Source organism: Caballeronia sp. LZ008, from assembly GCF_031451435.1.
Lineage (GTDB): Bacteria > Pseudomonadota > Gammaproteobacteria > Burkholderiales > Burkholderiaceae > Caballeronia > Caballeronia zhejiangensis.
Genome location: NZ_JARUXK010000004.1, coordinates 1350969 through 1408639 on the forward strand (window position 1 = coordinate 1350969; position 57671 = coordinate 1408639).

Genomic DNA, 57671 nt, shown 5'->3' on the forward strand with positions numbered 1-57671 from the left:
GGGTGCAGACGCAGGTTGCGGCGCCGAAGCGGGTCTTGCAGCAGTTGCTGATGTTGCCATCTCGATTCTTATTCAGAAAATCCAAAGGAAATCGGGTTCTTCATGTCCTGCACCGGCGTGCTTGACCAGGACGGGAATGTGAAGCTTCCGCCGTCGGCGTCAGCGATGGTCAGATTCCCCTTTATCTCTATCTCACCTGAAGGACTACCAAGCATGATTCTACCGCCCATCAATTTGATATAGGCTCCCGAACCATCACCGATCGTCACACCCTTGCGCCCGGTTATCGTTACCTCGCCATCTGAGGAACTCACAACCATGCATTGCATGGCCAACAACTCCATCGCGTCGCTCTGCGCCTGTATCTGCACCTTCCCCTTCGCGGCAAACAAACCGATTCCCAACGTTGCCGCGAAGAATGAAATCGCTTCACCGGCAGCGGCAGTTATGCGCTTCAACGCGCCAAAGTCGAGACCCTCGCCTGAAGTAACGAACATCTGCTTGCGCGACGCAAGCTGTAGTTGCTGTCCGCTGGCAACACCAATGCCGTCCGGCGCGGTCGCTACAAGCACTGACCTCCCCAATTTGGTCAGTTTCTCCTCGATGAGCGAACGTTGCTGGTCGACCTCTGCGAGCCATGCCTTAGCAGTGCTGGCGGAATCGTTAAGCGAGCGCAACAGATCCCGGGCCTGACTGAGCGTAGTATCGGCGTCCTGCATCGCGAGTTGCTGGCCATTCGAGTTCTGCTGCACTTCCGCTGACAGCAACACTCCCTTTCCACCCCGGACCGCCACATGCTCGTCCGAACGCAACTCCGCCCCCCGCCCACGCTCCTTGCGCTGCCCATCGACCATATGCCCCAGATTCAGTTCGCTGGTCTGATACGGCGTCGTCAGATGGATGTGCTCGAAATTCTCCTTATCCTCCATGCGAAGTTCGTTCTTCGCAGCCGTGCGGATGAGATTTCGGGTGTTGTTCAGGTTGTTGACCAGATCCGGATTCAGGCTGTCATGCAAGCTCCCCACGATCACGGGCCGATTCGGATCCTGTGCCGTGAAGATGAGCGCCACCTCCGTGCCGTGGATCAACGGCATGTGATGACCGTAGTCCGCCCCCGCATAAGGCTTGGCCATACGAATAGGACGGCTCGCGCCCCCCGGACTCCACTCGTCCAGATCGAACGGCATCTTGACGACATACCGTCCCTTTTCATCCAGATAGCCATAGTGATAGTTGCCGGGAGAATCCACCCTGGCCGGCCAGATGCCTTCGGCCTTGGGACGCTCGATCACGTCGATGCTCGTGCGCCACTTGCGATCCGCCGGGATCGCCCGGAAAGTGTTCCAGTACGACACCCCCCGGCCGCCGCCGCAACGCATCGACGTAACGAGCAGGCCGTTGGGCGCATCCTTGGGATTCACCTCCAGCCGGATCACCTCGCCCACTTCGAGCGAGAACGGATTGCCCCGAGCGCGATAGCTGATCTGCGTGGCGATGTGCGCTTCATGGCGCAGACGCGCGATCTGGCGACCTTCCTCCAGCGTTTCGTAATGCTCGCCCCACGTCCCATCGACACCATCGGTGGTCTTGTCCGCGCGCGCGGTGTTCTCCTCGACCAACAGATTGACGTCCGCCTGACGATGGTTGTAGTCGTTCAGTTGCACCGCCTCGGGCACGCGCTGCGTGATCGTCCTGAGCGAACGGATCGATTCGGCGCCCACGCTTTCCAGCCCCGAGTGGCTGCGATACGGAACCACCCGCTGCTTGCGGGCATACGCATCCAGATCATCCCCGAAGATGATCACCGTCCGATCGCTCTTCTGCTCGAAGCGAAACCAGATGCCCGCTTCGGCGCAGAGGCGCTGAATGAACGCGAACGTGGTCTCGTAGAACTGAGTCTCGTAGTCGAGCCGCTTATACGTGCCGCGCAGACTCTTGAAATCGAAATCGACACCGAGGCGATAATCGTAGTGGCGCAGCGTATCGGTGATGATCTCGACGACCGATTGCTTCTGAAACAATCGGCATGTGCGGCCTCTCGCCAACTCCGCGATCTTCGGCACCAGGGTGACGCAATACCGGGTTTCATCGGCCGATGTGCCGAGCGTCTCAAACCTGTCAATGACGCCATGCGTGACGCTGGCCTGCGGCGCCTTGCTGAAGTCCTTCCATCGTTCACCGAACATCTGCCGCAGATAAGCTTCTTGAGGATCGATGGGGGCGATGGTCAACACCGCAGACCGCCCAACGACCTGATCCATCGGAATATCGGCGACGGGGCTCGTAAATTCGATATTGAACTTGTAGAGCGCGCTAATTTGCGCCTCGCCATTGAAGCTCAATACTGAGATGGGCGCGGGGTGGGGCTTCAACTGGAGGCCGTAGGCCTGACTTGGCAATACCATTGACATGCGAAAGCACTCTCCCTGATAAGCGCCACCTTCGACGACAACTTAGGTAGACGTTTTAACGACCCGAGGATTGCATCGCGCAATCGCTTGGCATTCCGAATCGGGACAATTTAGCAGGGGATTGTGACCTAATATTCCGTCGCTCGGAGCGACGTCATTGTCATTTAGGAATGGTCCGAAGACGCTTGCGGCACTGATCGGAGGTGGGGCCGCTCGACATGGAAACTGCACCCAGCCTTTAGCATGTCCAGGTTAAAGCAGCGATCGCAGCGATCGCAGTGACGCGCACCCAAACTGCAATTCTGCACGTTGCTCGTGCTCGCAGAGGCGGTGCGGAGCGGGAGGTCATGACACAACTGGTTGCGCGCATCGGGCTCGACCGCCCGAGCTTCGGTCAAACGATGATCGTTAACGTCCGCTGATGGGCAATCGTCGCGCGTAGCGTATCGAATATTTGAGAAAACTAAGCCCGATTCTGCATCAACAGCAGCGTCTCCCCATCCTGCACGACGTTCCCCAGTTGATTCAGCACGCGCAGCTTCAGCGTCGCGATTCCTCGGTCGATGCGCCTCGTCACCCGCTTACCGACGACTTCGATTTCGACCTGAATGCGATCGCCGATATGAAGCGGCGCCCGAAACGACCAGTTCCATCCCAACGTCGCCAGCGCGCTCATGCGCACCGGTGAGCGCGTCTTCAGACCATCGGTGAGCGCGAGGCCGAGCAGTCCGTGCGCGATCCGGCCGGAAAATCCCGCCTGCTGCGCGGCCACATCGTCGAGATGGATGTCGTACATATCGCCCGATACACCCGCGTAATTGACGATATGCGCTTCCGTCAACGTCATGCCCGACGTGACGAAATGATCGCCTATCTCGAGGTCGTTCAGGTCATACATGCCAGGCGCGAGCAAACGCCCGCGCTGTACGGCGGCTTCTTCGTTCTGTAATTGGGTCATGTCTTCCATCTGTCCTTGTAATGTGCCTTCAAGAAAGTCGGCGTTCAAAGTCCGAGCGTCTGCATGACGAGCCGCATTCGCTGAACCGCGAGATCGGGATTGCGCAGCAGGCCGGCCTTATCGGCGAGACGGAACACGTCCGCGAGATAAACCGGCGGACGTACGCCGTGGTGACCGCCGAGCATGAAGAAATGCGGCTGAAATCCGTTCAGGTAGGCGAGAAAGACGACGCCCGTTTTGTAGTACTGCGTCGGCATGCGAAAGATGTGGCGCGAGAGCGCCACCGTCGGCGCGAAAACCCGCTCGTATTGCGCGAGATCGCCTGCAGCGAGCGCCGCGAGCGCCTGCGATGCAGCCGGCGCGATCGCATCGAAGATGCCGAGCAACGCGTGCGAGTAACCTTCTTCATCGCCCTTGATGAGCGACGGATAGTTGAAATCGTCGCCCGTATACATCCTGACGCCTTCGGGCAGGCGTCGCCGGAAGGCAATCTCGCGGGCATCGTCGAGCAGGGAAATCTTGATGCCGTCGATCTTGCCAGCGTTCTCCGCGATGACCGTCAGGCACGCGTCGGCTGCTTCGTCGAGATTGTCGCTGCCCCAGTATCCCTTCAACTCCGGATCGAACATGTCGCCGAGCCAGTGAAGGATCACGGGCTTGTCGCACATCGCGAGCACTTCGCCATACACACGCAGATAGTCATCGCGACTTCGCGCCACGCGGGTGAGCGCGCGGCTTGCCATCAGGATCACCCGGCTGCCCGTGCGCTGAATCGCTTCGAGCTGCGTCGCATAGGCGCGGATGACGTCATCGCACGACGTGGCCGACTGCGCGGGAAGATGATCCGTGCCGCATCCCGACGCGATCCGCGCACCGGCCATGTCGCGCGTTTCCTGCATCGTCCGCTCGATGAGCTCGAGCGCCGTGTCCCATGTGAGGCCCATGCCGCGCTGCGCGGTGTCCATCGCCTCCGCGATGCCGAGCCCCTGGCCGATCAGATATCGCCGATATTCGATCGTGCGCGCCCAGTCGAGTGCGGCGGGCTGATTCAGTTCGCCGCTGCGAAGCGGATCGGCCACGACGTGCGCGGCGGAATAGGCGATGCGGTTGAATGTCGATCCCGCCGGCGCGCCGCCGATCGGATCGCCTTTGAGCGTGTAGTTTTCGAACTCGCCGGAAGCGGTCGGAAGAACGATATGCATGGTAGTCAGGTCCGGATAGGCGCGTCGAAAAGGATAGGGAACGCTGCGGGCATGTCGATGCCGAAAAACGTCGCGAACGCCGCGAGCTGCCCGTCGATCATCGGCCGTCCGTTGGTCGCGCGACAGCCGCACTGCCGCGCATGTTTCAGCAGCGGCGTTTCGGCGGGCGTCATGATGATGTCGACGACCTGCATCGCTTCGGAAAAGGCGCCAAAGGAAGCCGGCATGCCATCGCCCGGCTTCATGCCGACCGGCGAACAGTTGATGAGCAGATCCATGCCCGCGACATTCGCCGGATCGACATCGACGCGAGCCTCGCAATCCGGATAGAAGCGGTTCAGTCGCGCCGACAACTGCTCGGACAGCTCGCGCTGCGGATCGCTCAACGCGATGCTCGCCGCGCCCGCCTCGGCCAGCGCGTGCGCGACCGCGGCGCCCGCACCGCCCGCGCCGAGCTGCTTCACGCGCTGGCCGCGAACCTCGAAGCCGAGACGCGTCAGTCCCTGCACGAGGCCTGCGCCGTCGAACATATCGCCGTACCAGGTGCCATCCGGCTGCTGCCGCATCACGTTGATCGCGCCGACGCGCCGCGCCGTGTCCGACATGTCGTCGACCATCGCCATCGCGCGCACCTTGTGCGGCACGGTGACGACCAGGCCATCGAGATTGCCGAGCGCCTGAAGTCCGGCTACGGCCGGCTCGAACACGTTCACGGGCACATCGAACGGCAGGCATGTCGCATTGATGCCGCTTGCGTCGAAGAGCGCGTTCATCAGTTGCGGTGTCTTCACCTGCGTCACCGGACTGCCGACGATGCCGAAGAGGCGCGTCGATCCATCGATTCGAAGAGCTTGCAACTCGCGCTTCACCGCTCGCCCCCCGCTAACGCAGCAAGCCGCGGATGACACGGCCAGCCTTGCGACGCCATCACGGCATCGAGGCCCATGGGTTCGGGACGGAAGAGTCGCTCGTCCATCAGCTTGAGATCGGGCGAGATGACAGGGCGAAACGCCATGTGCGCGAGCACGTCGCGCTCGAGATCGATGCCCGGCGCGATCTCGATCAGTTCGAGCGCGCCGTCGATGGCGCGGAACACCGCGCGCTCGGTGACGAAGAGTGTCGTCTGCTTGCGCTCCTGCGCGAAAGGTCCGCTGTACGACACCTGCTGCAGCTTCGACACGAACTTGCGATGCGCGCCTTCCTTCAGGATCTGCAGCTTGCCGCCTTCGCAGGACACTTGCAGGTTGCCCGCCGTGAACGTGCCGCCGAAGACCATCTTGCGCGCGTTCTGGCTGATGTTGATGAACCCGCCCACGCCGATCAGCTTGTTCGCGAAGCGGCTGATATTGACGCTGCCCTGCGCGTCGATCTCGACCGCCGAGAGAAACGCGATATCGATGCCGCCGCCATCGTAGAAATCGAATTGATACGGCATGTCGACGATCGCGCTGTAGTTGCGCGCGGCGCCGGCATCGAGTCCCGCCGCGGGCGCGCCGCCGATCAGCCCTTGCTCGTTCGTCAGCACGATGTGATGCAGCACGTCCTCTTCCGCCGCGACGAGCCCGATGCCCGTGCACACGCCCGAGCCGACGTTGCACACCGCGCCCATGCTCAGTTCCATCGCGAGACGCCGCGCGATGATCTTGCGTTCGTCGAGCGGAAGGCGCGGAAAACCGCCGAGCGGAATACGCATTTCGCCGGTAAACGACGGATCGTAAGCCGTCTGATACGTCACCGGCTGATCCTCCTGAACGACGACCGCGTCGACGAGCATGCCCGGAATCTTCACCGTCTTCGCGGGCAAGGTGCCGCGCTTCGCAAGCCGCTTCACCTGCACAATCACGACACCGCCGTTGCGCTTCGTCGCCTGCGCCATCGAGAGCATGTCCGCGAAAACGGCTTCATGCTCCATCGATATGTTGCCGTCTTCGTCCGCCGTCGTGCCGCGCAGAAAAGCGACATCGACTTCGAACGGCTTGTAGAACAGCCACTCGCGGCCGTCGAGCTCGATCAGGCTGACGAGTTCGTCATCGCTCGGCGCGCCCTGAAGCCCACCGCCATTGCGCGGATCGACGAAGGTATGCAGCCCGACATGACTGACGAGCCCCGGCCGCCCCGCCGCCATCTCGCGCGTGAGCTGCGAGAGCGCGCCCTGCGGCAGTGTCCACGCTTCGACTTCCTTGTTCAGCGCCATCTGCGCGAGCGCCGGCGAATCGACCAGCGTGCCGCATACGACACGCTTGAGCAGCCCCGTATGCGCGAGCCGCGATGCGCCGCGTTCGCCGCGATCGCCGAGGCCGACCGGATGAAACGACGTGATCCGGCGCGGCTCGCCCTGCGCGAGAAAGCGCCGCTCGAGCGCCTCGATCAGCGCTTCCGGCACGGCGTGCCCGCTTCCCGATCCGCCGATCATCAAGGTATCGCCATCCTTCAGCAGGGATGCAGCCTGGTCGGCGGTCAAAATTTGCATGTCATCTACTCCGGTATTGTCTGTGTTTGCGTCGATGCCCGCATCGGCGTCAGATTGCCGAATGCGATTCCTGGAACACGGGCTGATCGTCCCGATGACGCGAGAGGCGTTTGCCGAACAGCGCCGCGATCAGCGTGAGCAGGCAGAAGACGGCGAGGAACACCATCACGTAAGTCGGCTTGCCGCCCGCGTATGCGACGAGCGCGGTCGCGATGAACGGCGTCGGCCCGCCTATCAGCGCGCCGGAAAACTCGCGGCACATCGCGATGCCGGAGAAGCGGTACTGCGTCGGAAACAGATTCGACAGGAACGCGCCCTGTGCGCCGCAGGTGCAGCCCCAGCTGATTCCATAGACCGCGCTCATCGCCATCGTGGCGAGCACGATGTCCTTCGAATCGATGGCGCGGAAGAGCGGCCACACGAGCGCGAGCGCGATCATCGCGCCGGCGGCGAACACGTTGCCGCTGCCGTATTTGTCCGCGAGCATGCCGCCGACGGGCGCGCAGAAAAGCGAGAAGCCCAGCGCGATGATCAGTACGACGAGGCTGTCAGCCTTCGCCATGCCGACCGTGTTGGTCATGTAGCTCAGCGCAAAGGTATTGAGCACATAGCTGAGCGCCTGATGGCCGCCCATCGCGAAGAAGCCGCACAGCAACTCGCGACGGCTGTTGCGAAACAGGTCCGCGACGGGCACTTTCTCGGCCTTGGCCTTCGCGCTCGCCTTCTCCATCGCGGCGACGTATTCGGGCGTTTCATCGAGCTTCGAGCGGATGTAGATCGCGACGCCGAACAGCCCGAGCGACAGGATGAACGGCACGCGCCACGCCCACGTGAACAGGATGTCTTCCGGCACGTACGAGATCATCAGGAAGGTCGCGATCGCGATCATCACGCCGAAGTTGGTCGCCGCGTTCGGAATCGACGTAAAGAACGCGCGCCGGCTCGGCGGCGTGTATTCGGCGATCAGCGTGATTGCGCCGGCGAGTTCCGCGCCGGCGCCGAAGCCCTGCATCATGCGCAGCAGCACGAGCAGGATCGGCGCGATCACGCCTGCCTGCTGCCACGTCGGCAATATGCCGAGGCCGACGGTCGCCGCGCCCATGATCGTCACGCAGAACACGAGCGCGGGTTTGCGGCCGTATTTGTCGCCGATATGCGAAATGACGATGCCGCCAACCGGCCGGATGATGAAGCCGACCGCGAAGGTCGCGAACGCCGCGAGCGTGCCCGCAAGCGACGACAACTGCGGAAAGAACAGCTTGTTGATGATGAGGCCCGATGCCGCTGCATAGAGCCCATAGTCGTACCATTCGATGATGGTGCCGAGCGTCGACGCGAACACGGCGCGTCGGATGTTCCTGCGGTCTGCGTTCTGCGCATGTGCGACTTGCATGGCGCTGTCTCCTGCTTCTCTTTGGTCTGGTTATGTTCGACGTGACGTACTTGTCCGCGAATCAGTTCCGGCTTGCGCGATTGCCGAATGCGTTGGCGCCCTCCTCGTAGTTGCCCGAGGCGAAGCACAGCGACGTCAGCTCGTTCTCGTAGCGAATGCCCTGTTCGACGCTCATCGAAAGCGATGCGCGCACGGCCGCCTTGACCGACTGCGTCGCGATCGGGCTGAACTCGGCCATCTTGCGGCACAGCGCCATCGCGGTTTCGACGACGGCCGCATCCTCGACCACCATCTCGACAAGGCCGATGCGGAGCGCCTCGTTCGCATCGATGGTGTCGCCGGTCAGCAGAAGGCGCATGGCCTGCCCGTAGCCGATGAGGCGCGGCAGCATTTGCGACGCACCGCCGCCGCCGACCCAACCGCGCACCACTTCAGGCGCGCCGAACGTCGCGCTTTGTCCCGCGACGCGGACATCGGCGCCAAGCATCATTTCCAGGCCGCCGCCCAGCACCCAGCCTTTCAATGCCGCGACGACGGGCTTGGTGAATTCGCGCACGACCATCGCGTAATCGGTGCGGGCGCGAAACTCCCACGTCGTGCGATACGTCTTGAGCGAATGGAGATCGCTTCCCGCGCTGAATGCGCGCTCGCCTTCGCCGCGCAGCAGCACCGCGCGGATCGCTTCGTCACGCTCGATGTCCTGCCGGATGCCGGCGAGCGTCTGCGTCATCTCGGGCGTGATCGCGTTCATCTTCTCCGGTCGATTGATGACGATCTCCGCGACCGCGCCGTGTTTGCGCACCACCATGTGTTCCTGCATCGCGCCTCCTTTTTTTTCACTGCCGAAGCAGTGTTGTCCCATTCGAGTATTCCCTTATACTTACTTACTAGTAAGTACGTTGAGTGGACATTAACATCATTTCCGGGCACTACGCAACGAGATTTTCGGGAGGCGAAAAATGGAACGCGCGCAGTCGTTTGCGGAGAAGGCGGCGAAGAGATCGACAAATGGGGGTCGTGTAAAATCAACCGCAAATTCCGCAGCATCCCCGTCCGTTGCTTCGCCTCGTTCGAGGCCGAGCCGGCAGTCCGATCCCCACCGAGATGAACCGTTGAGTCAGAACGACAAGACCGACAAAACAAGCGCCGCGCCCAAAAAATCTCCGATGTACGACAGCATCAAGGATCTGGCGAAGAAGCTCCTGATCGCGCACGGCTATCACAAGACAACGTTTGGCGTGATCGCCAAGGAGCTCGGCATCACGACCACCAACATCCACTATCACTTCGGCAACAAGAACAGTCTCGTCGAGGAAGTGGTGAAGGAATACGTGGCCGGCGCCACCGCGGGACAGAAGAAAATCTGGCTCGACGAAACGCTGTCGCTGCGAGAGAAGCTGCAGGCGGAAGTCGCCTACAACCGCAATCTGTTCCGCAAATACAATCCCGGCGGCAAGACGCGCAGGCCGTGGAGTCTGATTGGCCGGCTGCGCCTGGAAAGCGACGTCCTGACCGACGAGGCGCGCGCGGCGCTCGCGGGCTTCACGACCGAGATCCACGCGGCCGTCGAAGTCGCCGTCGAGCATGCGAGCCGCACCGGCGAGCTGAAGCGCGACACGCCGAAGGAAGACCTGATCTTCCTGCTCACGCACCTCGTCGACAGCCTGTCGGTATTCGCACAGGACGCGGGCGGCTTCGAGCGTGTCGAACAGTTCATGAACTCTTTCTCCGTCGTGGTGCTCGCGAAATACACCAAGTGAATCTTTCCCGTCGATGTCATCGGCGGCTGGACAATTAGATCGATCTACCTTATTGTCTTTCAACGGAGACAATAGACATGAACGAGACCGGTTTCAAGCTCGCAGTCGTCGGCGCGGGCATGGCATCCGCGCCGCATCTGGCGAGTCTGCTGGCCTTGCAGGACCGCGCGACCGTTCGGTATGTCGTTGCGAGGTCGCGGGAACGCGCAAGCGCTTTCGCCCGACAATTGCCGCATGCGCGCGTCACGCTCGATCTCGACACCGCGCTCGCCGATGACAACGTCGACGGCGTGCTGCTGCTGACGCCGCCGAACACGCATCTCGAACTCGGCGCGATGATCGCGGCGGCGGGCAAACATCTGCTGGTCGAGAAGCCCATCGACGTCACCACGTCCCGCGCGCGCGAGCTGGTCGCGCTATGCGAGCAACGCGGCATCGTCGCGGCTGCGGTGCTGCAACATCGCACGCGCGACGCAGCGCGCAAGCTCCGTCAATTGCTCGACGCGGGCGCGCTCGGCGACATCCACAGCGCGAGCATCGCCGTTCCGTGGTGGCGTCCGCAGTCCTATTACGACGAACCCGGACGCGGCACGCGCGAGCGCGACGGCGGCGGAGTGCTGATGACGCAGGCCATCCATACGCTCGATCTTTTCTTGTGGCTGGTCGGCCTTCCCGACGAAGTGTTCGCCTACGCGATCACGAGCCGCGCGCACCGCATGGGATGCGAGGACACCGTCGCGGGCGTCATGCGATACCGAAGCGGCTGCGTCGCGTCGCTGCACGCCAGCACGGCCATCTTTCCCGGCTTTTCCGAACGCATCGAATTGAGCGGCAGCAACGGCAGCGCGACGCTCGGCGGCGGCAGGCTCGTCGTGCAGTACATGGACGGCACCACGCTCGACGAAGGCGAAACCGCTTCGCTCGGTTCAGGCGCGAACCCGATGGCCTTCTCTCATCACGCCCATCAGGCCGTGATCGCCAATTTCATCGACGCCGCCACGCACGGAATCGAGCCGGTCGCGTCATTGCGCAGCGCCTTGAATGCGCATCTGCTGATCGACGCGCTGATCGCCTCGTCGGATGAGCATCGACTCATGATCGTCAACCCGGACTCGTCATCATGACTTTCGCACTGAACGCCGCTGTTTCCGGAGACACGCGCCTCTTCGCCATCGTCGGCGATCCGATTGCGCAAGCGCGCTCGCCGCTCGTCTTCAACGAGATATTCCAGCGCATGGGCGTGAACGCGGTGCTCGTGCCGATGCAGATTCCCGCCGCGTCGCTCGCGACCGCCATCGCGGGGCTGAAGACGATCGGCAATCTCGATGGCATCGTCGTCACGGTGCCGCACAAGATATCGATGACCGGCCTCGTCGACCGGCTCCTGCCGATTGCGCGGAAAGTGGGCGCGATCAATTGCATGCGCCGCGTCGAATCGGGCGAATGGGTCGGCGAGATGTACGACGGCGAAGGCTTCACGCGCGGACTGCGAAAACAGGGCCACGAGCCGCGCGGCATGTCGGTGTTTCAGGCGGGCGCCGGCGGAGCCGGAAAAGCGCTCGCGCATGCGCTGTCCAGCGCGGGCGTGAAAGCGCTGCAATTGATCGATGTGGATCGCGCGAAGCAGGACGCGCTGATCGCGGAGCTTGCGCACGCTTATCCCGATGTGAACGTCTCGGCCGGAAGCGCCAGTCCCGCGGATGTCGATATGGTCGTCAACGCGACGCCGTGCGGCATGGCGGCCGGAGATCCGTTGCCGTTCGACATCGCGCGGCTCGACCGCCGCGTGCTGGTGGCGGACATCATCATGAAGCCTGAACGCACACAACTGCTCTGTCAGGCCGAAGAACGCGGCCACCGCATCCATCTCGGGCGTCATCTGCTGGAGAATCAGGCGGAGATCGTCGCCGAGTTCTTCGGCATCGCGCATGGCTGACCGGAAGACGGATCTCGCGGCCGATTCGGATACACTCCGGGCATACGACTCATCGACCGTTCCAATGACCCGAGGCAAACCAGGTTCTCCCGTCACGCTGCTGGATATCGCAAACGATCTCGGCCTGTCCCGCGCAACGGTCTCGCTCGTGCTGCGCAACAGCCCGCGCATCTCCGAAGCCACGCGCGAGCGCGTGCTGGAAGCGTTCAAGCGCAAAGGCTACGTCTACAACCGCCATGCGGCGGGCATGCGCAGCAATCAGACGAACACCGTCGGCGTCGTCGTCAACGACCTCGCCAATCCGTATTTCACGATGCTCGTCCGCTCCATCGAGGCGAGCCTGAGCACGCAAGGGTTCATCACGCTGCTGGGCAACACCGACGAATCGCTCGAACGCCAAGGCCGCTTTCTCGATACCGTGCGGCAGCACAATATCGACGGTCTCATCGTCTGTCCGACCGAATCGACGACGGCCGCGCAGATGCGTCAGGTGCTCGCGTGGGGCATTCCGTGCGTCTTCGCTTCGCGTTACGTGCCGGGCCTCAAGGCCGATTACGTCGGCGTGGACAATCGTCGCGGCATGGCGCTCGCGACCTCGCATCTGATTTCGCTCGGGCACACACGCATCGCGATGATCGGCGGCGTGATGCGCGCGTCGACCGGCAGCGACCGCGCCGAGGGCTATCGCGACGCGCTGCGCGACGCGAAGATCAAACTCGACGAACGGCTGCTCGTGCCGTCGCCGCTCACGCGTCACGACGGAAAGCGCATCATCACCGAACTGCTTGCGCTGAAGAATCCGCCGACGGCCGTCGTATGCGGCAACGACATTGTCGCGTTCGGCGTGATGCTCGGACTGCGCGCCCACGGCATCGAGCCTGGCGCAGACTTCGGCGTCGTAGGCTTCGACGACGTGCCGGAAGCCGAACTCTGGGAGCCGCCGCTGACCACGGTCCAGGTCTTGCAGGACGACATCGGCCGCGCCGCCGCCGATCTGCTGCTCAAGCGCATGACGGAGCCTTCGCGGACGCCCACGCGCATCGTCTCGGAGCCGGTTCTCGTCATCCGCGGAACCTGCGGCGCGCGCAAATAAGCGCTTCATACCCGGACGTGCTCCGTTCGGGTTTCCCTTATAAAAATCTCCTTGCACCGTATCCGCGCAGCTTTTACCCTGTAGTAGATCGATCTAACAGATTTTCGCAGTCGCATCGGCAGCGTCTCTTCGCGCCTTTTTCGTCGCAATGCAATATGGACATCAGACCCATAGGAGTCCGAGACATGCATGACTATCTGCTTTCTCGCCGCAAGATTTTGATGCTCACGGCTGCGTCGGCGGCCGCGGGTTGCCTGCCGCGCCTGGCGAGCGCCGACACCCCGACGATCCGCATCGGCGATGTCGTCGACCGCCACAATCCCGAGGTCATCACCGAGAATCTGATGGCCAAGCGTCTGAAGGAAACGACCGGCTTCGACGCGCGCGTATTTCCGGACGGCGTGCTCGGCTCCCACACGCGCATGAACGAGCAACTGCGCAACGGCACGCTCGAAGTCACGGTGACCAACGTGGCGGATCTGGAAGGCTACGACAAGCGTCTCGGACTCTTCGCGATGCCCTTCGCGTTTCCCGACCGGAAGTCGCTCTTCGCGGCTCAGGACGGTGCGCTCGGCAAGGCCTATGCGGGCATCCTCGACAATCTCGGCTTCGTGCTGCTGGGCTGGTTCGACTCGGGCTTGCGCAGCGTCTACAACCGCACGCGTCCGATCAACGAACCCGGCGATCTGAAGGGCCTGAAGATCCGTACGCAAGGCAATCAGATCATGATCGCGACGTTCAACCAGCTCGGCGCACAGGCGACGCCGCTCGACACGACGCAGATCTATTCCGCGTTGCAGCAGGGCGTCGTCGATGGTGCGGAGAACTCGGTGACGTTCTTCGTTCAGCAGCATCACAGCGAGGTGGCGAAGCACTACTCGTACACGAATCACTTCTTCTCGATCGATCCGATGCTCGCCAGCAAGAAGTGGTTCGACTCGCTCGACCCCAAGAAACAGGACGCCGTGAAGGAAGCCGCCGCGCAGGCTCAGCAGCACGAACGCGATCTGTGGCTGGCTTCCGATGCGAAGTATCTGGCCGAAGCGAAGAAGGCGGGCGTGGCGTTCAACGACGCGAATCTTCCCGCGTTCCAGGCAGCGGTCAAGCCGATCTATACGAAGTACCGCGCCAACTTCGCCGAACTGGGCACCTACCTGCCCGCCCTCGGATAACCGCCGGAGGTTCCCGACATGAAACCCGATCCGCGTTCGCGCGAGCCACGGGACAGCATCAACAAGGTTGCGGCGTTGCGCGTGCTCGCGAGCGTCGAAGACCTGCTGATAGCGGTCCTGGTTTTCGCGATCTTCTGCGTCGTTCTTGCGGGCATCCTGTCCCGCTTCGTCTTCCACGTCTCGCTCTCGTGGAACATCGAGGTCAGCGTCACGTTGATGATCTGGATGACCTTCATCGGCATCGCGGTCGGGGTGCGCGACAAGGTGCACGTCGCTTTCGAACTCTTCGAAGACAAGCTGAGCGGCCGATGGCTCGCGCTGGCGTCATTCGCGCAGATGCTGTTGATGGGCTTCCTGCTCGTGGCGCTCACTTGGGGCGGCTGGCAGTTCATGCAGCTCGGGCTCAACCAGATGACGCCGAGCGGCATCCCGCAATGGATATCGTTCGCCGCGATTCCCGCCGGCAGCGCGCTGGGTCTGCTGCATCTCGCGGCGCACGCATGGGACCTGGCCGCCCACGCTAACCTCGAAAGCGCGCAACACGGCCACGGCCATACCGAGACGAGGACGCAATGATTCTGACCGTCGGACTGCTCGCGCTATTCGTCGTCGCCGGCGCGCCGATCATCGCTTCGCTGGGCGCGGTCGGCACCATCGACGGCCTGATGCAAGGCCTGCCGCTGACCAACATCGCGCAGGCGATGTATCACGGCGTCGATTCGTTCACGCTGCTCGCCGTGCCGCTGTTCATCCTCGCCGGAGAAATTCTCTTTCATTCGGGCTCGGCCGGGCGCCTCGTCAACTTCATGAATCTGCTGGTGGGCCGCGTGCCCGGCGGGCTCGGCGTTTCCGCCGTCGCCTCGACGATGGTCTTCTCCGGCTTGAGCGGCTCCGTCAACGCGGATGCGGCCGCGATCAGTTCGGCGATGCTGCCGTCGATGGAAAAAGCCGGCTATCGCAAGGAATGGTCGTCCGCGATTATCGCGGCGGCGGCCGGCACGGGCATTCTGATTCCGCCGTCGATCACGATCATCGTGCTGGCGACGGTCGCGAACATGTCGGTCACGAAGCTCTTTCTCGCGGCGACGCTGCCTGCCCTGCTGGTCGGCATCACGAAGATGCTCATCATCATGTATCGCGCGCGCTCCGAGCCGCCGGTCGCGCCGGTCCACTTCAGCGTGCGCGAGCTCGGCCGCGCGTTCATGCTCGCGATCCCCGCGCTCGGTGCGCCGATCATCATCCTGGGCGGGATCTTCATGGGCTTCTTCACGGCGACCGAGTCCGCTGCGGCGGCGGTGGCCTACGTGACGATCATCACGCTCGTGCAGCGATCCATTCCGAACCGCGCATGGCTCGGCATTCTGATCAAGGCGGGCCGCACCAGCGCAATCGTGCTGTCGCTCGTCGGCGTCGCGCAGATTCTCGGATACATGCTGGCGTACAACTCGGTCGGCGAGCAGGTCGCCGAATTCGCTACGCAACTGACCGGCAACAAGTTCGTCTTCACGGTGTTCATCGTGGTCGTGTTCTGGCTGCTGGGCGCGTTGCTCGACGGCATTCCCGCGCTCATCCTCCTGATTCCGCTATTCCTGCCGATCGCGCAGGACGCCGGCTTCAGCGACATCCATTTCGCGATTCTCGCCATCGCCATCGTCGGCATCTCGCTCGTGACGCCGCCGATCGGCACGGCCTGCTTCATCGTCACCGGCGTCGCCAACATCCGAATGGTGAATCTTGTGCGGCCCATGCTGCCATTCATGGCCATCATGTTCGTGACCATCCTGCTGCTGGCTTTCGTGCCGGCGTTCTCCGAATGGCTACCTCATCTCCTGTACTGACGCCGCGCCGCGCCCCGCCGCTCGCGCTCGTCACCGGCGCGCGCCGCGGCATCGGCGCGAGCATCGCGATCGAGCTGGCGACGCGCGGGTTCGATCTCGCGCTGATCGACATCGATGACGACAACGCGAACAAAACGATGGCCGCCGTCGAAGCGCACGGCGCGCGCGCACGCTTTTACCGGCACGATCTCGCCGATAGCGCCGCCCATCGCGCGCTCGTCGAGCGCATCGTTTCGGACTGCGGGCCGATCACCTGTCTCGTCAACAACGCGGGCGTCTCGGCCGGGCAGCGCGGCGATCTGCTGGAGGTAGACGAGCAGTCCTATGACCGCGTCGTCGATATCAACATGCGCGGCACGTTCTTTCTCACGCAGGCCGTGGCGCGCCACATGGCCGCGATCGGCAGCGAAGATTCGCGCAGCATCGTCTCGGTGTCGTCGGTCAGCGCCGAACTCGCGTCGACGGAGCGCGGCGAATACTGCATGTCGAAGGCCGGGCTGGGCATGCTCACCAAGCTGTTCGCGCTGCGCCTCGCGCCGCTCGCAATCGGCGTATTCGAAGTGCGCCCCGGCATCATCCGCACGCCGATGACGGAAGGCGTCGCCGCGCGCTACGACGAACGCATCGCCGGCGGCATCGTCCCGATGAAGCGCTGGGGCGCGCCGCAGGACGTCGCGTCGGCCGTCGCGGCGCTCGTCTGCGGACAGATGGCGTTCGCGACGGGCAGCGTGCTCAACGTCGACGGCGCGCTCTCCGTTCCGCGCCTGTGACCACGACGACCGAGGAACCATCGATGGGACACATTCTCTCGCGTCGCGAAGATGCCGTGCTCGTGCTGGAACTCAGCAATCCGGGCAAGGCCAACGCGCTCGACTTCGCGATGCTGGCCGCGCTCGACGAGCAGATCGCGCAAATCAACCGGGACGACGGCATTCGCGCCGTCGTGCTGCGCGGCACGCCGGGCGGCGTGTTTTCGTCCGGCGCCGACATCCGCGAATGGTCGGCGCTGAGTCCGGAGACATTCGCGACGCAATGGGTCGGCGAAGGCAACGCGGTGTTCCGGCGCTTCGAACGGCTGCGCTGCCCGACCGTGGCCGTCATCGAAGGACTGTGCTTCGGCGGCGGCCTGGAACTCGCGCTGTGCTGCGATCTGCGGCTCGCTGGCACCGGCGCGCGCCTGCGCTTTCCGGAAGTTTCCATCGGCGCCATTCCCGGCTGGGAGGGCGGCGACCGCTTGCAGCGCATCGCGGGCCGCGGGCGCGCGCTCGAAGCGGTGCTGCTGTCGCAGGAGATCGATGCATCGACCGCGCTGCAGTGGGGCATCGTCAATGCGGTCTGCGCGCCGCAGGAAGTCGAAGCGCAGTTGCAGGAATGGACCGCGCGCCTGTGCCGCGTATCGCCGCGCGCCGCCGCGCTCGCCAAGGCGCTGATCGTCGATGACCACGACGATCCGCACGCAGCCTATACATCGGCCGCGCTCGCGGTCCGCTCCAGTCCCGACGCGGAGCTCGGCATCCGCGCCTTTCTCGCGAAGACGGCCGCCGTCTTCTGATGTCACGACACCATGAACATACTTTTCCAACGCACGCATCAACGATCTTTCGGCACCTGGCCGCTCAACGGACAGCAACTGCGCGACGCGCTGACGGACGCGATCGAAACCGGCTATCGCGCGATCGATACCGCGCAGCTCTACGACAACGAACTCGGCGTCGGCTCGTCGCTGCGGGCGATCGGCATCCCGCGCGACGAGTTGTGCATCACGACCAAGATCGCGCCCGCCAACGATTCCGACGAACGTTTCATGCCGTCGCTGCGCGAAAGCCTCGAGAAGCTGAAGATCGAGCAGGCCGACGTCCTGCTGCTGCACTGGCCGCCCGCGGACGGCAACGTCGCGCCTTCCGTGCGGCGCCTCGAAGAAGCGGCGCGCGCGGGCCTGACGCGTCATATCGGCGTCAGCAACTTCAACGCCGCGATGATGCGCGCCGCGAAAGCCGCGACCGCGCTGCCGCTCGTCACCAATCAGGTCGAGTTCCATCCGCTCTTGAATCAGCGTGTGCTGATGGATACCGCCATCGAGACCGGCATTCCGCTTTCGTCGTACTGCTCGGTCGCGCGCGGCGAAATCTTCAACTATCCGCTTTTCGACGAAATCGGTGCGCGCTACGGCAAGTCGGGTGCGCAGGTGGCGCTGCGCTGGATTCTCCAGAAAGGCGTCCCGATCAACACGATGTCGACGCAGCGCAGGAACATCGAGGCCAACTTCGACGTGATGGACTTCACGCTGTCGAGCATCGACATGCATCGCATCGACGCGCTGAACGACACCAATTACCGCATCGTCAATCGCGAACGGGTGCCGTATGCGCCCGAGTTCGACTGATAAGGAACCGCATGAGCCATCCCCTGCTCTTCGACGAGATCGAGCCCGGCCTCGGCTTCACGACGTCGGGCATCGTCGTCACCGAAAGCCATGTCGTGCAGTTCGCGGGCATCTCGGGCGATTTCTTCGATGTCCACATGGACGACGAATTCGCCCGCGATGTCGGCTTTCCCGGCCGCGTCGCGCACGGTCTGCTGTGCCTCGCCATGCTCGACGGCCTCAAGAACCGCGCGGCGACGCGCTTTGCCGCCGTCGCGACGCTCGAGTGGACGTATCGCTTTCACAAACCGGTGCTGATCGGCGACCGCGTCCAGGGGCGCATCCGCGTGCTGGACAAGCGTCCGACGCGCCGCTCCGATCGCGGCATCGTGCGTTTGCAGGTCGAAGTACACAACCAGGACGGCGTGCTGATCCAGGACGGAATCAACGTGCTGATGGTCCGCGCGGGCGCACGGACGGACAACGAGAACCGATGAAATGAAGCGTGCACACCTGACCGATGCGGATTTCATGGCGGCGGCGATCTTCGACGGCGCGGTCGTCGTATTGAGCGGCTCGGGCGGCGGACTCGTCGAACCCGATCACATCACGGAAGCCATCGAGCGCCGCTTTCTCGCGACGGGCCATCCGCGCGATCTCACGCTGATCCACGGCCTCGGCATCGGCGACGGCGTCAAGAGCGGCATCAGCCGCTTCGCGCACGAAGGCATGGTGAAGCGCGTGATCGGCGGCCACTGGACCTGGTCCAAGCCGATGCAGAAGCTCGCGCGCGAGGAACGCATCGAGGCCTACACCCTGCCCGCCGGCGTGATCCAGACGCTGATCCGCGAAGCCGGCGCGGGCCGCCACGGGCTCGTCACGCACATCGGCCTCGATACCTTCGCCGATCCGCGCCACGGCGGCGGGCGCGTCAACCTGCGCGCGCGGGACGATCTCGTCGAAGTCGTCACGCTGGGCGGCAAGGAACTGCTCTGGTACAAGCCCTTCGAAATCGACTTCGCGATCGTGCGCGGCACCACGGCGGACATGCAGGGCAATCTGACATCGCGCGAAGAGCCGGCCGATATCGACGCTTTCGCCGCCGCGCTCGCCGCGCACAACCGCGGCGGCCGCGTGTTCGCGCAGGTGCGCGACGTATGCGCCACGCCGATCACGCCGGCGCGCGCGGTCACCGTGCCGGGCGTTCTCGTCGACGATATCTGCGTGTACGCGGATCAGAAGCAGACGACCACCGGGCACTACGATCCGGCCATCAGCGGCGAAGCGCCCGCGCCCGACACGCGCATGCCGCCGCCGCTGCCCGAGGGCATCCGCTACATCATCGCGAAACGCGCCGCGAAGGAGCTGGAACCCGGCGCGTGCGTCAACTTCGGTTACGGTTTGCCCGATGGCATTCCCGCGGTGGCGCATGCGGAAGGCGTGGACATCAGCTGGACCGTGATCGAGCAGGGATCGCACAACGGCGAACTGCTGGGCGGCGATCTGTTCGGCGCCACGCGCCATGCGAGCGCGATCCTCAAGTCCACCGATCAGTTCGACCTGTTCAGCGGCGGCGGCATCGATATCGCGTTCCTCGGCATGGGCGAACTCGACGCGCAAGGCAACGTCAACGTCTCGTGGCTGGGGGAGAACATCGTCGGGCCGGGCGGCTTCGTCGACATCACGCAGCGCACGCGCAAGGTCGTCTTTTGCGGCACGTTCGAGGCGAAGGGGCTTGAAGTCGAGCTGGAAGACGGGCAAGTGCGCATCCGGCGTCACGGCGCGGTCCCGAAGCTGGTCGAGCAAGTGCGTCACATCACGTTCAGCGGCAAGCGCGCCCGCGCGGACGGCCAACAAGTGCTTTACGTCACCGAGCGTGCCGTCTTCGAACTCGCGCCCGAAGGCTTGCGGCTGATCGAAATCGCGCCGGGCGTCGACCTCGTTCGCGACGTGCTCGAACGTATGCCCTTCGAAGTCTCGTTGCATCCGTCGCTGCGTGTCGCCGCGACCAGTGCTGACTAAAACTCGAATCGGAGAGATCGATGGACTTCACGCTGAGCGACACGCAGAAAATGATGATCGAGACCGCGCGCCGCTTCGTCCGGTCCGAGTTGCAGCCGCTCGAACAGCAAGTGGAAGAGGAAGGCGCGCTCGCGCCCGAGATCGCCCGCGACTTGCAGGCGCGGGCGCGTGCGCTGGGTCTTTATGCGGTGAACATGCCCGCCGAACTCGGCGGCGGCGGACTGAACACGGTCGATTCGATGCTATGCGAGGAGCAGTTCGGCCACAGCTCCGACATACTCGTGCGGCGCGCGTTCGGCAACGTCTACGACGCGCTGCTCGCCTGCGAAGGCGAACAGATCGACCGCTGGCTGAAACCGGCGATTGCCGGCGCGCGAACCTGCGGCCTCGCGATCACCGAAACGGGCGCGGGTTCGGACGCCCAGGGCATCGAAACCACGGCGCGCAAGACGTCGTTCGGCTGGGCGCTGAACGGCAGCAAGCACTTCATCAGCGATGCGCAATGGAGCGATTTCTTTCTCGTCTCGGCCCGCACCGGCGAGAAGGAAATCTCGCTCTTCGCGGTCGACAAGAATCTTCCGGGTTTCACTGTCGGCCGCGATCAACGGATGATGGGTCTTCGCGGCACGCCGCACCACGAACTCTTCTTCGACGACGTCCCGCTAGAGCCGATGGCCCTCATCGGACGACAGGGCGAAGGCTTCAAACTCGCGATGAACATGCTCGGCCGCGTGCGCCTCGCGTTGATCGGCGCGCGCGGCATCGGCAAGGCGACGCACGTGCTCGAAATGATGATCGAGTACGCCGGCGAACGGCGGCAGTTCGGCACGCGCATCGGCGATTTTCAAATGATCCAGCAACTCATCGCGGACAGCGTGATGGAGATCAACGCGGCGCGGCTGATGCTGCTCAACACCGCGAGCATGATGGACGCGGGACAGGACGCGCGCGACTGGATTTCAATGGTCAAGGTGCAGGCTTCCGAGACGCTTGGGCGCGTCGTCGATCGCGCGGTGCAGGTCTTCGGCGGCATGGGCTTCTGCAAGGAGCTGGCCATCGAACGCTATTACCGCGATGCGCGCGTCTATCGCATCTTCGACGGCACCTCGGAGATTCATCGCGGCATCATCGCCCGCAACGCGATGAAGCGCGGCGCAGCGCTGTTCGACCTTCATCGATAAAAACATGAGAAAGCTCATTACCGCGGACGCGGCGGCCAGGCTCGTGCGAACCGGCGATGTCGTCAGCATCAGCTCGTCCAGCGCGCTCGGCTGCCCCGACAAGATTCTCGCGGCCATCGGCGAGCGCTTCGAGCGCGAGGGACAGCCGCGCGACCTCACGACGCTGAACCCGATCGCCGCGGGCGACATGTACGGCGTCAAGGGCATCGATCATCTCGCCCGGCCCGGGCTGCTCGCGCGCACGTTCGCGGGCTCGTATCCGAGCGGCCCGTCGTCGCTGCCGATGCCGAACATCTGGCGCATGATCGCCGACAACGAAATCGAGGCCTACAACGTTCCGAGCGGCATCCTGTTCGACATGCACCGCGACGCCGCCGCGAAGCGTCCCGGCGTGCTGACCAAGGTCGGAATGGGCACGTTCGTCGATCCCGATTTACAGGGCTGCGCGATGAACGCCGCCGCCGCCGCGCGTCCGGTCGTGCGCAAGGTGTCCTTCGATGGCGATGACTGGCTCTACTTCCCGGCGATCGCGCCGCGCGTGGCGATCATCCGCGCGACCACGGCCGACGAAGCGGGCAATCTCGGCTACGAACACGAAGGCGCGCTGCTGGGCGGCATCGATCAGGCGCTGGCCGCGCGCAACAACGGCGGCATCGTGATCGCGCAGGTCAAGCGCGTGGTGAAATCCGGCACGCTGCGGCCGCACGACGTGCGGGTGCCCTGCAATCTGGTCGATTACGTCGTGGTCGATCCGGACCAGTGGCAGACCACGCAGACGCCCTACGATCCCGCGATCAGCGGCGAAATCACGCTTCCGATGGATTCCTTCGAGCCGACGCCGTGGGGACCGGAGAAGGTCATCGCCCGCCGCGCCGCGATGGAGCTCGCGCATGGGTACGCGGCCAATCTGGGCTTCGGCATTTCGGCCAATGTCCCGCGCATCCTGCTCGAGGAAGGCTTGCACGGCGAAGTGACGTGGGCGATCGAACAGGGCGCGGTCGGCGGCATGCCTTTGCTCGGGTTCGCTTTCGGTTGCGCATCGAACGCGGACGCGATCGTCGCGTCGCCGAATCAGTTCACGTATTTTCAGGGCGGCGGCTTCGACATCGCACTGCTGTCCTTTCTGCAAGTCGACGCCGATGGCAGCGTGAATGTCTCCCGGCTCGCGTCGAAACCGTATCTGACGGCGGGCTGCGGCGGTTTCGTCGATATCACCGCTCATGCGCGCCGCATCGTGTTCTCGGGCTTTTTCACCGCGGGCGCGCAGGTGGAAGTCGGCGGCGGCAGGCTCGCGATCGTCAAGGAAGGCCGCACGCGCAAGTTCGTCCGGACGGCCGAGCAGATCACGTTCAGCGGCCGCGTGGGGCGCGAGCGCGGGCAGCGCGTGACCTACGTGACCGAACGCTGCGTCATCGATCTTCTCGATGACGGGCTGACCGTGCGCGAGATCGCTCCCGGCGTGGATTTGCAGCGCGACATTCTGGATCAGGCCGAGGTTGCGCTAAAGGTCGCCTCGGATCTGCGTCAGATGGATGCAGCGCTTTTCACCGATGCGCCTTTCGGACTCCGGCTCAAACCTCGCGAAGGACGCCATGACTGATCGCTTCGTTTCCATCGTTCGCGATGCGGCTGTCGCCATCGTCACGCTGAACCGGCCGGACAAGCTCAATGCGCTGACGCCCGCCATGCTGGATCAACTCGAAGATGCGGCCCGCGCGATCGAAGCCGACGATGAGACGCGCGTCGTCATCCTCGCGGGCGGCGGCGTGAAGGCGTTCTGCGTCGGCGCGGACATCAACGAATGAGCCGCGCTCAGGCCGCTGGACATGTGGCGCCACTGGGTGCGGCGAGGTCATCAGGTCTTCGACCAATGGGCGCGGCTGCGTCAGCCCGTGATCGCGGCGATCAACGGTCATGCCTTCGGCGGCGGGCTGGAACTGGCGATCACGGCCGACGTGCGTATCGCGGCCGAAGAGGCCCGTTTCGCGCTGCCGGAGGCATCGATCGCGACTTGCCCCGGCTGGTCGGGCACGCAGCGGCTCGTGCGTCTGACCGGCGCGAGCCACGCAAAATTCCTCGCCTTGAGCGGCGCGCGCGTGACGGCCGCGGACGCGCGGGCGTGCGGCCTTGTGCACGAGGTCGTGCCGCAGGACCGCGTGCTGGAACGTGCGCATCGACTGGCGCTGGACATGACGGCGCGCGCGCCGGTGGCGCTGCAACTGACCAAACAGTTGCTCAACGCCGCCAGCGGCGAGGAAACCTGCTCGACTCTCGAAGCGATGGCGGGCGCGCTCGCCGCGAGCACCGAGGATGCCGCGGAGGGCATCCGCAGTTTTAGCGAGAAGCGGCCGCCGATTTACGTCGGACGTTGATGCTCAACAGCACTCGAACAGGCGCTCGCGGCAGATCCGCAACGTCTCGTCGGCCGGGCGCGCCCACCAGTCGAGCCGGGAAAAAATCTCCACTTCGACGGGACCGTCGTAACCGGCGGCTTCCACCGCCGCGCGCAGCCGCTTGAGATCGATGACGCCATCGCCCATCATTCCGCGGTCCTGCAACGGATCGCGGGTTTCGACCAGCCAGTCGCATACGTGCAGCGCGAGGATCCGGTCGCCCGCGCGCGCGATGGCGGGCATCAGCGCCGGATCCCACCAGACATGGTAAGCGTCGATGGCCACGCCGAAGCCTCCCTCGCGCGACGGGTCCAGCCGGTCGCACCAGTCCAGCGCCTGGTCGAGCGTATTGAGCAGGCTGCGATCGGCCGCGTACACCGGATGCAAGGGCTCGAGCGCGACGCGCACGCCTGTTTCGTTCATCGTCGGCTGCAAGGCGGCGAGACCGTCGAGAATCTGCTCGCGTGCATCGTCGATATCGCGCGAACCGGGCGGCAATCCGCCGACGACGGCGACGAGCATCGGCGCGCCCAGCACGGCCGCGGTCTCCAGCGCGCGGCGGTTGGAATCGATCGCGGCGCGACGGCCCGCGGCGTCGTTGGCCGCGAAATACGCCGTGCGGCAATACGCGCCGACCTTCAGGCCGGCCGCGCGGATCGCACTGGCGGCTGCTTGCGGATTGTTCTCGTCGATTTCCTGACGCCACGGCGTGATCCAGCCGAAGCCCTGTTCGGCGATGCGTCCGGCCGTGACTTCGATCGGCTCGCGATAGCCGAGCGTGCCCGTGTTGATGCAGCAGAGATCGCCGCGCCCGTTAAGTTCACGCATGGTTCACCTCAGAAACGTTGGATCATCGGGCCGCCGTCGACGCAGCCATCGTGCGGATCACGCGGGCCACGTGTGCCCGCGAGGCCGAGCGCGGCGGCCGCGTCGGGGTCACGTTATCGGCGAGTAGATTGTTCGTGCGTCGACCTGGGCGGGGCGGTCAGGGCACGCTCGGCCTGGTCAAAAGACTCTAAGGCAAGTAGATCGATCTAGCAAGTGCTATGCGGCCGCGTTACGTTCAGCGGCATCGGATCGTGCGCGGTGAAACGCTGATCTGCGAATTTCGCGCGACGCGCGCGCTGTGTGTCAAACAAGCCGATGGAAAGCTGAAAGCCGTCGAGATTCCCGACTTCATCCGTGCGGCGTGCGCGTGAAAGCATGTGACTGCCGTCCTTCAGGCAGAGCGCTCGCTTCCATCGGAGGCTGGCGGCGCTTTCACGAAGCTCGCGATGCTCGCGTCATATCTCGATCCGTTTCCGCCCAGTGCGACGGTCGCTCGCCGCGCGCTATCGAGCAACATCGCCAATGCTGCATCGATGACCGCCGGAGCATCGAAACGGCCCTTTGGTCCTGAAAGCGTCAACGCGCCCTGCAACTCGCCGGTCGAATTGAACACGGGCACCGAGGCCGATGCCGTTTCCGGATCCCTCTCGCCAAACGAGGTGGCCCATAGCCGTTCGCGGATCTCTTGCCAGCGCGGATCCTGTGTCTCCGAGAACGCGAGCAGGACTTTGCCGGAGGCGCCCTTATCGATCGCGAACTCCTCTCCGACGCGAATCGATACCCGAACGCTGCGGCTAGGTTCGACGCGATACAACACGAGACGTTGATCGCCCTGGCGTACGTAGAAACTGGCCGTTTCGCCCAAGTCCCGGCTCAACTGCTGAAGCAACGGTTCGATCACAGGCCCCACCTGAAACGACCGCTGATAGAGCGTCGCAAGCCGCAACGGCTGATGACCGATTGCGTATTGCCCGTCGCTCAGCTTCCGGATGAATCCGCCATGCTCCAAAGCGCCGAGCAGTCTCAAAACCGTACTCTTATAAAGCTCGGTCCGGCGTGAAAGCTCGGTCAGGGTCAGCCGGTCGTCGGTCGGCCCGAAGGCATTGAGTATGGCGAACGCCCGGTCAAGAACGGCGACGCCGCTCGACGCCTCGTTCGTATCGGACGGCTGGTCTTCCTTGGTCATGCACCGCTCCCGAATCAAATTCCACGACTATACAGTTCTATCCGGTAGAACTCTAGTTCTGAAATCCGGGGTTAACCCCGCTTTCAGTGATAGACGTCTTCGCCTAAAGTTCTCTCTAACAAAACACAGGTCTATCTGACAGAACTAAGGAGCGAAATGAGCGCCTCACATCGCCGAATACTGATCAGCGAAGTCGGCCCGCGCGACGGCTTGCAGAGCATCCGAAGCGTCATGCCGACGTCCGCGAAACTCGAATGGATATCCGCGCTGGCGGCAGCGGGACTCAAGGAGATCGAAGTGGGATCGTTCGTTCCGCCGAAACTTCTGCCCCAAATGGCCGATATCCGCGAAGTCGTCGCTCACGCGTTATCCATTCCGGACCTTCGTGTCGCTGTACTGGCGCCGAACCTGCGCGGCTCGCAAAGCGCGTTCGAAGCCGGCGTCCATAAAGTCACGTTGCCGGTGTCCGTCACCGATGAACACGCGTTGGCTAATGTCCGCAAAACGACCGCGCAGTTGATCGATGAGGTGCGCAGCATTGTCGCGCTGCGCGATGAGCAGTTCCCCGGAACAGAAATCGAAGCGGGTGTATCGGTCGCATTCGGCTGCACGATCGCGGGCACCGTGACCGACGACCAGACGATGCGCATGTGCCTCGCGATGGCCGAATGCGGTGTCGACGAAATCGGCCTGTCCGATACGAGCGGTTATGCCAACCCCGTTCAGGTTCGCCGCCTGTTTCGCCGGCTGCAATCGGAAGTCGGCGCGAAGGCGGGCGGCGCTCATTTCCACAACACGCGCGGTCAAGGCCTGGCGAATGTCGTGGCGGCACTCGATGCCGGCGTCACCACGATCGATTCGAGTCAGGCGGGCCTCGGCGGCTGTCCCTACGCGCCGGGCGCGACGGGGAACATCGTTACCGAAGACCTCGCGTTTCTACTCGAGGCGATGGGCTACGACACGGGCATGGACATCGACAAGCTCATTGCCGCGCGCTCGATCCTCGCACAGGCGCTTCCGGGCGAAGCGCTCTACGGACACGTACAGGACGCGGGATTGCCGAAAGGTTTCTCGTACGCAGACGGGCGCGCGCCGAGTGCGCCCCAGCCGGAAGGCTGTTTGTTGGGAGCGGCGCAATGAGCGAAGTGCATTCGGACCAGTCCTTGCCGTACAGCGGCGTGCGCGTCGTAGAGATAACGCACATGGTGATGGGGCCGACGTGCGGCATGGTGCTGGCGGACCTCGGCGCGGAAGTGATCAAGGTCGAGCCGATCACCGGCGACAGCACCCGCAATCTGCGAGGCTCGGGAGCAGGCTTCTTCAGCACGTTCAACCGCAACAAGAAAAGCATCGCCGTCGATCTGAAGGACCCGCGCGGCGTGGAGATCGTGCACAAGCTGCTTGCGAACGCCGATGTCTTCAGCGAGAACTTCAAGAGCGGCACCGTGGACAAGCTCGGCCTCGGCTATTCGGCCTTGTCCAGACTCAATCCTCGTCTGATCTATGTGTCGCACAAGGGCTTCCTGCCCGGTCCCTACGACCATCGCACCGCGCTCGACGAAGTCGTGCAGATGATGGGTGGTCTCGCGTACATGACCGGTCCCGAAGGCAGACCCTTGCGGGCAGGCACGAGCGTCAACGACATCATGGGCGGCATGTTCGGCGCGATCGGCGCAATGGCGGCGCTGGCACAACGCGAGCGGACCGGCCGCGGACAAGAGGTGCAGAGCGCCCTGTTCGAGAACAACGTGTTTCTCGTGGCGCAGCACATGATGCAATACGCCGTGACGGGACAAACCGCCGCGCCGATGCCAAGCCGCATTTCGGCCTGGGCAGTCTATGACGTCTTTTCGGTGAAGAACGGCGATCAGATCTTCCTGGCGGTCGTCTCCGATACGCAATGGGCGCTCTTCTGCGATGCCTTCGGCCTCGACGATCTGAAGGCCGACGCGCGTATCGCCAGCAACAATCAGCGCGTGCAAGCCCGCGAATGGCTGATGCCGCGGCTTCGCGCCCACATGGAAGCGTTCACTGCTGCCGAGATCGGCGCCATCTTCGAGCGCTGCGGGCTGCCGTACGCGCCGATCACGAAGCCGCAGGATCTTTTCGACGATCCGCATCTGCTCGCAACGGACGGACTTGCCGATGTCACCCTGCCATCCGACGCAAGCGGCGCGGGCAAAGCAGTACAGACGAAGACCGCATTGCTGCCTTTGACCCTTGGCGGCGAGCGTCTGCGACTTCGCGCAGGTCCGCCTTCGCTGGGTCAGGACACGCAGGCGCTGCTTCTGGAGCTGGGTTACTCATCGGAAGACCTGAGGCAGTTGGCGGACGCCGGCATCGTGAAGTGCCAGGCGGCCTTTTCCCACGATCCTTCCAGTCCCTCCGCCAACGAACTGGCGAGCGCCTGAGCACAACAGCATAAAAGGAACGCCGCTTCGCGTAGGCCGGCATGAGCCCGCGCGTTGGGTGTTCCGTCCGGAGACGAAGCATGACATCCATTTCATCGAACATGACGGCCGAGAGCGCGGTCGATACGACGCTCGAACAGCAGGCCGTCAGAAAGGCCGCGTGGCGTTTCATCCCCTTGCTTGCGCTCGCCTATTTCTTCAACTATCTCGATCGCACCAGCGTCGGGTTCGCCGCGCTGACGATGAACCGCGACCTCGGCTTGACCGCGACGCAGTTCGGCTGGGGCGCGGGCATCATGTTCGCGGGTTATTGCCTGTGCGAAGTGCCGAGCAACCTGGCGCTGTATCGCTTCGGCGCCCGGCGATGGCTCGCGCGCATCATGATCACGTGGGGCTTCTTCGCCGCCGCGACGGCGCTCGCGGTTGGACCGACGAGCTTCTACGTGATTCGTCTTCTGCTGGGAATCGGCGAGGCCGGATTCTTCCCTGGCGTGATCTTCTTCCTCGCAGTGTGGTTTCCGGCCAGTTATCGCACTCGGGTGCTCGCATGGTTCACGGTCTCGACGCCGCTTTCGTCGCTAGTGGGCGGACCGCTGTCGACCTGGCTGCTGAAGATGGACGGCTTGCTCGGCCTTGCCGGATGGAAATGGATGTTTATCGTCGAAGGCCTGCCGGCGTGCATTCTCGGCTTCTTCGTCCTGAAGATGCTCGCGGACAAACCCGCCGATGCGAAGTGGCTCTCGCCCGAGGAGCGTCAGGCGCTGCAAAGCGCGTTCGATCGCGAGGGCGCTGCGAGCCAGAAGAAAAAGGATTTCGGCGCAGCGCTCAAAGATGTGCGGATGTACATCCTCGCGATGATTTCCTTCGGCTTCACGATGGGCTCCTACGGCATCGGCATATGGCTGCCGCAGATGCTCAAGGCGCACGGCATGAGCGTGACCCAGACGGGCTGGGTATCGGCGGTGCCGTATTTCTTCGCGACCGTCGCGCTCTTGTGGTGGGCGAAGCGCGTCGATCGCCGCGGTGGCCATATCGCCAACCTCGCGGCTGGTCTTTTCATCGGCGCGGTCGCGCTCGGCATCTCGACATATTTTCAGCAACTGGTGCCTGCGTTGACGGGCATCACGCTGGCGTTGATCGGCACCATCGCAGGCCGAACGATCTTCTACACGCTGCCTGCCCGGTTCCTGTCGGGTCAGGCGGCCGCCGGCGGACTGGCGCTGATCAACTCCATCGGCGCGCTGGGCGGCTTTGCCGGTCCGTATCTGGTCGGCTATCTGAAGGATAGTTTCGGCACGTTCACCGCGGGCATGATCGGTCTGGCCGTCGTACTCGCGTTCACGACGTTGCTGACGCTTTCCCTCTACGCGTTCAACAAGGGAAAGTGACCATGCAAACTCTTCAATCGATTCACCGGCGCCGGCTGCTTGGCGCGGTCGCCGCATCCATCGCGATGCCCGCGCTGAGCGTGCGCCACGCATTCGCCAAAGAGGAAACGCGCAGTATGAGTACGACCAGCAATTACCTGCCGGTTCGGGCAGAGTGGCTTGCATCCGGAACGGAAGCGGCGCTCGAACCGGAGATGCCGATCATCGACGCGCATCACCACTTTTATGAGCGCCCGGGTTGGACGTATTTGCTCAACGAGTATCTCGAGGATGCACGGTCCGGGCACAACATTACCGCGTCTGTCTTCATGCAGGCGCTTACGCGGTACCGCACCACGGGTCCGGAACCGATGCGGCCGATCGGCGAAGTGGAGTATGTGGCTCAAGTCACCGCGCCGATGCAGGAAGAGAAGCCGCAGGTAGCGAAGGGCATCGTCGGATACGCGGATCTCCGTCGCGGCGCTGCCGTGCGAGACGTACTCGAAGCGGAACTCGAGGCCGGCGACGGCCGCTTGCGCGGTGTACGGCACCTCGTAACCTGGGATGCGGACGCCACGCTAGTGAACCCGCTTTCGGCAGTTCCTCGCGGGCTTCTGCTCGACTCCGGTTATCGTGCGGGCGTCGCGCAGTTGAAAGCCTTGGGCCTCTCCTACGACGCATGGCTGTTCTTCCCTCAGCTTCCCGAATTGTTCGATTTGGCGAAGGCAAATCCCGACACGCCGTTCATCGTCAATCACTGTGGGGGAGTGGTCAGAATCGCCAGCTACGCGGATCAGCGCAAGGAGGTCTTCGATGCATGGTCGCGTTCGATGCGCGAACTTGCGCGGTTGCCGAACGTTTATGTGAAGGTGGGCGGACTCGGAATGCGTATCAACGGTTTCGACTTCGAAAAAGGTGAGCGGCCACCTTCATCGATTGAATTGTCCGAAGCCTGGAAGCCGTGGATGCTGACCTGCATCGAAGCGTTCGGCGCGGATCGCTGCATGTTCGAAAGCAATTTTCCGGTCGATAAGGGTTCTTACCCGTTCAGTAACGGCTGGAACGCCTTCAAGCGATTGACTTCACAGGCAAGTGCTGAGGAACGTCAGGCGTTGTTTCGGGGGACGGTTTCGAGGGTGTATCGCCTGGGCTGAGTTGTCAGGGGCGAGATCGCCCCTGACCCGCAAGCGTCACCGCGTTTGACCCACCAGGGCCATCAGAGAACCAATCCGGACTCTTCACAGCAGAATCGGGACTTTGCCCTTCGAAACCTTCTTCAAATTTAAGCCGGATTTTTCCGGCCTGCGCTATTTTCACCGCTCGGCACACCGGACAGCAGCTTCCGGTCCGAATGATGCTCTCGGGCCTTGCACTCCAGGTATGCCCGTCCATGCATTGCCATTCCAACGGCGTGATGGTGTTGACGTCGGTCTCCGACAAACACTTGCCACCGTGCATCGCAGCGGCGTCGTGCATCTTCTCAACGCCTAGACGTGTCCGTTCGACCGCACAGGTCCGGCACCAATGGCCGATCATGATCTTCACGGGCTTCGCCTGCCACGTATGCCCCTTTGCACATCCCCAGCGCAATAGGACACTATTGTTTGTGTAATCGTCGGACAGGCACTTTCCGCCGTAACCTGCGGCAAATTTCGTGCGTGTTTCCAATGCCCAGACGCTTGCGATCGAAGGCACACACCGGACACCGGCTTCTGTTGACCTTACCGAGCTTGGCACGCCAGCGATGTCCTTCTTCGCACTGCCAAAGCAGAGACGTTTGCGCATCGGTATAGTGCTTCGAAACACAGCGCCCGCTATGTTTTGCTGCCAGTACCTGCATATCGTTCTGCATTCGCTCGACAGGCATAGCCCGCCGCGCTCCTCGGCGATCTCGCAAATATGCTCAAGCGTATCGGCAAGCGTGAACGTCTCTTGAACCGGCGGCGGTGAGATGCGCGAGTGTCAAAAAGCCCGAGTGGGTCACGTGACCCACTTTGTCCCCGAGTGTCCCCGAAAGCGCCTTATCAGGGACGCAAATCCGCTAACCCCCTGATACTTTTGAGCAAGTGCTGGTGGGCCGGGTGGGGCTCGAACCCACTATCGGTCGATTATGAGTCGACAGCTTATACCAGTTAAGCTTCCGGCCCTGTGCAGGCAGAGCGTGCAAAAAGAAAGCGCCGCAAACGGCGCTTTCTGTCACTTCAGAACATTGCGCGAGGCGACTACGAAGGGTAGCGAGTTTGCCTCACAACGCCTCTCAAAACAAGTCCCGTCAGTTGCCTTCGAGGAACGACTTCAACTTGTCCGACCGGCTCGGATGCCGCAGCTTGCGCAGCGCCTTCGCCTCGATCTGGCGAATCCGCTCACGCGTCACGTCGAACTGCTTGCCGACCTCTTCCAGCGTGTGATCCGTGCTCATCTCGATCCCGAACCGCATGCGCAGCACCTTCGCCTCGCGCGGCGTCAGCGAATCGAGCACGTCCTTCACGACGTCGCGCATCGATGCATGCAGCGCGGCATCGGACGGCGCCACCGTGTTCGTATCCTCGATGAAATCGCCGAGATGCGAATCGTCGTCGTCGCCGATCGGCGTTTCCATGGAGATCGGCTCCTTCGCGATCTTCATGATCTTGCGGATCTTGTCCTCGGGCATTTCCATCTTCTCGGCGAGCGTCGCCGGATCCGGCTCGAGCCCGGTCTCCTGCAAGATCTGCCGCGAAATACGGTTCATCTTGTTGATCGTTTCGATCATGTGGACCGGAATGCGAATGGTGCGCGCCTGATCCGCGATCGAACGCGTGATCGCCTGACGAATCCACCACGTCGCGTACGTCGAAAACTTGTAGCCGCGACGATATTCGAACTTGTCCACCGCCTTCATCAAGCCAATGTTGCCTTCCTGGATCAGATCGAGGAACTGCAGGCCACGATTCGTGTACTTCTTCGCGATGGAAATCACGAGGCGCAGATTCGCCTCCGTCATTTCGCGCTTCGCCTGACGCGCCTTCAACTCGCCCGCCGCCATCTGACGGTTGGTTTCCTTCAGATCCTTCAACGGCAGAACGACGCGCGCCTGCAAATCCAGCAGACGCTGCTGCTGCTCGCGGATCGCCGGAATATTGCGCTCCAGCACCGCGCTGTACTCGTGACCCTCGGCGACGACCTTGTCGGACCATTCGAGATCCGTCTCGTTGCCGGGGAATCGCGTGATGAACTCGGCGCGCGGCATGCCGCACTTGTCGACAACCGTATGCAGGATCTGCCGCTCGACCTGACGCACTTCGTCCACTTGCGCGCGCAGCGTATCGCACAGGCGCTCGACGGTACGCGCGGTGAAGCGAATGTTCATGAGCTCCGTCTGAATGGCTTCCTGCGCCTTCAGATATGCCTTCGATTTATAGCCTTCCTTCTCGTAGGCGCGGCGCATCTTGTCGAACCATTCGCTGATGAGCGCGAACTTCTCGAGCGACTGGAGCTTGAGTGCTTCGAGTTGAGCGGCGTTCGCGCTTGCCTGCGCGCTGCCGTCGTCCTCTTCTTCCTCTTCCTCTTCGCCCTCTTCCGCGGTCTCTTCTTCTTCCGATTCGATCGCTTCCGCTTCCTGCTCGGAGAAGCCATCGGTGTCCTGCGCGTTCGGATCGATCAGGCCGTCGACGAGTTCATCGACGCGCACTTCCTCGTTCTGCACGCGCTCGGCCATCGCGAGAATGTCGGCGATGGTCGTCGGGCACGCGGAGATCGCCATGACCATGTGCTTGAGGCCGTCTTCGATACGCTTCGCGATCTCGATTTCGCCTTCGCGCGTCAACAGTTCGACGGTGCCCATCTCGCGCATGTACATGCGGACCGGATCGGTCGTGCGGCCGAATTCGGAATCGACCGTGGAAAGCGCGACTTCGGCCTCTTCCTCGACTTCGTCGTCGGACGACGCGTTCGGCGCGTTGTCGTTCAGCAGCAGCGTTTCGGCATCGGGCGCTTGCTCGTACACCGCCACGCCCATGTCATTGAACGTGCTGATGATGCCTTCGATCGCCTCGGTTTCCGTGAAGTTGTCCGGAAGGTGGTCGTTGATCTCGCCGTAGGTGAGGAAGCCGCGCTCCTTGCCGAGCTTGATGAGCGCGCGCAGCTTGCCGCGCCGCTCTTCCAATTCCTCGACGGTGCCGGGCGCGCTCGACGAGAACGCATCCTTCAGCAGCGCTTTTTCCTTCGCGCGGCGATCGCGGGCCTTCGCCTTTTCGACCTTCGCCGCAGGAGCGGCGCCAGACTCTGCGTTTTGCATTGCGTCGTCTTCGACGGATACATCGTTCAGCTTTTTCGTCATGGAGTTCGCCATACCGGCTTTAGTCTCGACTCGCGGCTGCTGGACAACAGCCGATGGAACCGTGAATACCCAATACGCGCACGCTGCTTCGTCCTGCGTGCCCTGCCCGGGGCGCCATCGCGGTTCGGACGAGTGTGAATCGTCTCCTCGCCCTACCCTCGATAGCAGCCGCTTCCCTTGCGCCCGTCTGTTCGCCGGCGTGCTTATCGGCCCGTTTCGTGTGACTTATGCGGCGTGTGCCACCTTCGTCGCCTACGGTCCATTCAGCCAGCGCCTTCCTGCTTCGCTTCCCTCTGCAAACAACTTCACATGCCCTTTGCCAACTGCTCGACCGCTGCCGCCCATCTACCGTGAAAAAACGACGAAAGCGCCTGAACAGTTGACAAAAAGCAATTCACTTGAACTTTTTATTATAGCATTCTCACCTTGCGCCATCCGCGCCGGCGCCCCGCCCAGCCTTGATCTGCGCCACTCTCGCCGACAACTCCGAGAACTCCGCGACCTCTTCCGCCGACAGACTCGATTGCCGCGCCAGTTGATCCAGCCGCGCCCGGTAGCTGTCGTGCCTCAGCTTCACCACTGTTGCTTGCAATTCTTCCGCCAGCAGACGCTTTTGTTCCTCGACTCGCTGCGCCGCGTCCTCATCGGACGGATCGCGCATCAGCAAATCGCGAACGTTTTCATCATAGGCGAGAATTTCCTGAAAGATATCGTCGTATGTGGGCGCGTTTGCTGCATTTCTCAAGATCTCCGACAGCAACTGGAACTGCGCGGCATCGCCGAGTTCGCGCGCGTGCGAGATCACTTCGCTGAACAATTCGCCGTGCTCGGTCATCGTTACGAGGGTGCGCTCGCTGTCCTGATCGAGCGAAACCGCGATGCCCGGATACATCACCAGATTGCGCAGCGCGCGCTGTTCCTGTCCGGTGACGCGGCGCCGCTCGCTCTTCGGCACGTTTGCCCGCGCGACGGCCGCAGCGCGCGAATCGATGTCGCATAGCGCGGCGATTTCGGTGAACGGCGTGTCGAGCCGGTCCGCGAGCATATGCAGGATCTGCACCCGCAACGCGTTTGCGGGCAGCGCCTGCAGCAGCGGTTTAGCGTCGAAGAGCGCTTTCGCTCGGCCTTCGGGCTGCTCCAGCTCCTTGTCGTTCAGTACCTCGTTCAGCAGGAACTGCGACAGCGGCATCGCGCGATCGACCTGCTCGCCGAACCCGTCCGTGCCGAACTCGCGCACGTAGCTGTCCGGATCGTGCTCCTTCGGCAGAAAGAGGAACTTGATGGTCCGGTTGTCCGCAGCGTGCGGCAGCGCCGCTTCCAGCGCGCGACGCGCGGCTCGCCGCCCGGCCGAATCGCCGTCGAAACTGAAGACGACGGTATCCGTCTGACGAAACAGCTTCTGCACGTGGATCGGCGTACACGCCGTGCCGAGCGTCGCCACGGCGTTCGCAAAACCCAGTTGAGCGAGCGCGACGACGTCCATATACCCTTCGACGACGAGCACGTAACCCAGTTCACGAATCGCCAAGCGCGCTTCGAACAGGCCGTACAGCTCGCTGCCCTTGCTGAACAGCGGCGTCTCCGGCGAGTTCAGATATTTAGGCTCGCCCCCGTCGAGCACGCGCCCGCCGAAGCCGATCACGTTGCCCTTCACATTGCGGATCGGGAACATCACGCGTTCGCGAAAACGATCGTAACGTCGCGCCTGTCCTTGAGAATCCGTTTTTTCGCTGACGATCACCAAACCCGACTCGACCAGGTTTTCATCCCGATAATCGGGAAAGGCCGCCTCGAGGTTCTGCCAGCCATCCGGCGCGTAGCCGAGCCCGAAGCGCGCGGCGACCTCACCGGTCAAGCCGCGCTTTTTCAGATATTCGATGGCGTTCGGCGCGCCGCGCAACTGCTTGCGATAGAAATCGCACGCGGTCTGCATGACGTCCGTCAACGCGACGCTGACCGCCTTGCTCGGTGCGCTGTCGCCGCCGCCACCGCGGAACGAGTTGGAAGGCTCCTGCGGAACCGTCAGGCCGGCGCCTTGCGCCAGGTCTTTCACGGCCTCGGGAAACGTGAGGCCGGTGTGCTCCATCAGAAAGCCGATCGCGGTGCCGTGCGCGCCGCAGCCGAAGCAGTGATAGAACTGCTTGGTTGGGCTGACCGTGAACGACGGGCTTTTCTCGTTGTGAAATGGGCAAAGGCCCATGAAATTCGCGCCGCCCTTTTTTAACTGGACGTAGCGGCCCACCACGTCGACGATGTCGACGCGGTTGAGCAAATCCTGCAGGAAAGCGTGCGGAATCACCGATCGAAAGCTGCGGACGTTACTTGGCGAGTGCGGCTTTCACCTGCGCGGAGACGGCGGTCATGTCGGCCTTGCCGGCGAGCTTCGGCTTCAGCACGCCCATCACCTTGCCCATGTCCTGCGGCCCGGCGGCGCCGGTCGCGGCGACGGCTGCCTGGACTTCGGCAGCGATCGCTTCGGCGGAAAGCTGTTCGGGCATATACGCCGCCAGCACCGCCAGCTCCGCTTTCTCCTTGTCGGCGAGATCGGTGCGGCTCGCGGCTTCGAACTGGCTGATCGAATCCTTGCGCTGCTTGATCATCTTGTCGATGACGGCGGTGATGCCCGCGTCGTCGAGCGTGACGCGATCGTCGACTTCGCGCTGCTTGATTGCCGCGAGCAGCAGGCGAATCGTGCCGAGACGCTCGGTTTCCTTCGCGCGCATGGCAGTCTTCATGTCGTCGTTGATCTGGTCTTTGAGGCTCATCGTTCACCCGGTGCAATTGCGAAAGTTTGAATTCCGGCCGGCGCGCGGCGGTCCCGCGAAAGCAAAAACCCGCTTGGGAACGCCTCCTCAAGCGGGATTAGCAGACAGCCTTCCCGGCGCCAGCGGAAAGCGGAGAGAATCCTCCGATGACCGTCCGAGTATAGCAAACGGGTCCGCGTTTCGAGACTCGCCAAAACCCCCGGACGGACGCCCTCAGGCGGTCGTCGCCGCGTCTCGCGCGTACTCCGCGGCGGCCTTGCCCGCGGCGACGCCCGAAGCCCACGCCCACTGGAAGTTATAGCCGCCGAGCCAGCCGGTGACATCGACCGCCTCGCCGATGAAATAGAGCCCCGCGACGCGCTCGCTCATCATCGTCGCGGATGAAAGCTCGCGCGTGTCGACGCCGCCGCGCGTGACTTCCGCCTTGCGATAGCCTTCGGTGCCGCTCGGCGTGAGCGTCCAGTCCGACAGCGATGCGCCGATCGCCTTTAGCGTGCGATCCGGCAGATCGGCGAGGCGCGCGTCGACCGGCACGCGCTGCGCTTCGAGCCACGCGTGCGCGAGACGCGCGGGAACGTGCTCGGCCAGAAAATTGCCGATCTGCTTTTTCGAGCCGGCTTTGGCTTCGATCAGCATGGCGGTCGGATCGAGGTCGGGAAGCAGATCGACGTGAATCGGCTCCGACGTGTTCCAGTAGCTCGAAATCTGCAGCACGCCCGGCCCTGACACGCCGCGATGCGTGAGCAGCAAGTCTTCGTCGAATTCGCCGCGCGTCTTGCCATTGCCCGTGCTGATGCGAACCGGCAGCGAAAGCCCCGACAGCTGCGCGAACGGCGCCCAGTCGGCGGACGTGAACGTGAGCGGCACGAGCGCGGGACGCGTATCGACGAGCTTGTGGCCGAACTGCTTGGCGACGCGATAGCCGAAATCCGTCGCGCCGATCTTCGGAATCGACAGGCCACCGGTCGCGATCACGAGCGCCGCCGCGACGATCGCGCCCGCGTTCGTATCGAGCGCGAAACGCGCGCCGTCGTGACGGACCTCATGCACGGCGACCGGACGCCGCCACGCGACGCGACCGGCATCGCACTCGCTTTTGAGCACGTCGATGATGGTCTCGCTGGAGTCGTCGCAGAAGAGCTGGCCCTTGTGCTTCTCGTGCCACTTCACGCGGTATTGCTTGAGCAGCGCGAGAAAATCGCGCGGCGTGTAGCGGGCGAGCGCGGAGCGGCAAAAATGCGGATTCGCCGACAGAAAATTGGCAGGCTGCGCGTTGATGTTCGTGAAGTTGCAGCGCCCGCCGCCGGAGATGCGGATTTTTTCGGCGAGACGCTCTGCGTGGTCGAGAAGGACGACGCGGCGTCCGGATTGAGCGGCCACGGCCGCGCACATCATGCCGGCCGCGCCCGCGCCGATGACGGCGATATCGAAGGATTCCATGGCGCGCATTTTACCTTCGACACGCTCGATCACGCCCGCTGCTATACTTTTCTGTTCCTCTAACGCATTGAATCCATGCTAGTTCTAGGCATCGAAAGCTCCTGCGACGAAACCGGCCTCGCACTCTACGACACCGAGCGCGGCCTGCTTTCGCACGCCCTTCATTCGCAGATCGCGATGCATCGCGATTACGGCGGCGTCGTGCCCGAACTGGCTTCGCGCGATCACATCCGCCGCGCGCTGCCGCTGCTGGAGGAAGTGCTCGACAAGTCCGGCGCACAGCGCGGCGACATCGACGCCATCGCGTTCACGCAAGGGCCGGGGCTCGCGGGGGCGCTGCTCGTCGGCGCGAGCATCGCGAATGCGCTGGCGATGGCGTGGGACAAGCCGACCGTCGGCATCCATCATCTGGAAGGGCATTTGCTGTCGCCGCTGCTCGTCGACGCGCCGCCGCCCTTTCCGTTCGTCGCGCTGCTCGTGTCCGGCGGACACACGCAGTTGATGCGCGTGACCGATGTCGGCGTCTACGAGACGCTCGGCGAAACACTCGACGACGCCGCCGGCGAAGCCTTCGACAAGACCGCGAAGCTGCTCGGCCTCGGCTATCCGGGCGGGCCGGAAGTGTCGCGGCTCGCGGAATTCGGCACGCCCGGCGCGGTCGCGCTGCCGCGCCCGATGCTCCATTCCGGCGATCTCGATTTCAGCTTCAGCGGCCTGAAAACCGCCGTGCTCACGCACAGCCGCAAGCTCGGCAACAACGTCTGCGAGCAGGCCAAGGCCGATCTCGCGCGCGGTTTCGTCGATGCGGCCGTGGACGTGCTCGTCGCTAAATCGCTCGCCGCGCTGAAGAAAACGGGGTTGAAGCGGCTCGTCGTGGCGGGCGGCGTCGGCGCGAACCGGCAGTTGCGCGAGGCGCTGTCGGCGGCGGCGAAAAAGCGCCGCTTCGACGTGCATTACCCCGACCTGTCGCTATGCACAGACAACGGCGCGATGATCGCGCTCGCGGGCGCGCTGCGCCTGTCGCGCTGGCCGGAGCAGGCCCTGCGCGACTACGCGTTCACCGTGAAGCCGCGCTGGGATCTCACGTCGCTCGCGCGCGCCTGAGCCACTTTATCGAGGCGGATTGAACGGCTGCACGATCGCCTTGAAGACGGGCAGCGTTTCGCAGCGATCGCTATGGCCGATGAGCGTCGGCCAGCGCGTCGAGCTGAAAATTTCCGGATGCGCCTCGCGCGCGAAGCGCAGCGCGCAGGCCACGGCGATATCGGCGTGGCCGATTGCATCGCCGAACCAGTAAGGCGTCGCGCGCGCAGCGCGGTCCGCTTCCAGCGCATTCAACACACGCTCGACCTGCCCCGTGCAGCGATCGAGCCACGCCTGCGATTTCTCCTTGTGCAGCACGCGTTCGTAGACGAGCGCGACGGCCTTGTCGGCGAGACCGGTCGCGAGCGCGCAGACCTTCAGCGCCTGACGTCGCTCCGGCCCGCCCGATGGAATCAAAGCGCGCGCATCGCCCGCCTCTGCGTCGAGATAGTCGAGGATCATCGTGCTTTCGATGAGCGTATCGCCGGAATCGAGCACGAGCGTCGGCACGCGGCACAGCGGGTTGTACGGCGCGATCTTGTCGGCGTCGCCGAACACCGACCACGGGCGATGCTCGAACGCCATGTCGTAGAGCTTCAGCGCGATGCCGACGCGCCGCACGAACGGGGAATCGTATTGGCCGATGAGAATCAAGATGCGCTCCGCGTGGTGGTGATGACGTGGACGGCCAGTTTAAGCGCGCGCGGGCCTCGGAAACAACGGCCACGCGAGCGACGCGCACACGCCCGCCCCGAGCCAGACCATCGGCCAGGAACCGATCGCGAGCACGTGCGGAATGGCGAGCGGCGTCACGAAAAAGCCGACGAAGACCGCCGTGTTCGCCATGCCGAGCGCGGTGCCCGCGCGTTCGGTGCCCGCGAGCGTCGCCAGTTCCGTGTACGCGACGCCGTGCCATGCCGACACGCAGACGCCCGCGAGAATCAGCATCGCCGCGAGCAAAACGGGCCAATGGACCGCGCCCAGCGCCGTCGCGATACCGAGCACGACGAACGACGCGCACGCGACGATCGTCGATACGCGCAGGTACGTGCGGCGGTTGCGGTGCCGGTCGGTGTGGCGGCCGCTGCAGACGCGCATCGCGATCGCACCGATCTGGAGCGTGGCCATCGTCGTGCTGATCGCGGTCAGGCCGAAGTGCGCGGCGTCGTGCATGAAGATCGTCGCGAAACTCAGCACCGCGAACTGCGGCACGCACAAGATGCCGATGCCCAGCACGACGCGCCAGACCAGCGCGTTTTTCAGCGGCGCGGCGCCTGCGCTCCGAATCGCCCGATGAACGGCTTCAGCCGGCTCGTGAAGCCAGCGCCAGGCGAAAATGCCGGACAGCGCGCACATCGCGGCCAGCGCGCCGAATACCGCCCCGAAACCATGCGACGACGCGAGCCACGGCAGCAACGCCGCGCCGATGCCGCCGCCGAGCGGCACAGCCGTCTGGCGAATGCTCATCGCGAGGCCGCGCTCGCCTTCGCCGAACCACGCCATCACCGCGCGTCCGCTCGACCCGTTGACGCTGCCGCCGAGCAGTCCCAGCGCGCACATCGCGAAGACGAGCCAGCCGAAGCTCGCCGTCGCGGGCGTCGCGAACAAAGTCATCGCGACGAGCACCGCGGCCGTCGAAAAGAGACCGGTCAGCAGGACGGGACGGTCACCCCACTTGTCGGTGAGAACGCCCCAAGGCAATTCGGACAGCGCGACGCCCAAGCCTAGGGCGCCCAGCACGACGCCCAGTTGCCCGTTGCTCAGATGATAGGCGCCGCGAATCCAGACGGCGGTCGTCGGAAAGCCCGTCGCCGCCGCCGACACGCTCGCGTTCGCCGCGACGCCCACGCCGAGCACTTTCCAGCGGTGTCCATCGCCGAGTGCGGTTTTGGTGTTCAAAGCGAGAGAAATGGCCATGTCGCAGTCCATCGAAAAGTTGACTGGGGCCAGTTTGAACGCTTAACATCATCCTGAAAATCGCAAAGTTTGCGACGGACCGTTCATCAAATCGGGACTGTCATCATGAGCCAGACAACCTTCGACCTCGCGGTGTTGCGCAGCTTCGTCGCGGGCGTGGACCTCGGGAGTTTCGCGAAAGCAGCCGATCGCGTCGGGCGTTCGACGTCCGCCGTCAGCGCCCAGATTCACAAGCTGGAAGAACAGGCGGGCACACCGCTGTTTCGCAAATCGGGACGCGGGCTCGCACTCACCGATGCCGGCGAGGTCATGCTCAACTACGCGCGGCGGCTCGTCGAGCTGAACGACGAAGCCGCAGTCGCGGTTCGCGGCGTCGATCTGGAAGGCTGGATCCGGCTCGGTCTGCAGGAAGATTTCGGCGAAGTCGTGCTGCCCGATGTGCTCGGACGCTTCGCGCGAGCGCACCCGAAAGTGCGGATCGAAGCGCGCGTCGCGCGGAATACGGAACTGCTGGAGCGCATCGGCGGCGCGCAGCTCGATCTCGCGCTCGTGTGGGGCGCGGCGGGCGTGCCGGATGAAAGTCAGGCGTCGAATCTGCCCGAGCCGATCGCCGCGCCGCCGATGCGCTGGATCGCGTCATCGACCGTTCCCTGGCATTTCGACGCCGACGAGCCCTTGCCGCTCATCGTTTTCGATCGGCCGTGTCTCTTCCACAGCGCGGCGGCGGCGGCGCTCGACCGTGCGGGCATCAAATGGCGTGTGGCGTTCACGAGCCCGAGCCTGTCCGGACTGTGGGCGGCGGCAGCGGCGGGACTCGGCGTGACGGTGCGAACGAGCTACGGCCTGCCGTCGACCGTTCGTCCGCTCGATGGCGGCGAAGGCGGTTTGCCCGCGCTGCCGTCGATTCCGCTCGCGCTGCATCGCGCGTCGGGAAAGGGCTCGCCGCTCGTCGAGCGGCTGGCGTCGCTCGTGGTGGAATCGGTGCGGGAAGCGCACGTTTCCGCGGAAACGGCGCTTGCCTAGACGTTCAGGCGTCGCGGCGCTTGTCGCGCTCGATCACGGCATACGCACTGTGATTGTGGATCGACTCGAAGTTCTCGGCTTCGAGCGTATAGGCGACGATGCGCGCGTCGGCGTTCAGGCGCGTCGCGACATCGCGCACGAGGTCCTCGACGAACTTCGGATTTTCATACGCGCGCTCGGTGACGAACTTCTCGTCCGGACGCTTCAGCAAGCCCCACAGTTCGCACGACGCCTCTTCCTCGGCGATGCGGATCAGTTCCTCGACCGGCATCTCGTCGGCCAATTCCGCCGCGATCGTGACGTGCGAGCGCTGGTTGTGCGCGCCGTACTGCGAAATCTTCTTCGAGCACGGGCACAGGCTCGTCACCGGCACGAGCACTTTGATCGACATGCGCGTGTCGCCGTCACGCCGCTCGGCGATAAACGTCACTTCGTAGTCCAGCAAGCTCTTCACGCCCGAGACCGGCGCGGTCTTCATGACGAAGTACGGCATCGTCACTTCGATACGGCCGGAGTGCGCTTCGAGCTTCGCCAGCATCAGCGAGAGCAATCCGCGCAGCGCGTGCTGATCGACCGGCAGCCGGTTCTCTTCCAGCAACGCGACGAAACGCGACATGTGCGTGCCCTTCTGTTCCGCGGGCAGATGCACGTCGAGGTTCCATACGCCGACGGTCGGCTTCAGCCCGTCTTCCGTCAGCACCGTCAGCGGATAGCGCACGCCCTTGACGCCGACGCGCTGAATCGCGATCTGACGCGTGTCGGGCGTGCTCTGGACGTCGGGCATCACGAAGGCGGGATTCATCTGATTCATTTGTTTTGTCCTTATGCGCCGCGCGTCGCGCAAGACGCGAGCGGGTCGATACGTTCAAGCGCACACGGCGCGGGACGATGCCCGCGCCGTGTGCCAAAGCGTTGATGCACGGCGCACCCCGAGCGCGCCGTTCGAGCGAGGCGTCGTCAGGCGACGCGCTTCGTCAGCTTCCCTGCGTTGGCGCTTTCGATTGCGTCGATAAAGCGCTCGCGAATCGACTTGGCGATGCCAGCCGCGTCCAGTCCGACGCTCGACAGCAGCTTGGCCGGATCGCCGTGATCGATGAACACGTCCGGCAAGCCGAGTTGCAGCACGGGCTTTACGATGGAGCTTGCAAGCAGCGCTTCGACGCACGCGGAACCCGCGCCGCCCATGATCGTGCCTTCTTCGATCGTGACGATCGCGTCGTGCGTGGCGGCGAGTTCGCGCAGCAGATCGGCGTCGACCGGTTTCACGAAGCGCATGTTGGCGACGGTCAAATCCAGTTCCTCGGCGGCGGCGAGCGACGGCGCGACCATCGTGCCGAACGCGCAAATCGCGATGCGCTTGCCCGAGCCCAGCTTTTGCGACGACTCGCGGCGAATCTCGCCCTTGCCGACCGGAATCGCGGTCATCTGCTTGACCGTCGCCACGCCGGTGCCCGCGCCGCGCGGATAGCGCACGGCCGTCGGGTTCGGCTGCTGCAGCGCCGTGTAGAGCATCTGGCGGCACTCGTTTTCGTCCGACGCGGCCATCACCGTCATGTTCGGGATGCAGCGCAGGAACGCGAGATCGTAGTTGCCCGCGTGCGTCGCGCCGTCCGCGCCGACGAGGCCCGCGCGATCGATCGCGAACACGACTGGCAGATTCTGCAGCGCGACGTCGTGGATCAGTTGGTCATACGCGCGTTGCAGGAAGGTCGAATAGATGGCGACGACCGGCTTCATGCCGTCCGCGGCCAGGCCGCCCGCGAAGGTCACCGCGTGCTGTTCGGCGATGCCGACATCGAAATAGCGGTCCGGGAAGCGCTTCTCGAACTCGACCATGCCGGAGCCTTCGCGCATCGCCGGCGTGATGCCGACCACGCGCGAGTCTTGCGCTGCGGCGTCGCACAGCCATTCGCCGAACACCTGCGTGTAAGTCTTCTTCGATGGCGCCGTCGACGGCTTGATGCCTTCAGCCGGATTGAACTTGCCCGGACCGTGATACAGCACCGGATCGGCTTCGGCGAGCTTGTAGCCCTGGCCTTTCTTGGTGACGACGTGCAGGAATTGCGGGCCGCGCAGTTCCTTGATGTTCTGCAGCGTCGGGATCAGCGAATCGAGATCGTGACCGTCGATCGGGCCGATGTAGTTGAAGCCGAACTCCTCGAATAGCGTGGCCGGGACGATCATGCCCTTCGCGTGCTCTTCGAGCTTGCGCGCGAGATCGAGCACGGGCGGCGCATGGCGCAGCACGCGTTCGACGCCCGCGCGCGCGGCGGCGTAGAAACGGCCCGACATCAGACGCGCGAGATGGCGATTCAACGCGCCGACCGGCGGCGAAATCGACATGTCGTTGTCGTTGAGGATGACGAGCAGCGGCACGTCGTCGGCGACGCCCGCGTTGTTCATCGCTTCGAAGGCCATGCCCGCGGTCATCGCGCCGTCGCCGATCACGGCGATCGAAAAGCGGTTGTCGCCCTGCAGCTTGTTGGCGATCGCCATGCCGAGCGCAGCCGAAATCGACGTGCTCGAATGCGCGGTGCCGAAGGTGTCGTATTCGGATTCGGCGCGGCGCGGGAAACCGGAGATGCCGCCGAGCTGGCGCAGCCCCGGCATCTGATCGCGGCGGCCGGTCAGGATCTTGTGCGGATACGTCTGATGACCGACGTCCCAGACGATGCGGTCATTAGGCGTATCGAACACATAGTGCAACGCGATGGTCAGCTCCACCGTGCCCAGATTGGACGACAGATGGCCGCCCGTCTGGGACACGCTATCGAGCACGTAGGCTCGCAGCTCGTCGGCCAGCGGTTGCAATTGGCGGCGATCGAGGGCGCGGAGATCGGCCGGATCGTCGATGGTTTTCAGCAAGTCGTACATCGTCGTCCCATTTTAGGAAAACTGGCGTGATTCGTTCGGTGCGATTGTTTCTTTCTTCGCACCGTGGGGTTCGTCACGCGTTCAACAATCAATTCACCCGGTTCACGACCAGGTCGGCAAGCTCGGCGAGACGCTGGCCGCGCGCGCCGAACGGCTCGATCGCGGCGTCCGCGTCGCGGCCCAGTTGCGCAGCGAGTTCGCGCGACGCATCGAGCCCGATGATCGATACGTAAGTGGGCTTGTCGTGCTGCGCGTCCTTGCCGGCGGTCTTGCCGAGCGTGGCGGAATCGGCGGTGACGTCCAGGATGTCGTCGACGACCTGGAATGCGAGACCGATCGCTGCCGCATACCGATCCAGCGACGTCAGCGCTTCCGCGCCCGGATGCGTGCCCGCGAGCGCGCCCATGCGGACCGATGCGCGCAGCAGCGCACCTGTTTTCTTGCGATGCATCGTCTCGAGCTCGGGGCGCGACAGCTTGCGGCCGACGCTTTCCAGGTCGATCGCCTGACCGCCCGCCATGCCGAGCGAGCCGCTCGCGACCGCCAGCTCGCGCACGAGCGCGGCTTGCTGGGCATCGCTCAAACCGTTGCCTTCCGCCGTCAATGCGACGAACGCCTGCGATTGCAGCGCGTCACCGACGAGCAGTGCCGTCGCTTCGTCATATTGGATGTGTACGGTAGGCTTGCCGCGACGCAACGCGTCGTCATCCATGGCGGGCATATCGTCATGCACCAGCGAATAGACGTGGATCATCTCGAGTGCCGCGCTCGCCGCTTCGACGGCCTGCGCGCTCGCGCCGGTCAGCTCGCCCGCCGCGTGGACGAGCAGGGGCCGCACGCGCTTGCCGCCGCCCAGCACCGCGTAGCGCATGGCTTCGTGCAGGCGCGCCGGCGCGACGTCCGTGCCCGGAAGATAGTGTTCCAGCGCCGTCTCGACGCGATCGAGCGTCGCGCGCATCCATTGTTCGAAGGTCATAGGTCGTCGTCCCCGTCGTCGTTCGTCGCTCCGGCACCCTGCGTGGCGCGCTGCACCTCGGCGGGCAACGGTTTGAGCGTCTCGCCATCGAGAACGCGTACCTGCTGCTCAACTTTTTCGAGTTGCTGTTGGCAAAAGCCGACAAGCGCTGCGCCGCGGCGGTATGCCGCAAGCGATTCCTCGAGGCTCAGCGCGCCCTCTTCCATGCGCGCGACGAGCGATTCGAGTTCTGCCAGCGCCGCCTCGTAATTCTCGGGAAGCGGGGCGGCGTCCGCGCTCTGTGCGCTTGCGCCGGCTTGCTCGCCTGTTTCCTGGACAGCGGTCTTCGCCATGAATCGTGGATGTGCAATTGAATTTTTGGAACCAAGTCGCACATTCTACGGCAAAAGCCAAATTTTCGACCCGCATCCCGTCCACGCGGGACCGTCGAGATTGCTTTGCCGGATTCTCCGCCAATCGGGAAGGAACGTGCGATTCAAGCGCGCGGGCGCAACGATTGCGAGGAACTCTCGCGACAATTTATACCCAAATCAAGACCTTAAGCACCCCAAGGATGCGGATTTCGGTATAATCGCGGGCTCCCTAAATCGAATCTTCGATGGTTGGGTTGTTCACTGCTTTCACGTCTTAACGGGAGTGGGAATGTCCAATCTGAGCAATGCATTGCAGCTGAACGCCATTCACAGTCAGCTGCCAGTCACGGCTTACTTTGACGAAGCGCTTCTTACGCGCGAACTCGACACACTTTTCAAGCAAGGTCCACGCTACGTCGGGCACGAACTCATGGTTCCCGAAGCGGGCAACTATTTCGCGCTTCCGGGCGAAGGCGAAGGGCGCGTGCTCGTCCGCAATCAGCAGAACAATATCGAACTGCTGTCCAACGTGTGCCGCCATCGCCAGGCAATCATGCTCAATGGCCGCGGCAGCGCGGACAACATCGTCTGCCCGCTGCATCGCTGGACCTACGATCTCAACGGTCAACTGCTCGGCGCGCCGCATTTCGCGGACAAGCCTTGCCTGAACCTCGGCAAGACTTCGCTGCAGAACTGGCAAGGCCTGCTCTTCGAATCGGAGGGCCGCAACGTCGCCGCGGATCTCGCGCGGCTTGGCACCGCAAAGCACTTCGACTTCTCGGGCTTCATGTTCGATCACGTCGAAGTGCACGAGTGCAATTACAACTGGAAGACGTTCATCGAAGTCTATCTCGAGGACTATCACGTCGCGCCGTTCCATCCGGGACTCGGCAGCTTCGTGTCGTGCGACAACCTCGAGTGGGAATTCGGCGACTGGTACAGCGTCCAGACCGTGGGCGTCCACAAGAACTTGGAAAAGCCGGGCAGCCCGACGTATCGCAAGTGGCACGACGAAGTCCTGCGCTTTCGCAACGGCGCGCCGCCCGAGTTCGGTGCGATCTGGATGGTGTATTACCCCGGTCTGATGATCGAGTGGTATCCGCATGTGCTGGTCGTGTCGTGGCTGATTCCACAAGGCACGCAGAAGACGACGAACATCGTCGAGTTCTATTACCCCGAGGAAATCGCGCTTTTTGAGCGTGAGTTCATTGAGGCCGAGCGCGCTGCGTATATGGAAACCGCGCGTGAGGACGACGAAATCGGCGAGCGCATGGACGCGGGCCGGCGCGCGCTGATGTCGCGCGGCGAGAATCAGGTCGGGCCGTATCAGAGCCCGATGGAATCCGGCATGCAGCACTTCCACGAGTTCTTGCGGCATCAGCTCGGCGCGATCTGATATAGGCCGTTCGGCCAGAGTTACGAAAAGGCGGGCTTTCAGGCCCGCCTTTTTGTTTAGACTAACGGTTCAAGTCTCGCACATGAGCGACGCACAGGAGCCGTCATGCCGCACACCCACTACACCACGCTCATCTCGGCGGCGAATCTCGCCGAACGGCTCGCCGCCGCGCCCGGCAGCATGCTCGTCTTCGATTGCCGCTTCGATCTGGCCGCGCCCGAATCCGGCGAAGCGGCCTATGCGCAAGGGCATATTCCCGGCGCGCACTATCTTCATCTGGATCGAGATCTGTCCGGCGTCAAGACGGGCACGAACGGGCGTCATCCGCTTCCGGAGCGCGCCGCGCTCGTCGCCAAACTGGCCAGCTTCGGCCTGAACGAGGGCCAGCAAGTAGTCGCGTACGATGCCCACGGCGGCATGTACGCCGCGCGTCTCTGGTGGCTGCTGCGCTGGCTCGGGCACGATTCCGTCGCGTTGCTCGACGGCGGCCTGCAGGCCTGGGAAGCCGCGGGCAATCCGCTCGATACCGCCGTGCCGCCGAAGAGGCAGGGCACGTTCAAGGCCGGCGCGCCGCTTCAGGTGACGATCGACGCCCCGGCGATCGAGCGCAGCATCGGCACGCGCGATCATCTGCTGATCGATGCGCGCGCCGCCGATCGTTACCGCGGCGAGAATGAGACGATCGATCCTGTCGGCGGGCACATTCCCGGCGCGCTGAATCACTTTTTCAAGAACAATCTGACGGCGGAAGGCCGCTTCAAGACCGCGCACGAACTGCGCGAGGCGTTCGGTTCGCTCGTCGGCACGACGCCGGCGGACCGCGTCGTCCTGCAATGCGGCTCGGGCGTGACGGCATGCCATAACGCGCTCGCGATGGAGATCGCCGGCCTGCACGGCGCGGCGCTCTATCCCGGCTCGTGGAGCGAGTGGAGCGCCGATCCGGGCCGGCCCGTCGCGACCGGCCCGAATCCGTGAACGCCGTTATTTGACGCCGTGCTCGCGGAACCACGCGAGCGCGCGCTTCCATCCGTCCTCGGCGTCGGCTTTGCGATAGCTCGGCCGATAATCCGCGAAGAACGCATGCGGCGCGTCGTCGTACACGACGAACTGCGAGTCTTTCGCGGGCGGCGGGTCGTTCGCGAGCGCCTGTTTCATCTGCTCGATCGTATCCTGCGGGATGCTCTGATCCTGCCGGCCATATAGGCCGAGCACCGGCACTTTGAGCTGGCTCGCGAGGTCGATCGGATTGGCCGGCGTGTTCTCGGTCTTGTTGCCGACGAGCCGTCCGTACCACGCCACGGCCGCCTTCACATTGGGATTGTGCTCGGCATAGAGCCAGGTGATGCGCCCGCCCCAGCAAAACCCGGTAATGCCGACGCGCTTCGGATCGCCGCCATGCTCGCCCGCCCATTTGACCGTCTGATCGATGTCGGAGATCACTTGTGCATCGGGCACTTTCGACACGAGTTGTTCGTTGAGCTGCTGCATCGACTTGTAGGCCGATGCATCGCCCTGACGCGTGTAGAGATCCGGCGCGATGGCGAGATAACCCTGCTTGGCGAAGCGCCGGCAGACGTCGGCGATATGCTCGTGCACGCCGAAAATCTCGTGAATCACGATGATGACCGGCAAATGCGTCTTGCCTTTGGGCTGCGCGCGGTACGCCGGCACGAGCGTGCCATCCGCGCCGCGTATGCCGATGGCGCCGGCTTCCAGCCCATCGCTGTCGGTGTGAACGGTTTGCGCGGACACCGGCAGCACGGCGGCCGCGAAGCCGGTGCCGAAGGTCGCCTTGATGAAATTGCGTCGGTTGAACGGGACGTGCGGAATGAGGCTGTCGACTTCAGGGTCTAGCATACGAAGCTCCCGCGGCAATGCCGTCGCGGCGCGTACTCGATCGCGCGACGGCGAGGATCGTTGAAATCCGCGCGACGCGATCAAGGCGTCACGACGCGCGGCGCTGCACGACGATGAACGCGCGTTATGCATTAAGCGCGCCGCTCATTCTAAACAGCTTTAAACGAACGGCGCAGCGGATCTATTCCGTCAGTGCAGCTTGACACGCGGGGCGGTGGAACGGCGCAGCCAGTGCGCGACAGTATCGAGCACCATGCGCGCATAGCCGTGCAGCGCGGCCACATGCAGGCGATACAGCGACATGTACATGAAGCGCGCGAAGAGGCCTTCGATCAGCATGTTGCCGCCGATCAACCCGCCCATCAGATTGCCGACCGCGCTGTAATGGCCGAGCGACACCAGCGAGCCGAAATCGCGATACGTGTACTCGGGCAACGGCTTGCCCTGCAACATCCGCTCAAACAACTTGAAAAGGAAGCTCGCCTGCTGATGCGCGGCCTGCGCGCGCGGCGGAACGTTGCGCTCGTTGCCGGGCCACGGACACGCGGCGCAATCGCCGAGCGCGAAGACGTTCTCGTCGGTTTCGGTTTGCAGCGTGCGACGCACGACGAGCTGGCCGAGACGATTGGTCGGAAGTCCGTCGAGATTGTTGAGAATCGCGGGCGCCTTGATGCCCGCCGCCCAGACTGTGAGATCCGCGCGAATCGTCTTGCCGCTCGCCGTGCGGATCGTGTCGCGCGAGACCTGCGCGACGGTTTCGCCCGTCATCAGCTTTACGCCGAGCTTGGTCAGCAGTTCCGCCGTCGCGCTGGACACGCGTTCCTGCAATGCGGGCAGAATGCGTGGCCCGGCCTCGATCAGCACGATGCCGATATCGTGCTTCGGATCGAGCTTGTGCAAGCCGTATGCGGAAAGCACTTGCGCGGTATTGCGCAATTCCGCCGATAATTCGACGCCCGTCGCGCCCGCGCCGACGATCGCCACCTGAATGCGCGGCACGGGATCGACGCCGGGCTCTTCGTCGACTTCGTCCACGCCCGCCGCGACGGGTTCCGGTGCGAAATGCTCCGCGCGCATGCAGGCCGCGATCAGGCGCTTGCGGAAGAGCTCCGCCTGACCGACGGTATCGAGCGCGATCGAATTCTGCTGCGCGCCTTCGACGCCGAAGAAATGCGTCGTGCTGCCGATCGCGATGACGAGCGTGTCGTACTCCAACTCGCGCTCGGGCAGCAGTTCGCCGGCTTCTTCGTCGCGCAACGCGCCGATCGTGATGCGCCTCGCCGCCCGATTCAGTCCGACGAGTTCGCCCTGCTGAAACTCGAAGCCGTGCCACAGGGCTTGTGCCGCGTATTCGAGTTCCTGCGTGAAGGGATCCATGCTGCCCGCCGCGACTTCATGCAGGAGCGGTTTCCAAATATGCGTCGGGTTGCGGTCGACGAGCGTGACTTGCGCTTTCGGCGGCGTTTTGGAATCCGTCGAGCCGAAACGGTCGCCGAGACGAGTTGCGAGTTCGAGGCCGCCTGCGCCTCCGCCGATGATGATGAAGCGATGCATGGAACTCTCCCTGTGCTTTTATATTCGATCGGCCTTCGTGCTTATCTTCCTCGATTGAAACATTGTGCGGAGCTTCGGTGACAGTCACAAGCGAGTCACCAACATGTCGGACATATGCGACATCCGCGCATATGTCCTTGCACCGGGAATTTCAGTGCGCTTCTTCCCAGTTGGTGCCGACGCCCACTTCCGCGACGAGCGGCACTTTCAGCTTCGCGACGCCGCACATCAGTTCAGGTAAGCGCTTCCTGACCTCGGGCAGCGCCTCTTCGGGCACTTCGAGCACGAGTTCGTCGTGCACCTGCATGATCATCTTCGCGCCGATGCCCGACGCTTCGAGCCAGTCCTGCACCGCGATCATCGAGAGCTTGATGAGATCGGCGGCGGTGCCCTGCATCGGCGCGTTGATCGCCGCGCGCTCCGCCGCCTGACGGCGCGGCCCGCTGCCGCCATTGATCTCGGGCAGCCACAGACGCCGGCCGAACACAGTTTCGACGAAGCCGTTCGCCTTCGCGATCACGCGCGTATTTTCCATGTACGCGGCAACGCCGGGATAACGCGCGAAATAGCGGTCGATATAAAGCTTCGCCGCATCGCGTGTGATGCCGAGATTCGACGCGAGCCCGAACGAGCTCATGCCATAGATCAGGCCGAAGTTGATGACCTTCGCGATGCGGCGCTGATCGTTGTCGACTTCGAGCGGCGTGACGCCGAACACTTCCGACGCCGTCGCGCGGTGCACGTCTTCGCCTTCCCTGAACGCGCGCATCAGCGATTCGTCGCCGGAAATGTGCGCCATGATGCGCAGCTCGATCTGCGAGTAATCCGCCGATACGATCTGGCAGCCCGGCGATGCGATGAACGCTTCGCGAATGCGCCGCCCTTCGCCCGTTCGCACCGGAATGTTCTGCAAGTTCGGCTCGTTCGACGACAAACGCCCCGTCACCGCGACGGCCTGCGCATAGTTCGTATGCACGCGTCCCGTCGATGCGTTGACCATGCGCGGCAGCTTGTCCGTGTAAGTGGACTTGAGCTTGGACAGCCCGCGATGCTCGAGCAGCACCTTCGGCAGCGGATAGTCTTCGGCGAGCTTCTGCAGCACTTCTTCATCGGTGGAAGGCGCGCCGCTCGGCGTTTTCTTCACGACCGGCAATTGCAGCTTCTCGAAGAAGATCTGGCCGATTTGCTTCGGCGAGCCGAGATTGAACTCGCCGCCCGCGAATTCGTACGCCTGCGCCTGCAAATCGATGAGCCGCTTCGCAATCTCGTTGCTCTGCGCTTCGAGCCGTTCGCGATCGATCAGGACTCCGTTTCGTTCCATCTTGCGCAGCACGCGCGAAGTCGGCATTTCGATGTCGCGATACACGCGCAACAAGCCTTCCTCCTGCGCCACTTGCGGATAGAGCGCCTGATGCAGACGCAACGTGATATCGGCGTCTTCGGCCGCATACGCGGAGGCTTTGTCGAGCGGCACTTCATCGAAGCCGATCTGCGATGCGCCCTTGCCCGCGACGTCTTCGTACTTGATCGTCTTCACGCCGAGATGACGCAACGCGAGGTTGTCCATGTCGTGCGGACGATGCGATTCCAGCACGTACGATTGCAGCAGCGTGTCGTGCTCGACGCCGCGCATTTCGATGCCGTAATTGGCGAGCACCTGCTCGTCGTACTTCAGATGCTGGCCGACCTTTTTCTTCGATGCATCTTCGAGCCACGGCTTGAGTTTCGCGAGCACTTCGTCGCGCGGCAGTTGCTCGGGCGCGTCCGGCCCGCGATGCGCGACCGGAATGTACGCCGCATGCCCCGGCTCGACAGAGAACGACATGCCGACGATCTGCGCGGTCATCGGATCGAGCGACGTGGTTTCGCTATCGAACGATGTGAGCTCCGCTTCATTGATGCGCTCGAGCCACGCATCGAACTGCTCCCATGTCTGCACCGTCTCGTAGTGATGCACGATTTCGGTGACTTCGGCGGGCGGCGTATCGGTCGGGCCTTCGACGGCATCGGCGATTTCGACTTCGCGCAGCCACGTCTTGAAGCCGTGACGCAGGAACACGTCGCGCAGTTCGTCGCGCGACTCGGGACGCGATTGAAGCGTCGCATCGATCGATTCGATTTGCGATGTGAGGTCGCACTCCGTGTGCACGGTAACGAGCTTTCGCGCCATCGGCAGGAAGTCCAGAGCCTTGCGCAGATTGTCTCCTACCGCACCCTTGATCTCGTTCGCATGCTCTACGATGCCATCAAGGGTTTCGTATTGCGTGAGCCATTTGATCGCTGTCTTGGGACCGCATTTTTCGACCCCCGGCACGTTGTCGACGGTATCGCCGATGAGCGACAGATAGTCGACGATGCGCTCCGGTGGCACGCCGAACTTCGTGAGCACGCCGGCGCGGTCGAGCGTTTCGTTGGTCATCGTATTGATGAGGGTGACATGATCCGTCACGAGTTGAGCCAGATCCTTGTCGCCCGTCGACACGATCACCTTCATGCCGCGCTTTTCGGCTTCGACCGCGAGCGTGCCGATGACGTCGTCCGCCTCGACGCGCTCGATCATCACGAGCGGCCAGCCGAGCGCGCGCACGGCGACGTGGATCGGCTCGATCTGCTTCGCGAGGTCTTCGGGCATCGAAGGGCGGTTGGCCTTGTAGTCGGCGTACCAGTCGTCGCGGAAAGTCTTGCCTTTGGCATCAAATACGCACGCGCTATACTCTGCATTGATTTCGCGCCGCAAGCGCCGCAGCATGTTGATCATTCCATACAGAGCGCCGGTGGGCCCGCCGTCGGGGCCTCGCAAGTCCGGCATTGCATGGTAGGCCCGGTACAAGTAACTAGAACCGTCGACCAATAGCAGGGTCTTACCTTCAAGACTTAGTTCTTCAGGCATTATGAACAAGAGAAAAGTGATTCCGAGTCTGCGATCGCTCGCAGATCAAGAGCGCGCGACGGCCAAGAAGGCTCGCGCATCGTGGCAGATGTTCACGATTATGGCAGAGTTTATCGAGGCGACCGAGTACCTCTCGGAGATCCGCCCTGCCATCAGCATCTATGGTTCGGCGCGTCTGAAACCGGAGTCGCCGTACTATCAACTCACGATCGAAATCGCGCAGAAATTCTCCGACGCGGGCTTCGCCGTCATATCCGGCGGCGGGCCGGGCATCATGGAAGCGGCGAATAAAGGCGCGCACGCGGGCAAGTCGCCTTCGGTCGGCTTGAACATCGAGTTGCCGCACGAGCAATCGGGCAATCAGTGGCAGGACATTTCGCTCCGCTTCCGTCACTTCTTCACGCGCAAGGTCACGTTCGTGAAGAACTCGGACGCGGTCGTGGTGATGCCGGGCGGCTTCGGTACGCTGGACGAGCTCGCGGAAGTGCTCACGCTCATCCAGACGAAGAAGTCACGTCACGTTCCGATCGTGCTCGTCGGCGCGGAGTTCTGGGCCGGCCTGCTCGACTGGTTCAAGAACACGTTGCTGACCAATGGCGTCATCAGCGAAAAGGATCTCGACCTGATGCAAGTCATCGACGATCCGGATCAGGTGCTCGAAGCCGTGTTGCGCTTCTATGAGGATCGCGAGGAATCGGTCGAACAGCCGGCTGAGAGCAAGTCGGATGAGGATCGGATGTTCTATCTTTAATCGAGACTCGATGCGAGCGGTTTCATGAACCGCTCGCATCGTCTCACGCAGAAGGCATCATTGAAACGCCACTTCCGCGAAGCTGCGCAACTTCCGCGAATGCAGCTTCGACAACCCATTCTCGCGCAGCAGTTCCATCGCCTTGACGCCGATTTGCAAGTGCTGATCCACCTGCGCGCGATAGAACTGATCCGCCATTCCCGGCAGCTTCAATTCACCGTGCAGCGGCTTATCGGACACGCATAGCAGCGTTCCGTACGGCACGCGGAATCTGAATCCATTGGCCGCAATCGTCGCACTCTCCATATCGAGCGCCACCGCGCGGCTTTGCGACAAACGCCGCACCGGCTCGCGATGATCGCGCAACTCCCAGTTGCGGTTATCGACGCTCGCGACGGTGCCCGTACGCATCACGCGCTTCAGTTCGACGCCTTCGAGCTGCGTCACCTGCGCCACCGCGCGCTCCAGCGCAACCTGCACTTCCGCGAGCGCAGGCACCGGCACCCAAAGCGGCAGATCGTCATCGAGAACGTGATCCTCGCGCACATAGCCGTGCGCCAGCACGTAATCGCCGAGACGCTGCGTATTGCGCAGCCCCGCGCAATGTCCGAGCATGATCCACGCATGTGGACGCAGCACCGCGATGTGATCAGTGATCGTCTTCGCGTTCGACGGCCCCACGCCGATGTTCACCATCGTGATGCCGCTGCCGTCCGCGCGTTTCAGGTGATACGCGGGCATCTGCGGCAGACGCGCGGGCTGCGCGCCTTCCTCCGGCTGCTCGCCGAGATTCGCGTTGTACGTGACGACATCGCCCGGTTCGACGAACGATGAATACGCGCTGCGATACGCGCGCGTTTCCTCGTCGTCGGCGCGCGACATCATCGTGCGGCCGAGCTTCACGAACTCGTCGATATAGAACTGGTAGTTCGTATACAGCACGTAATTCTGGAAGTGCGTGGGCGACGTGGCCGTGTAATGCCTCAGCCGATGCAGCGAGAAATCGACGCGCGCGGCCGTGAAGAGCGCAAGCGGGTGCGGCTCGCCCGGCCCCGGCTCGTACGTGCCGTTGACGATGCGATCGTCGAGCAGCGCGAGGTCGGGCGTATCGAAGATATTGCGCATCGCGAGCAGCCGGTCGCGATCGAGATCGCCTTCGAGATGGATGCCTTCCGCGAACGCGAAGTGAATCGGAATGGGATGCGCCGACACACCGACTTCGAGCCCGACGTGATGGTTCTTCGTCAGCAGTCGCAATTGCTCGCGATAGTAATCGCCGAAAAGATCGGGACGCGTCAGCGTCGTTTCGTAGATGCCCGGCCCCGCCACGAAGCCATATGAGCGCCGCGAATCGATCTGCGAGTTGAGCTCGGTACGCACGCGCACGAACGGATAGCACGCGCGCACGCGATGCGTGAACTGCTCGTTGCGGCGATAGCGCGCGAATGCATCGCGCAGAAATGCGGTATTCGCTTCATAGATCGCCGACAGACGCGCGACCGCCGCAGCGGGATCTTCGAAGGATTCGGTCGGAAAATCGTTGGCAGGCGTGCCCTGCGTGCTTTGAGTCCGGTCGTTTGTCATGATCTTGTGTCTTTCTTCGATGCCCTCGTAATGAATCGACATTAACACGGAAGAATGTGCGGACCATGAAGTCCCTCCTCACGTGAGTGCGTGCGATCACACCTCGCAACACGTTTTTGACGTTCGAAGTCAAATTTCGCGAAAGCGGCGCAAAATAAGGCGTTGGCTGCGCGCGCGCCGCTCAGTCAGCAACCGTTTTGTTAGAATCCGGCCATCGCCTGGAGAACCATCATGAAGCCGCACCTTTGCGCCGCCGCCGCGGCAGTCCTCGCCGCAGCAAGCTTCGGCGCATTCGCGCAGCCGGCGCAGCAAGCCGCGAACGCAGAACCCCAACCGGCGGTGCAGAAAATGTCGCCGGAAGAAGCGGCGGGCCTGCCCGATCTGAAATCCATCAACCGTCCGCCCGCGAACGTCAGCTCGAAAGTCGAGATTTCGCCGCCGCGCACACCGAGCTATCACGAGCTGAGCACCAACGGCACCGAGATCACCGAGTTCCGCGACAAGGGCAAGCCCGTCGAAATCGACGTGCGTTCCAATTTCGGCACGCGCTATCAGATGAGCGCGCCCGCCGACACGTCGCCGCAAGTGCGCGACAACGGCAAGGCCAGTACGCGCCTGCCGTCGATCAACCTGCATTACTGATCACTTAAAGATGGCTTCGGACCCGCTCTTTCCGGGCGGGTCGCGGCACCGTGGCTGCATGCCCGGCGCCACCGTTCACCGGCCTCTTCCTGGCCGTCCAACCTGACCGACGTTTCCCGCATGGCCGTCTTCACTCCCGTCACCAACGCCGACCTCGGCGACTGGCTGCAAGACTACGATCTCGGCGATGTCGTCGAATTTCGCGGCATCCAGTCGGGCATCGAGAACAGCAATTTCTTTCTCACGACGACGCACGGCGAGTACG

The 57671-nt window shown here is 63.5% G+C and carries 49 protein-coding genes, 1 tRNA gene and 1 pseudogene (1 of these 51 only partly in view); 26 read left to right on the forward strand and 25 right to left on the reverse strand.

What is annotated here, in order from left to right:
• Window positions 1-68: 68 nt before the first annotated feature.
• The 7 genes from QCE49_RS31145 to QCE49_RS31175 all read right to left on the reverse strand — a co-directional run bounded on the left by QCE49_RS31145 (window position 69) and on the right by QCE49_RS31175 (window position 9254).
• Window positions 69-2411, reverse strand: a complete 2343-nt coding sequence (locus QCE49_RS31145) for a type VI secretion system Vgr family protein (protein ID WP_250459132.1) — start codon at window positions 2409-2411, stop codon at window positions 69-71.
• A gap of 463 nt (window positions 2412-2874) precedes the next feature.
• Window positions 2875-3369 (reverse strand): MaoC/PaaZ C-terminal domain-containing protein, encoded by a 495-nt coding sequence (locus QCE49_RS31150; protein WP_250459130.1) that lies wholly within the window; start codon window positions 3367-3369, stop codon window positions 2875-2877.
• A gap of 44 nt (window positions 3370-3413) precedes the next feature.
• Window positions 3414-4571, reverse strand: a complete 1158-nt coding sequence (locus QCE49_RS31155; protein WP_250459128.1) for a dihydrodipicolinate synthase family protein — start codon at window positions 4569-4571, stop codon at window positions 3414-3416.
• A gap of 5 nt (window positions 4572-4576) precedes the next feature.
• Entirely contained in the window at window positions 4577-5428 is an 852-nt protein-coding gene (locus QCE49_RS31160) for a shikimate dehydrogenase (RefSeq protein WP_250459126.1), read from the reverse strand.
• 8 nt (window positions 5429-5436) lie between these two features.
• Window positions 5437-7041, reverse strand: a complete 1605-nt coding sequence (locus QCE49_RS31165) for an acyl CoA:acetate/3-ketoacid CoA transferase (RefSeq protein WP_175983089.1) — start codon at window positions 7039-7041, stop codon at window positions 5437-5439.
• A gap of 49 nt (window positions 7042-7090) precedes the next feature.
• Window positions 7091-8434, reverse strand: coding sequence for an MFS transporter (locus tag QCE49_RS31170; RefSeq protein WP_250459124.1), 1344 nt, complete (start codon window positions 8432-8434; stop codon window positions 7091-7093).
• Between the two features lie 61 nt (window positions 8435-8495).
• Window positions 8496-9254: an enoyl-CoA hydratase/isomerase family protein gene (locus QCE49_RS31175; RefSeq protein ID WP_250459122.1), complete on the reverse strand. Its 759-nt coding sequence runs from the start codon at window positions 9252-9254 to the stop codon at window positions 8496-8498.
• 292 nt (window positions 9255-9546) lie between these two features.
• Between QCE49_RS31175 and QCE49_RS31180 the strand changes: the two genes are divergently transcribed.
• The 15 genes and pseudogenes from QCE49_RS31180 to QCE49_RS31250 all read left to right on the forward strand — a co-directional run bounded on the left by QCE49_RS31180 (window position 9547) and on the right by QCE49_RS31250 (window position 24170).
• Window positions 9547-10194, forward strand: coding sequence for a TetR/AcrR family transcriptional regulator (locus QCE49_RS31180; protein ID WP_008353926.1), 648 nt, complete (start codon window positions 9547-9549; stop codon window positions 10192-10194).
• Between the two features lie 77 nt (window positions 10195-10271).
• Complete coding sequence (locus QCE49_RS31185) at window positions 10272-11318, forward strand: Gfo/Idh/MocA family oxidoreductase (protein ID WP_309806704.1); 1047 nt, start codon at window positions 10272-10274, stop codon at window positions 11316-11318.
• Window positions 11315-12130: a shikimate dehydrogenase gene (locus tag QCE49_RS31190; protein WP_250459119.1), complete on the forward strand. Its 816-nt coding sequence runs from the start codon at window positions 11315-11317 to the stop codon at window positions 12128-12130. The genes QCE49_RS31185 and QCE49_RS31190 overlap by 4 nt, the downstream gene beginning before the upstream one ends.
• Window positions 12131-12194: 64 nt before the next feature.
• Window positions 12195-13223 (forward strand): LacI family DNA-binding transcriptional regulator, encoded by a 1029-nt coding sequence (locus QCE49_RS31195; protein WP_250435509.1) that lies wholly within the window; start codon window positions 12195-12197, stop codon window positions 13221-13223.
• 185 nt (window positions 13224-13408) lie between these two features.
• Window positions 13409-14395, forward strand: coding sequence for a TRAP transporter substrate-binding protein (locus QCE49_RS31200; protein WP_008353932.1), 987 nt, complete (start codon window positions 13409-13411; stop codon window positions 14393-14395).
• Window positions 14396-14413: 18 nt separating this feature from the next.
• Window positions 14414-14971 (forward strand): TRAP transporter small permease, encoded by a 558-nt coding sequence (locus QCE49_RS31205; protein ID WP_008353934.1) that lies wholly within the window; start codon window positions 14414-14416, stop codon window positions 14969-14971.
• Entirely contained in the window at window positions 14968-16233 is a 1266-nt protein-coding gene (locus QCE49_RS31210; RefSeq protein WP_008353936.1) for a TRAP transporter large permease, read from the forward strand. The genes QCE49_RS31205 and QCE49_RS31210 overlap by 4 nt, the downstream gene beginning before the upstream one ends.
• On the forward strand, window positions 16209-17003 hold the full coding sequence (locus QCE49_RS31215; RefSeq protein ID WP_250459117.1) for a 3-ketoacyl-ACP reductase: 795 nt from the start codon (window positions 16209-16211) through the stop codon (window positions 17001-17003). Before QCE49_RS31210 ends, QCE49_RS31215 begins: the two co-directional genes overlap by 25 nt.
• A 23-nt stretch (window positions 17004-17026) precedes the next feature.
• Window positions 17027-17785: an enoyl-CoA hydratase/isomerase family protein gene (locus QCE49_RS31220; protein WP_250459115.1), complete on the forward strand. Its 759-nt coding sequence runs from the start codon at window positions 17027-17029 to the stop codon at window positions 17783-17785.
• Window positions 17786-17797: 12 nt separating this feature from the next.
• Window positions 17798-18616 carry an aldo/keto reductase gene (locus tag QCE49_RS31225; RefSeq protein ID WP_250459113.1) on the forward strand — a complete coding sequence of 273 codons (819 nt, stop codon included), beginning with the start codon at window positions 17798-17800 and terminating at the stop codon, window positions 18614-18616.
• Between the two features lie 11 nt (window positions 18617-18627).
• Window positions 18628-19092, forward strand: coding sequence for a MaoC/PaaZ C-terminal domain-containing protein (locus QCE49_RS31230; protein WP_175982492.1), 465 nt, complete (start codon window positions 18628-18630; stop codon window positions 19090-19092).
• 1 nt (window position 19093) lies between these two features.
• Window positions 19094-20617, forward strand: coding sequence for an acyl CoA:acetate/3-ketoacid CoA transferase (locus QCE49_RS31235; protein ID WP_250459111.1), 1524 nt, complete (start codon window positions 19094-19096; stop codon window positions 20615-20617).
• A 20-nt stretch (window positions 20618-20637) separates the two neighbouring features.
• Window positions 20638-21798: an acyl-CoA dehydrogenase family protein gene (locus QCE49_RS31240; protein ID WP_008353943.1), complete on the forward strand. Its 1161-nt coding sequence runs from the start codon at window positions 20638-20640 to the stop codon at window positions 21796-21798.
• 4 nt (window positions 21799-21802) lie between these two features.
• On the forward strand, window positions 21803-23398 hold the full coding sequence (locus tag QCE49_RS31245; protein ID WP_250459109.1) for an acyl CoA:acetate/3-ketoacid CoA transferase: 1596 nt from the start codon (window positions 21803-21805) through the stop codon (window positions 23396-23398).
• Window positions 23391-24170, forward strand: a pseudogene (locus QCE49_RS31250) (enoyl-CoA hydratase/isomerase family protein). Before QCE49_RS31245 ends, QCE49_RS31250 begins: the two are co-directional and overlap by 8 nt.
• Before the next feature lie 3 nt (window positions 24171-24173).
• Here the strand turns inward: QCE49_RS31250 and QCE49_RS31255 are convergent.
• Together QCE49_RS31255 and QCE49_RS31260 are read right to left on the reverse strand one after the other, a co-directional pair.
• Complete coding sequence (locus tag QCE49_RS31255) at window positions 24174-25019, reverse strand: sugar phosphate isomerase/epimerase (protein WP_008353948.1); 846 nt, start codon at window positions 25017-25019, stop codon at window positions 24174-24176.
• Window positions 25020-25410: 391 nt separating this feature from the next.
• The gene (locus tag QCE49_RS31260) at window positions 25411-26205 is read right to left on the reverse strand and encodes an IclR family transcriptional regulator (RefSeq protein ID WP_250459107.1); all 795 of its coding nucleotides are present in this window, start codon (window positions 26203-26205) and stop codon (window positions 25411-25413) included.
• A 156-nt stretch (window positions 26206-26361) separates the two neighbouring features.
• Here QCE49_RS31260 and QCE49_RS31265 point away from each other — a divergent pair, with 156 nt between their 5' ends.
• The 4 genes from QCE49_RS31265 to QCE49_RS31280 all read left to right on the forward strand — a co-directional run bounded on the left by QCE49_RS31265 (window position 26362) and on the right by QCE49_RS31280 (window position 31137).
• A complete protein-coding gene (locus tag QCE49_RS31265) occupies window positions 26362-27345 on the forward strand; it encodes a hydroxymethylglutaryl-CoA lyase (protein WP_008353950.1) in 984 nt (327 codons plus the stop codon).
• Window positions 27342-28616: a CaiB/BaiF CoA-transferase family protein gene (locus QCE49_RS31270; RefSeq protein ID WP_250459105.1), complete on the forward strand. Its 1275-nt coding sequence runs from the start codon at window positions 27342-27344 to the stop codon at window positions 28614-28616. The genes QCE49_RS31265 and QCE49_RS31270 overlap by 4 nt, the downstream gene beginning before the upstream one ends.
• A gap of 80 nt (window positions 28617-28696) precedes the next feature.
• Window positions 28697-30004 (forward strand): MFS transporter, encoded by a 1308-nt coding sequence (locus QCE49_RS31275; protein WP_250459103.1) that lies wholly within the window; start codon window positions 28697-28699, stop codon window positions 30002-30004.
• A gap of 2 nt (window positions 30005-30006) precedes the next feature.
• The gene (locus QCE49_RS31280; protein ID WP_250459101.1) at window positions 30007-31137 is read left to right on the forward strand and encodes an amidohydrolase; all 1131 of its coding nucleotides are present in this window, start codon (window positions 30007-30009) and stop codon (window positions 31135-31137) included.
• 4 nt (window positions 31138-31141) lie between these two features.
• On the opposite strand, the gene QCE49_RS31285 is transcribed toward QCE49_RS31280, so the two are convergent.
• From QCE49_RS31285 to QCE49_RS31310, 6 genes are all read right to left on the reverse strand, one after another.
• On the reverse strand, window positions 31142-31528 hold the full coding sequence (locus tag QCE49_RS31285; RefSeq protein WP_250459099.1) for a zinc-ribbon domain-containing protein: 387 nt from the start codon (window positions 31526-31528) through the stop codon (window positions 31142-31144).
• Between the two features lie 525 nt (window positions 31529-32053).
• Window positions 32054-32130: transfer RNA gene (locus QCE49_RS31290), tRNA-Ile, on the reverse strand.
• Window positions 32131-32255: 125 nt separating this feature from the next.
• Window positions 32256-34313, reverse strand: coding sequence for an RNA polymerase sigma factor RpoD (rpoD, locus tag QCE49_RS31295; protein ID WP_075583507.1), 2058 nt, complete (start codon window positions 34311-34313; stop codon window positions 32256-32258).
• A gap of 409 nt (window positions 34314-34722) precedes the next feature.
• Window positions 34723-36600 (reverse strand): DNA primase, encoded by a 1878-nt coding sequence (gene dnaG, locus QCE49_RS31300; protein WP_008353957.1) that lies wholly within the window; start codon window positions 36598-36600, stop codon window positions 34723-34725.
• Between the two features lie 19 nt (window positions 36601-36619).
• Window positions 36620-37066, reverse strand: a complete 447-nt coding sequence (locus tag QCE49_RS31305; protein ID WP_008353959.1) for a GatB/YqeY domain-containing protein — start codon at window positions 37064-37066, stop codon at window positions 36620-36622.
• 213 nt (window positions 37067-37279) lie between these two features.
• Window positions 37280-38506 carry an NAD(P)/FAD-dependent oxidoreductase gene (locus tag QCE49_RS31310; RefSeq protein ID WP_250459097.1) on the reverse strand — a complete coding sequence of 409 codons (1227 nt, stop codon included), beginning with the start codon at window positions 38504-38506 and terminating at the stop codon, window positions 37280-37282.
• A gap of 75 nt (window positions 38507-38581) precedes the next feature.
• Here QCE49_RS31310 and tsaD point away from each other — a divergent pair, with 75 nt between their 5' ends.
• Entirely contained in the window at window positions 38582-39610 is a 1029-nt protein-coding gene (gene tsaD, locus QCE49_RS31315; RefSeq protein WP_250459095.1) for a tRNA (adenosine(37)-N6)-threonylcarbamoyltransferase complex transferase subunit TsaD, read from the forward strand.
• A gap of 6 nt (window positions 39611-39616) precedes the next feature.
• On the opposite strand, the gene QCE49_RS31320 is transcribed toward tsaD, so the two are convergent.
• Window positions 39617-40243, reverse strand: a complete 627-nt coding sequence (locus QCE49_RS31320; RefSeq protein ID WP_175982501.1) for a glutathione S-transferase family protein — start codon at window positions 40241-40243, stop codon at window positions 39617-39619.
• Between the two features lie 39 nt (window positions 40244-40282).
• On the reverse strand, window positions 40283-41506 hold the full coding sequence (locus QCE49_RS31325) for an MFS transporter (protein ID WP_250459092.1): 1224 nt from the start codon (window positions 41504-41506) through the stop codon (window positions 40283-40285).
• A 105-nt stretch (window positions 41507-41611) separates the two neighbouring features.
• On the opposite strand from QCE49_RS31325, the gene QCE49_RS31330 reads away from it, so the two are divergent.
• On the forward strand, window positions 41612-42529 hold the full coding sequence (locus QCE49_RS31330) for a LysR substrate-binding domain-containing protein (protein ID WP_175982503.1): 918 nt from the start codon (window positions 41612-41614) through the stop codon (window positions 42527-42529).
• 4 nt (window positions 42530-42533) lie between these two features.
• Here the strand turns inward: QCE49_RS31330 and folE2 are convergent, their stop codons facing one another.
• The 4 genes from folE2 to QCE49_RS31350 form a co-directional block, all read right to left on the reverse strand.
• A complete protein-coding gene (gene folE2 / locus QCE49_RS31335) occupies window positions 42534-43340 on the reverse strand; it encodes a GTP cyclohydrolase FolE2 (RefSeq protein ID WP_175982504.1) in 807 nt (268 codons plus the stop codon).
• 146 nt (window positions 43341-43486) lie between these two features.
• Window positions 43487-45403, reverse strand: a complete 1917-nt coding sequence (gene dxs, locus QCE49_RS31340) for a 1-deoxy-D-xylulose-5-phosphate synthase (protein WP_008353967.1) — start codon at window positions 45401-45403, stop codon at window positions 43487-43489.
• 88 nt (window positions 45404-45491) lie between these two features.
• Entirely contained in the window at window positions 45492-46379 is an 888-nt protein-coding gene (locus QCE49_RS31345; RefSeq protein WP_250459090.1) for a polyprenyl synthetase family protein, read from the reverse strand.
• Entirely contained in the window at window positions 46376-46711 is a 336-nt protein-coding gene (locus QCE49_RS31350; RefSeq protein WP_250459089.1) for an exodeoxyribonuclease VII small subunit, read from the reverse strand. Before QCE49_RS31350 ends, QCE49_RS31345 begins: the two co-directional genes overlap by 4 nt.
• A gap of 310 nt (window positions 46712-47021) precedes the next feature.
• Between QCE49_RS31350 and QCE49_RS31355 the strand changes: the two genes are divergently transcribed.
• Window positions 47022-48128: an aromatic ring-hydroxylating dioxygenase subunit alpha gene (locus QCE49_RS31355; protein WP_008353970.1), complete on the forward strand. Its 1107-nt coding sequence runs from the start codon at window positions 47022-47024 to the stop codon at window positions 48126-48128.
• A gap of 105 nt (window positions 48129-48233) precedes the next feature.
• Window positions 48234-49103 carry a sulfurtransferase gene (locus tag QCE49_RS31360; RefSeq protein WP_008353971.1) on the forward strand — a complete coding sequence of 290 codons (870 nt, stop codon included), beginning with the start codon at window positions 48234-48236 and terminating at the stop codon, window positions 49101-49103.
• Window positions 49104-49109: 6 nt separating this feature from the next.
• On the opposite strand, the gene QCE49_RS31365 is transcribed toward QCE49_RS31360, so the two are convergent.
• From QCE49_RS31365 to polA, 3 genes are all read right to left on the reverse strand, one after another.
• The gene (locus tag QCE49_RS31365) at window positions 49110-49985 is read right to left on the reverse strand and encodes a dienelactone hydrolase family protein (protein WP_175982507.1); all 876 of its coding nucleotides are present in this window, start codon (window positions 49983-49985) and stop codon (window positions 49110-49112) included.
• 189 nt (window positions 49986-50174) lie between these two features.
• Window positions 50175-51539 (reverse strand): NAD(P)/FAD-dependent oxidoreductase, encoded by a 1365-nt coding sequence (locus QCE49_RS31370; RefSeq protein WP_250459087.1) that lies wholly within the window; start codon window positions 51537-51539, stop codon window positions 50175-50177.
• A gap of 151 nt (window positions 51540-51690) precedes the next feature.
• On the reverse strand, window positions 51691-54429 hold the full coding sequence (polA, locus tag QCE49_RS31375) for a DNA polymerase I (RefSeq protein ID WP_250440402.1): 2739 nt from the start codon (window positions 54427-54429) through the stop codon (window positions 51691-51693).
• Window position 54430: 1 nt separating this feature from the next.
• Between polA and QCE49_RS31380 the strand changes: the two genes are divergently transcribed.
• Window positions 54431-55180: a TIGR00730 family Rossman fold protein gene (locus QCE49_RS31380; RefSeq protein WP_008353977.1), complete on the forward strand. Its 750-nt coding sequence runs from the start codon at window positions 54431-54433 to the stop codon at window positions 55178-55180.
• 57 nt (window positions 55181-55237) lie between these two features.
• On the opposite strand, the gene QCE49_RS31385 is transcribed toward QCE49_RS31380, so the two are convergent.
• Window positions 55238-56764 (reverse strand): AMP nucleosidase, encoded by a 1527-nt coding sequence (locus QCE49_RS31385; protein WP_008353978.1) that lies wholly within the window; start codon window positions 56762-56764, stop codon window positions 55238-55240.
• Between the two features lie 231 nt (window positions 56765-56995).
• On the opposite strand from QCE49_RS31385, the gene QCE49_RS31390 reads away from it, so the two are divergent.
• Window positions 56996-57406: a hypothetical protein gene (locus QCE49_RS31390; protein ID WP_008353979.1), complete on the forward strand. Its 411-nt coding sequence runs from the start codon at window positions 56996-56998 to the stop codon at window positions 57404-57406.
• A 120-nt stretch (window positions 57407-57526) separates the two neighbouring features.
• A protein-coding gene (locus tag QCE49_RS31395) for a homoserine kinase (RefSeq protein WP_250435473.1) crosses the window boundary here: on the forward strand, window positions 57527-57671 show its start. Its footprint extends 824 nt past the window's final position; the window shows 145 of its 969 coding nt (coding positions 1-145); it begins with the start codon at window positions 57527-57529; its stop codon lies off the right edge, out of view.

Excerpts from the sequence above, each read along its gene's own strand:
- QCE49_RS31270 (WP_250459105.1), top strand. The coding sequence starts at position 27,342 with ATGAGCGAAGTGCATTCGGACCAGTCCTTGCCGTACAGCGGCGTGCGC.
- QCE49_RS31215 (WP_250459117.1), top strand. The coding sequence starts at position 16,209 with ATGGCTACCTCATCTCCTGTACTGACGCCGCGCCGCGCCCCGCCGCTC.
- QCE49_RS31350 (WP_250459089.1), bottom strand. The coding sequence starts at position 46,711 with ATGGCGAAGACCGCTGTCCAGGAAACAGGCGAGCAAGCCGGCGCAAGC.
- QCE49_RS31170 (WP_250459124.1), bottom strand. The coding sequence starts at position 8,434 with ATGCAAGTCGCACATGCGCAGAACGCAGACCGCAGGAACATCCGACGC.
- rpoD (WP_075583507.1), bottom strand. The coding sequence starts at position 34,313 with ATGGCGAACTCCATGACGAAAAAGCTGAACGATGTATCCGTCGAAGAC.
- QCE49_RS31235 (WP_250459111.1), top strand. The coding sequence starts at position 19,094 with ATGAAGCGTGCACACCTGACCGATGCGGATTTCATGGCGGCGGCGATC.
- QCE49_RS31220 (WP_250459115.1), top strand. The coding sequence starts at position 17,027 with ATGGGACACATTCTCTCGCGTCGCGAAGATGCCGTGCTCGTGCTGGAA.
- QCE49_RS31255 (WP_008353948.1), bottom strand. The coding sequence starts at position 25,019 with ATGCGTGAACTTAACGGGCGCGGCGATCTCTGCTGCATCAACACGGGC.
- tsaD (WP_250459095.1), top strand. The coding sequence starts at position 38,582 with ATGCTAGTTCTAGGCATCGAAAGCTCCTGCGACGAAACCGGCCTCGCA.
- QCE49_RS31275 (WP_250459103.1), top strand. The coding sequence starts at position 28,697 with ATGACATCCATTTCATCGAACATGACGGCCGAGAGCGCGGTCGATACG.
- QCE49_RS31380 (WP_008353977.1), top strand. The coding sequence starts at position 54,431 with ATGAACAAGAGAAAAGTGATTCCGAGTCTGCGATCGCTCGCAGATCAA.
- QCE49_RS31195 (WP_250435509.1), top strand. The coding sequence starts at position 12,195 with ATGACCCGAGGCAAACCAGGTTCTCCCGTCACGCTGCTGGATATCGCA.
- QCE49_RS31225 (WP_250459113.1), top strand. The coding sequence starts at position 17,798 with ATGAACATACTTTTCCAACGCACGCATCAACGATCTTTCGGCACCTGG.
- QCE49_RS31230 (WP_175982492.1), top strand. The coding sequence starts at position 18,628 with ATGAGCCATCCCCTGCTCTTCGACGAGATCGAGCCCGGCCTCGGCTTC.
- QCE49_RS31145 (WP_250459132.1), bottom strand. The coding sequence starts at position 2,411 with ATGTCAATGGTATTGCCAAGTCAGGCCTACGGCCTCCAGTTGAAGCCC.
- QCE49_RS31370 (WP_250459087.1), bottom strand. The coding sequence starts at position 51,539 with ATGCATCGCTTCATCATCATCGGCGGAGGCGCAGGCGGCCTCGAACTC.
- QCE49_RS31330 (WP_175982503.1), top strand. The coding sequence starts at position 41,612 with ATGAGCCAGACAACCTTCGACCTCGCGGTGTTGCGCAGCTTCGTCGCG.
- QCE49_RS31200 (WP_008353932.1), top strand. The coding sequence starts at position 13,409 with ATGCATGACTATCTGCTTTCTCGCCGCAAGATTTTGATGCTCACGGCT.
- QCE49_RS31385 (WP_008353978.1), bottom strand. The coding sequence starts at position 56,764 with ATGACAAACGACCGGACTCAAAGCACGCAGGGCACGCCTGCCAACGAT.
- QCE49_RS31310 (WP_250459097.1), bottom strand. The coding sequence starts at position 38,506 with ATGGAATCCTTCGATATCGCCGTCATCGGCGCGGGCGCGGCCGGCATG.
- QCE49_RS31190 (WP_250459119.1), top strand. The coding sequence starts at position 11,315 with ATGACTTTCGCACTGAACGCCGCTGTTTCCGGAGACACGCGCCTCTTC.
- QCE49_RS31345 (WP_250459090.1), bottom strand. The coding sequence starts at position 46,379 with ATGACCTTCGAACAATGGATGCGCGCGACGCTCGATCGCGTCGAGACG.
- QCE49_RS31185 (WP_309806704.1), top strand. The coding sequence starts at position 10,272 with ATGAACGAGACCGGTTTCAAGCTCGCAGTCGTCGGCGCGGGCATGGCA.
- QCE49_RS31360 (WP_008353971.1), top strand. The coding sequence starts at position 48,234 with ATGCCGCACACCCACTACACCACGCTCATCTCGGCGGCGAATCTCGCC.
- QCE49_RS31210 (WP_008353936.1), top strand. The coding sequence starts at position 14,968 with ATGATTCTGACCGTCGGACTGCTCGCGCTATTCGTCGTCGCCGGCGCG.
- QCE49_RS31260 (WP_250459107.1), bottom strand. The coding sequence starts at position 26,205 with ATGACCAAGGAAGACCAGCCGTCCGATACGAACGAGGCGTCGAGCGGC.
- QCE49_RS31355 (WP_008353970.1), top strand. The coding sequence starts at position 47,022 with ATGTCCAATCTGAGCAATGCATTGCAGCTGAACGCCATTCACAGTCAG.
- QCE49_RS31155 (WP_250459128.1), bottom strand. The coding sequence starts at position 4,571 with ATGCATATCGTTCTTCCGACCGCTTCCGGCGAGTTCGAAAACTACACG.
- QCE49_RS31240 (WP_008353943.1), top strand. The coding sequence starts at position 20,638 with ATGGACTTCACGCTGAGCGACACGCAGAAAATGATGATCGAGACCGCG.
- QCE49_RS31265 (WP_008353950.1), top strand. The coding sequence starts at position 26,362 with ATGAGCGCCTCACATCGCCGAATACTGATCAGCGAAGTCGGCCCGCGC.
- QCE49_RS31390 (WP_008353979.1), top strand. The coding sequence starts at position 56,996 with ATGAAGCCGCACCTTTGCGCCGCCGCCGCGGCAGTCCTCGCCGCAGCA.
- QCE49_RS31165 (WP_175983089.1), bottom strand. The coding sequence starts at position 7,041 with ATGCAAATTTTGACCGCCGACCAGGCTGCATCCCTGCTGAAGGATGGC.
- QCE49_RS31325 (WP_250459092.1), bottom strand. The coding sequence starts at position 41,506 with ATGGCCATTTCTCTCGCTTTGAACACCAAAACCGCACTCGGCGATGGA.
- QCE49_RS31305 (WP_008353959.1), bottom strand. The coding sequence starts at position 37,066 with ATGAGCCTCAAAGACCAGATCAACGACGACATGAAGACTGCCATGCGC.
- QCE49_RS31150 (WP_250459130.1), bottom strand. The coding sequence starts at position 3,369 with ATGACCCAATTACAGAACGAAGAAGCCGCCGTACAGCGCGGGCGTTTG.
- QCE49_RS31205 (WP_008353934.1), top strand. The coding sequence starts at position 14,414 with ATGAAACCCGATCCGCGTTCGCGCGAGCCACGGGACAGCATCAACAAG.
- folE2 (WP_175982504.1), bottom strand. The coding sequence starts at position 43,340 with ATGAATCAGATGAATCCCGCCTTCGTGATGCCCGACGTCCAGAGCACG.
- QCE49_RS31280 (WP_250459101.1), top strand. The coding sequence starts at position 30,007 with ATGCAAACTCTTCAATCGATTCACCGGCGCCGGCTGCTTGGCGCGGTC.
- QCE49_RS31365 (WP_175982507.1), bottom strand. The coding sequence starts at position 49,985 with ATGCTAGACCCTGAAGTCGACAGCCTCATTCCGCACGTCCCGTTCAAC.
- polA (WP_250440402.1), bottom strand. The coding sequence starts at position 54,429 with ATGCCTGAAGAACTAAGTCTTGAAGGTAAGACCCTGCTATTGGTCGAC.
- QCE49_RS31175 (WP_250459122.1), bottom strand. The coding sequence starts at position 9,254 with ATGCAGGAACACATGGTGGTGCGCAAACACGGCGCGGTCGCGGAGATC.
- dxs (WP_008353967.1), bottom strand. The coding sequence starts at position 45,403 with ATGTACGACTTGCTGAAAACCATCGACGATCCGGCCGATCTCCGCGCC.
- QCE49_RS31245 (WP_250459109.1), top strand. The coding sequence starts at position 21,803 with ATGAGAAAGCTCATTACCGCGGACGCGGCGGCCAGGCTCGTGCGAACC.